This is a genomic window from Streptomyces sp. UG1, assembly GCF_049974585.1.
GTDB lineage: Bacteria > Actinomycetota > Actinomycetes > Streptomycetales > Streptomycetaceae > Streptomyces.
Genome location: NZ_JBNGGG010000036.1, coordinates 1 through 55980 on the forward strand (window position 1 = coordinate 1; position 55980 = coordinate 55980).

Annotated in this window: 52 protein-coding genes, 1 tRNA gene and 1 pseudogene (1 of these 54 only partly in view); 28 read left to right on the forward strand and 26 right to left on the reverse strand. The window is 70.8% G+C overall.

The features are described 5' to 3' along the window. Positions 1–96: 96 nt before the first annotated feature. Together glpK and ACP4J3_RS34425 are read right to left on the reverse strand one after the other, a co-directional pair. Positions 97–1611, reverse strand: a complete 1515-nt coding sequence (glpK, locus tag ACP4J3_RS34420; RefSeq protein ID WP_426540220.1) for a glycerol kinase GlpK — start codon at positions 1609–1611, stop codon at positions 97–99. A gap of 42 nt (positions 1612–1653) precedes the next feature. Further along, positions 1654–2421 (reverse strand): IclR family transcriptional regulator, encoded by a 768-nt coding sequence (locus tag ACP4J3_RS34425; RefSeq protein ID WP_426540221.1) that lies wholly within the window; start codon positions 2419–2421, stop codon positions 1654–1656. Between the two features lie 155 nt (positions 2422–2576). Between ACP4J3_RS34425 and ACP4J3_RS34430 the strand changes: the two genes are divergently transcribed. Next, positions 2577–3014: an ATP-binding protein gene (locus ACP4J3_RS34430; RefSeq protein ID WP_426540222.1), complete on the forward strand. Its 438-nt coding sequence runs from the start codon at positions 2577–2579 to the stop codon at positions 3012–3014. Between the two features lie 403 nt (positions 3015–3417). On the opposite strand, the gene ACP4J3_RS34435 is transcribed toward ACP4J3_RS34430, so the two are convergent. The 4 genes from ACP4J3_RS34435 to ACP4J3_RS34450 form a co-directional block, all read right to left on the reverse strand. Then, positions 3418–4074, reverse strand: coding sequence for a hypothetical protein (locus ACP4J3_RS34435; protein WP_426540223.1), 657 nt, complete (start codon positions 4072–4074; stop codon positions 3418–3420). A gap of 250 nt (positions 4075–4324) precedes the next feature. Further along, positions 4325–4555 (reverse strand): hypothetical protein, encoded by a 231-nt coding sequence (locus tag ACP4J3_RS34440; RefSeq protein WP_426540224.1) that lies wholly within the window; start codon positions 4553–4555, stop codon positions 4325–4327. A 53-nt stretch (positions 4556–4608) separates the two neighbouring features. Beyond that, positions 4609–4941 carry a hypothetical protein gene (locus tag ACP4J3_RS34445; protein WP_426540225.1) on the reverse strand — a complete coding sequence of 111 codons (333 nt, stop codon included), beginning with the start codon at positions 4939–4941 and terminating at the stop codon, positions 4609–4611. Positions 4942–5593: 652 nt separating this feature from the next. Continuing rightward, the gene (locus ACP4J3_RS34450) at positions 5594–6397 is read right to left on the reverse strand and encodes a hypothetical protein (protein ID WP_426540226.1); all 804 of its coding nucleotides are present in this window, start codon (positions 6395–6397) and stop codon (positions 5594–5596) included. 163 nt (positions 6398–6560) lie between these two features. Here ACP4J3_RS34450 and ACP4J3_RS34455 point away from each other — a divergent pair, with 163 nt between their 5' ends. Next, on the forward strand, positions 6561–7403 hold the full coding sequence (locus tag ACP4J3_RS34455; protein WP_426540227.1) for a helix-turn-helix transcriptional regulator: 843 nt from the start codon (positions 6561–6563) through the stop codon (positions 7401–7403). Between the two features lie 511 nt (positions 7404–7914). Here the strand turns inward: ACP4J3_RS34455 and ACP4J3_RS34460 are convergent. Further along, the gene (locus ACP4J3_RS34460) at positions 7915–8832 is read right to left on the reverse strand and encodes a LysR family transcriptional regulator (RefSeq protein ID WP_426540228.1); all 918 of its coding nucleotides are present in this window, start codon (positions 8830–8832) and stop codon (positions 7915–7917) included. Between the two features lie 166 nt (positions 8833–8998). Between ACP4J3_RS34460 and ACP4J3_RS34465 the strand changes: the two genes are divergently transcribed. Continuing rightward, the gene (locus tag ACP4J3_RS34465; RefSeq protein WP_426540229.1) at positions 8999–9871 is read left to right on the forward strand and encodes an SDR family NAD(P)-dependent oxidoreductase; all 873 of its coding nucleotides are present in this window, start codon (positions 8999–9001) and stop codon (positions 9869–9871) included. A gap of 456 nt (positions 9872–10327) precedes the next feature. On the opposite strand, the gene wrbA is transcribed toward ACP4J3_RS34465, so the two are convergent. Together wrbA and ACP4J3_RS34475 are read right to left on the reverse strand one after the other, a co-directional pair. Next, positions 10328–10963 (reverse strand): NAD(P)H:quinone oxidoreductase, encoded by a 636-nt coding sequence (wrbA, locus tag ACP4J3_RS34470; protein ID WP_426540230.1) that lies wholly within the window; start codon positions 10961–10963, stop codon positions 10328–10330. A gap of 60 nt (positions 10964–11023) precedes the next feature. Next, positions 11024–12523 (reverse strand): aldehyde dehydrogenase family protein, encoded by a 1500-nt coding sequence (locus tag ACP4J3_RS34475; RefSeq protein ID WP_426540231.1) that lies wholly within the window; start codon positions 12521–12523, stop codon positions 11024–11026. A gap of 142 nt (positions 12524–12665) precedes the next feature. Between ACP4J3_RS34475 and ACP4J3_RS34480 the strand changes: the two genes are divergently transcribed. Next, positions 12666–13373 carry an IclR family transcriptional regulator gene (locus ACP4J3_RS34480; protein WP_426540232.1) on the forward strand — a complete coding sequence of 236 codons (708 nt, stop codon included), beginning with the start codon at positions 12666–12668 and terminating at the stop codon, positions 13371–13373. Positions 13374–13430: 57 nt separating this feature from the next. Here ACP4J3_RS34480 and ACP4J3_RS34485 read toward each other — a convergent pair whose 3' ends face one another. The 3 genes from ACP4J3_RS34485 to ACP4J3_RS34495 all read right to left on the reverse strand — a co-directional run bounded on the left by ACP4J3_RS34485 (position 13431) and on the right by ACP4J3_RS34495 (position 17885). Beyond that, complete coding sequence (locus ACP4J3_RS34485) at positions 13431–15383, reverse strand: primary-amine oxidase (RefSeq protein WP_426540233.1); 1953 nt, start codon at positions 15381–15383, stop codon at positions 13431–13433. 62 nt (positions 15384–15445) lie between these two features. Continuing rightward, the gene (locus ACP4J3_RS34490) at positions 15446–16924 is read right to left on the reverse strand and encodes an APC family permease (RefSeq protein WP_426540234.1); all 1479 of its coding nucleotides are present in this window, start codon (positions 16922–16924) and stop codon (positions 15446–15448) included. 181 nt (positions 16925–17105) lie between these two features. After that, positions 17106–17885 carry an IclR family transcriptional regulator gene (locus ACP4J3_RS34495; protein WP_426540235.1) on the reverse strand — a complete coding sequence of 260 codons (780 nt, stop codon included), beginning with the start codon at positions 17883–17885 and terminating at the stop codon, positions 17106–17108. A gap of 115 nt (positions 17886–18000) precedes the next feature. Here ACP4J3_RS34495 and ACP4J3_RS34500 point away from each other — a divergent pair, with 115 nt between their 5' ends. From ACP4J3_RS34500 to ACP4J3_RS34545, 10 genes are read left to right on the forward strand one after another with little or no spacing between them, the layout of a single operon-like run. Then, positions 18001–19593 carry an acetolactate synthase large subunit gene (locus ACP4J3_RS34500; RefSeq protein ID WP_426540236.1) on the forward strand — a complete coding sequence of 531 codons (1593 nt, stop codon included), beginning with the start codon at positions 18001–18003 and terminating at the stop codon, positions 19591–19593. Between the two features lie 11 nt (positions 19594–19604). Beyond that, positions 19605–21125 (forward strand): aldehyde dehydrogenase family protein, encoded by a 1521-nt coding sequence (locus tag ACP4J3_RS34505; protein WP_426540237.1) that lies wholly within the window; start codon positions 19605–19607, stop codon positions 21123–21125. Positions 21126–21165: 40 nt separating this feature from the next. Beyond that, a complete protein-coding gene (locus tag ACP4J3_RS34510; protein ID WP_426540238.1) occupies positions 21166–21960 on the forward strand; it encodes an SDR family NAD(P)-dependent oxidoreductase in 795 nt (264 codons plus the stop codon). 55 nt (positions 21961–22015) lie between these two features. Then, the gene (locus tag ACP4J3_RS34515; RefSeq protein WP_426540239.1) at positions 22016–23038 is read left to right on the forward strand and encodes a WD40/YVTN/BNR-like repeat-containing protein; all 1023 of its coding nucleotides are present in this window, start codon (positions 22016–22018) and stop codon (positions 23036–23038) included. A gap of 2 nt (positions 23039–23040) precedes the next feature. Then, positions 23041–23568 (forward strand): VOC family protein, encoded by a 528-nt coding sequence (locus ACP4J3_RS34520; RefSeq protein ID WP_426540240.1) that lies wholly within the window; start codon positions 23041–23043, stop codon positions 23566–23568. A gap of 44 nt (positions 23569–23612) precedes the next feature. Continuing rightward, entirely contained in the window at positions 23613–24215 is a 603-nt protein-coding gene (locus tag ACP4J3_RS34525) for an amino acid synthesis family protein (protein ID WP_426540241.1), read from the forward strand. A gap of 1 nt (position 24216) precedes the next feature. Then, on the forward strand, positions 24217–25089 hold the full coding sequence (locus tag ACP4J3_RS34530; protein WP_426540242.1) for an alpha/beta fold hydrolase: 873 nt from the start codon (positions 24217–24219) through the stop codon (positions 25087–25089). Next, complete coding sequence (locus ACP4J3_RS34535; protein ID WP_426540243.1) at positions 25086–26768, forward strand: bifunctional 3-(3-hydroxy-phenyl)propionate/3-hydroxycinnamic acid hydroxylase; 1683 nt, start codon at positions 25086–25088, stop codon at positions 26766–26768. The genes ACP4J3_RS34530 and ACP4J3_RS34535 overlap by 4 nt, the downstream gene beginning before the upstream one ends. After that, on the forward strand, positions 26765–26920 hold the full coding sequence (locus tag ACP4J3_RS34540; protein ID WP_426540244.1) for a hypothetical protein: 156 nt from the start codon (positions 26765–26767) through the stop codon (positions 26918–26920). Before ACP4J3_RS34535 ends, ACP4J3_RS34540 begins: the two co-directional genes overlap by 4 nt. After that, positions 26917–27351, forward strand: coding sequence for a carboxymuconolactone decarboxylase family protein (locus ACP4J3_RS34545; RefSeq protein ID WP_426540245.1), 435 nt, complete (start codon positions 26917–26919; stop codon positions 27349–27351). Before ACP4J3_RS34540 ends, ACP4J3_RS34545 begins: the two co-directional genes overlap by 4 nt. Before the next feature lie 404 nt (positions 27352–27755). Here the strand turns inward: ACP4J3_RS34545 and ACP4J3_RS34550 are convergent. Beyond that, a tRNA-Pro gene (locus tag ACP4J3_RS34550) sits at positions 27756–27829 on the reverse strand. A gap of 171 nt (positions 27830–28000) precedes the next feature. Here ACP4J3_RS34550 and ACP4J3_RS34555 point away from each other — a divergent pair. Beyond that, a complete protein-coding gene (locus ACP4J3_RS34555; RefSeq protein ID WP_426540246.1) occupies positions 28001–28942 on the forward strand; it encodes an alpha/beta hydrolase fold domain-containing protein in 942 nt (313 codons plus the stop codon). On the opposite strand, the gene ACP4J3_RS34560 is transcribed toward ACP4J3_RS34555, so the two are convergent. The 7 genes and pseudogenes from ACP4J3_RS34560 to ACP4J3_RS34590 form a co-directional block, all read right to left on the reverse strand. After that, complete coding sequence (locus tag ACP4J3_RS34560; RefSeq protein ID WP_426540247.1) at positions 28935–29222, reverse strand: hypothetical protein; 288 nt, start codon at positions 29220–29222, stop codon at positions 28935–28937. The genes ACP4J3_RS34555 and ACP4J3_RS34560 overlap by 8 nt on opposite strands. Before the next feature lie 242 nt (positions 29223–29464). Next, positions 29465–30415: a catechol 2,3-dioxygenase gene (locus ACP4J3_RS34565; protein ID WP_426540248.1), complete on the reverse strand. Its 951-nt coding sequence runs from the start codon at positions 30413–30415 to the stop codon at positions 29465–29467. Next, positions 30412–31494 (reverse strand): 4-oxalomesaconate tautomerase, encoded by a 1083-nt coding sequence (locus ACP4J3_RS34570; RefSeq protein WP_426540331.1) that lies wholly within the window; start codon positions 31492–31494, stop codon positions 30412–30414. Before ACP4J3_RS34570 ends, ACP4J3_RS34565 begins: the two co-directional genes overlap by 4 nt. Positions 31495–31811: 317 nt before the next feature. Continuing rightward, positions 31812–32507: pseudogene (locus tag ACP4J3_RS34575) on the reverse strand (4-carboxy-4-hydroxy-2-oxoadipate aldolase/oxaloacetate decarboxylase); the annotation flags it as partial. Continuing rightward, positions 32504–33259, reverse strand: coding sequence for a PIG-L deacetylase family protein (locus tag ACP4J3_RS34580; protein ID WP_426540249.1), 756 nt, complete (start codon positions 33257–33259; stop codon positions 32504–32506). The gene ACP4J3_RS34580 and the pseudogene ACP4J3_RS34575, both read right to left, overlap by 4 nt. A gap of 83 nt (positions 33260–33342) precedes the next feature. Next, a complete protein-coding gene (locus ACP4J3_RS34585) occupies positions 33343–33993 on the reverse strand; it encodes a GntR family transcriptional regulator (RefSeq protein WP_426540250.1) in 651 nt (216 codons plus the stop codon). Positions 33994–34087: 94 nt separating this feature from the next. After that, positions 34088–35095: a LacI family DNA-binding transcriptional regulator gene (locus ACP4J3_RS34590; RefSeq protein WP_426540251.1), complete on the reverse strand. Its 1008-nt coding sequence runs from the start codon at positions 35093–35095 to the stop codon at positions 34088–34090. Positions 35096–35229: 134 nt separating this feature from the next. Between ACP4J3_RS34590 and ACP4J3_RS34595 the strand changes: the two genes are divergently transcribed. The 3 genes from ACP4J3_RS34595 to ACP4J3_RS34605 are packed head-to-tail and all read left to right on the forward strand — an operon-like array spanning position 35230 to position 38422. Further along, entirely contained in the window at positions 35230–36390 is a 1161-nt protein-coding gene (locus tag ACP4J3_RS34595) for a Gfo/Idh/MocA family protein (protein ID WP_426540252.1), read from the forward strand. Beyond that, positions 36387–37379: a Gfo/Idh/MocA family oxidoreductase gene (locus ACP4J3_RS34600; RefSeq protein WP_426540253.1), complete on the forward strand. Its 993-nt coding sequence runs from the start codon at positions 36387–36389 to the stop codon at positions 37377–37379. Before ACP4J3_RS34595 ends, ACP4J3_RS34600 begins: the two co-directional genes overlap by 4 nt. Before the next feature lie 17 nt (positions 37380–37396). Next, on the forward strand, positions 37397–38422 hold the full coding sequence (locus tag ACP4J3_RS34605; RefSeq protein ID WP_426540254.1) for a Gfo/Idh/MocA family protein: 1026 nt from the start codon (positions 37397–37399) through the stop codon (positions 38420–38422). An 89-nt stretch (positions 38423–38511) separates the two neighbouring features. On the opposite strand, the gene ACP4J3_RS34610 is transcribed toward ACP4J3_RS34605, so the two are convergent. Further along, positions 38512–39531 carry a LacI family DNA-binding transcriptional regulator gene (locus ACP4J3_RS34610; RefSeq protein ID WP_426540255.1) on the reverse strand — a complete coding sequence of 340 codons (1020 nt, stop codon included), beginning with the start codon at positions 39529–39531 and terminating at the stop codon, positions 38512–38514. A 123-nt stretch (positions 39532–39654) separates the two neighbouring features. On the opposite strand from ACP4J3_RS34610, the gene ACP4J3_RS34615 reads away from it, so the two are divergent. From ACP4J3_RS34615 to ACP4J3_RS34630, 4 genes are all read left to right on the forward strand, one after another. Next, a complete protein-coding gene (locus tag ACP4J3_RS34615) occupies positions 39655–40821 on the forward strand; it encodes a phytanoyl-CoA dioxygenase family protein (RefSeq protein ID WP_426540256.1) in 1167 nt (388 codons plus the stop codon). Positions 40822–40836: 15 nt separating this feature from the next. Further along, positions 40837–41613: an SDR family oxidoreductase gene (locus ACP4J3_RS34620; protein ID WP_426540257.1), complete on the forward strand. Its 777-nt coding sequence runs from the start codon at positions 40837–40839 to the stop codon at positions 41611–41613. A 66-nt stretch (positions 41614–41679) separates the two neighbouring features. Next, complete coding sequence (locus tag ACP4J3_RS34625) at positions 41680–42684, forward strand: Gfo/Idh/MocA family protein (RefSeq protein ID WP_426540258.1); 1005 nt, start codon at positions 41680–41682, stop codon at positions 42682–42684. After that, the gene (locus tag ACP4J3_RS34630; protein WP_426540259.1) at positions 42681–43703 is read left to right on the forward strand and encodes a Gfo/Idh/MocA family protein; all 1023 of its coding nucleotides are present in this window, start codon (positions 42681–42683) and stop codon (positions 43701–43703) included. Before ACP4J3_RS34625 ends, ACP4J3_RS34630 begins: the two co-directional genes overlap by 4 nt. A gap of 106 nt (positions 43704–43809) precedes the next feature. On the opposite strand, the gene ACP4J3_RS34635 is transcribed toward ACP4J3_RS34630, so the two are convergent. Genes ACP4J3_RS34635 through ACP4J3_RS34655 form a run of 5 tightly spaced genes read right to left on the reverse strand, consistent with a single transcriptional unit; the run spans position 43810 to position 48774 of the window. Next, positions 43810–44835 carry a Gfo/Idh/MocA family protein gene (locus ACP4J3_RS34635; protein ID WP_426540260.1) on the reverse strand — a complete coding sequence of 342 codons (1026 nt, stop codon included), beginning with the start codon at positions 44833–44835 and terminating at the stop codon, positions 43810–43812. A gap of 25 nt (positions 44836–44860) precedes the next feature. Further along, positions 44861–45763 carry a sugar phosphate isomerase/epimerase family protein gene (locus tag ACP4J3_RS34640; RefSeq protein WP_426540261.1) on the reverse strand — a complete coding sequence of 301 codons (903 nt, stop codon included), beginning with the start codon at positions 45761–45763 and terminating at the stop codon, positions 44861–44863. 1 nt (position 45764) lies between these two features. Next, positions 45765–46673, reverse strand: coding sequence for an ATP-binding cassette domain-containing protein (locus tag ACP4J3_RS34645; protein ID WP_426540262.1), 909 nt, complete (start codon positions 46671–46673; stop codon positions 45765–45767). 5 nt (positions 46674–46678) lie between these two features. Further along, complete coding sequence (locus ACP4J3_RS34650) at positions 46679–47752, reverse strand: ABC transporter permease (protein WP_426540263.1); 1074 nt, start codon at positions 47750–47752, stop codon at positions 46679–46681. Between the two features lie 5 nt (positions 47753–47757). Beyond that, the gene (locus ACP4J3_RS34655; protein WP_426540264.1) at positions 47758–48774 is read right to left on the reverse strand and encodes a sugar ABC transporter substrate-binding protein; all 1017 of its coding nucleotides are present in this window, start codon (positions 48772–48774) and stop codon (positions 47758–47760) included. Between the two features lie 301 nt (positions 48775–49075). On the opposite strand from ACP4J3_RS34655, the gene iolC reads away from it, so the two are divergent. The 6 genes in view from iolC to ACP4J3_RS34685 are tightly spaced (at most 34 nt apart) and all read left to right on the forward strand, a layout consistent with a single transcriptional unit that may run on beyond the window. Then, positions 49076–50035, forward strand: a complete 960-nt coding sequence (gene iolC / locus ACP4J3_RS34660; protein WP_426540265.1) for a 5-dehydro-2-deoxygluconokinase — start codon at positions 49076–49078, stop codon at positions 50033–50035. A 34-nt stretch (positions 50036–50069) separates the two neighbouring features. Next, on the forward strand, positions 50070–50948 hold the full coding sequence (locus ACP4J3_RS34665) for a Cgl0159 family (beta/alpha)8-fold protein (RefSeq protein ID WP_426540266.1): 879 nt from the start codon (positions 50070–50072) through the stop codon (positions 50946–50948). Positions 50949–50974: 26 nt separating this feature from the next. Then, positions 50975–51862, forward strand: a complete 888-nt coding sequence (iolB, locus tag ACP4J3_RS34670; protein ID WP_426540267.1) for a 5-deoxy-glucuronate isomerase — start codon at positions 50975–50977, stop codon at positions 51860–51862. Between the two features lie 8 nt (positions 51863–51870). Beyond that, positions 51871–53748 (forward strand): 3D-(3,5/4)-trihydroxycyclohexane-1,2-dione acylhydrolase (decyclizing), encoded by a 1878-nt coding sequence (iolD, locus tag ACP4J3_RS34675; RefSeq protein ID WP_426540268.1) that lies wholly within the window; start codon positions 51871–51873, stop codon positions 53746–53748. A 30-nt stretch (positions 53749–53778) separates the two neighbouring features. Then, positions 53779–55281, forward strand: a complete 1503-nt coding sequence (locus ACP4J3_RS34680) for a CoA-acylating methylmalonate-semialdehyde dehydrogenase (protein WP_426540269.1) — start codon at positions 53779–53781, stop codon at positions 55279–55281. Between the two features lie 23 nt (positions 55282–55304). Beyond that, on the forward strand, positions 55305–55980 hold the 5' portion of the coding sequence (locus tag ACP4J3_RS34685; protein WP_426540270.1) for a GntR family transcriptional regulator. It continues 110 nt past the right edge of the window; the window shows 676 of its 786 coding nt (coding positions 1–676); it begins with the start codon at positions 55305–55307; its stop codon lies beyond the right edge, outside the window.

Genomic DNA, 55980 nt, shown 5'->3' on the forward strand with positions numbered 1-55980 from the left:
TCGCCATCGACCTGCTGATCTTCAGCCCACTCGAGCGATGGGTACTGCGCAGCCGCGGCCTGCTGGCAAGGAGCTGAACGGCAAGGGGGAGAACCGTCACGGGCGGCGCGGCGGCCGGATCCACCCCAGGGACCGCTCGACGGCCCGCTTCCAGGACTCGTACTCCCACTCCCGCCGTTCCGGGTCCATGTCCGGCAGCCACTGGCCGGCCATGTGCCAGTTGCGGCGCAGGACCTGGAGGTCGGGCCAGTAGCCGGCCGCGAGCCCGGCCGCGTAGGCCGCGCCCAGCGACACCGTCTCGTGGACGAGGGGCCGTACGACGGGGACGTCGAGGACGTCGGCGAGGATCTGCATGAGCAGATGGTCGGACGTCATGCCGCCGTCCACCTTGAGCTGCTTCAGGGCGAGCGCGGAGTCGGCGTTCATGGCGTCGACGACCTCCCGGGTCTGCCAGCCGGTGGCCTCCAGGACGGCGCGGGCCAGATGGCCCTTGGTGATGTACGAAGTGAGGCCGACGATGACGCCGCGGGCGTCGCTGCGCCAGTAGGGGGCGAACAGTCCGGAGAACGCGGGGACGATGTAGCAGCCGCCGTTGTCCTCGACGGTGCGCGCCAGCGTCTCGATCTCGGGGGCGCTGTGGATCAGGCCCAGCCGGTCCCGGAACCACTGCACCAGCGAGCCAGTGACGGCCATCGGGCCTTCCAGCGCGTAGACGGTGGGCTGGTCCCCGATCTTGTACGCGACGGTGGTGAGCAGCCCGTGCTCGGACCGTACGAGGTCGGTGCCGGTGTTCATGACGAGGAAGCTGCCGGTGCCGTAGGTGCACTTCGCCTCACCCGGTGAGAAGCAGGTCTGGCCGAACAGGGCCGCCTGCTGGTCGCCGAGGGCGGCCGTGATCGGCACGCCGGGGAGCAGGGCGCGGGCCTCGCCGTAGTGCTCGGCGGAGGAGCGGATCTCCGGGAGCATCGCGCGCGGCACGCCGAAGAAGTCCAGGAGTGCGTCGTCCCAGGTGAGCGTGCGGATGTCCATGAGCATGGTGCGGCTGGCGTTGGTGGCGTCGGTGATGTGCAGGCCGCCTTCGGTGCCGCCGGTGAGGTTCCAGATGAGCCAGCTCTCCATGGTGCCGAAGAGGACTTCGCCGTCGCGTGCGCGTCGCTCCAGGCCGTCGACATTGTCGAACAGCCAGCGGATACGGGGTGCGGAGAAGTAGGTCGACGGCTGGAGGCAGCAGTGTTCGAGGAAGAACTCGTCTCCCGGATCGCTCCGCAGTTCCTCGACGAGCGGGGCGGTGCGGGTGTCCTGCCAGACGATCGCCCGGCCGAGGGGGACGCCCGTGCGCGGGTCCCAGAGCACGGACGTCTCGCGCTGGTTGGCGATCCCGATGGCGGAGATCTGCTCGGCGTCGATGCCGGCGCTGGAGAGGGCCTCGGGTACGACGCGCTGGAGGTTGTGCCAGATCTCGACGGCGTCGTGCTCGACCCAGCCGGGGCGGGGGAAGTACTGCTGGTGCTCGCGCTGGGCGACCGCGGCCAGCCGCCCGCCGTGGTCGAACAGGATGCAGCGGGTGGAGGTGGTGCCCTGGTCGATGGACATCACATACCGTTCAACCATGATCGGCCTTGCCTTCCGATGTGTCGCGGAGGTGCCGGTGAGCTACCAGCGGGCCGCGCCCAGGTCTCTGGAGATCGCGCGTGCCGCCTCCCGCAGCACGGTGATCAGGGCCGGCAGAGGCCGGCCTTTGGTGTCGCAGATCCGTTCGACGGCGCCGGACACCCCGATCGCGCCCACCACGAGACCCCCCTGCCCGCGGATCGGCGCGGCGATCCCGGCCTCGCCCATGCTCAGCTCCTGCACTTCGGCGCCCCATCCGACCTCCCGTATCTCGCCGAGCGCCCGGTCGATCTCCTCGGGGTGGACCAAGGTGTGCCGGGTGTACGCCTCCGGTTCGGCGTCCATCACGGGGTCGACGGGTGTGGCTCCGAACGCCAGCAGGACCTTGCCGAGCGAGGAGGCGTGCAGCGGCAGCAGGGCGCCGACGTCCAGGGTCTGCAGGGTGTCGTCCGGCCGGAAGACATGGTGGATGACGAGCACCTTGCCCTCCAGGGGCGCGCCCAGGCGGACGGCCTCACCGCTGCGGGCGGCCAGGGCGTCGGCCCAGTTGATGGAGCGCGAGCGCAGTTCATTGACGTCGAGGTAGCTGGTGCCGAGGTGCAGCAGGGCCGCCCCGAGCTGGTACTTTCCCGTCGCCGGGTCCTGCTCGACGAAGTCCACGTGCTGCAGGGTGCGCAGGATTCCGTGGGCGGTGCCCTTGGCGAGCCCCAGCGACGACGCCACCTCCCCGAGGCCCAGCCGACGGGAGCCGCTGGCGAGCAGGCGCAGGATCGCCGCCGCCCGCTCTATCGACTGGACTGGGCCGGCCATGAAGCGATGGTAGTCCCGCTCGCTCCGATTCGGGACTGCCGTTCGGCAATGCCGACCACTGTTCGTTGACGTCTCACAGCTCCCCCCTTAACGTTCTGCACGTCCGTCCGGCGGCCGGCCGACCGCCGGCAGGGCTTCCCCGAGAAGGAGGAGACATGATCACAGCGCAGCTCGACGCCGCGCCGCACGGGGAAGCCGAGCACATCTTCTCGCTGCCGCACGCCCCGGGGGCGGTCTCGGCCGCACGTCGGCACATCCGCGCGATCCTCACCGACTGGAAGCTCGCCGCGGACATCGCCGAGGACGTACTGCTCGTCGTCTCGGAACTGCTCACCAACGCGATCGTCCACGCCCTGCCCCCGGCGACACTGAGGCTCTCACGGAGCCGGGCGGACCGATGCGGGGCCGTACGCGTCGAAGTGACCGACATGGGCCCCGCGACCCCGCCCGGCCTGCCCACTCCTCCCCCACTGGACCCGGACGAGCACGGCCGCGGCCTCGACATCGTCACCACCCTGTCGACCCGGTGCGGAGTACGCGTCCACTCCGAGGGGACCAGCCGCTGGGCGGAACTGCCGTTCGACCGGGCCTGAGACACTTCGCGGGCTCCCGCCGGCGAACACGGCGGCCACGAGGACCTGAGTCGCCTGTTCGCCGAGCAGTTCGGCGGTCTGCTGCGCGGCGGCGGCGGACGACGGCCGACCGGCCAGGCCTTTGGTCAGGCACGCTGTCACCGAGCTGAACATGTGCGAAGCACTCGGTACGCATGCGTCCCGCCCGGTGCTCGTGGCAGCCACGCTGCTGCGCCGCGCCGGGAACGGCGAGCGCACCAGGCGCGGCTTCCAATACAAGGCACGCCAGGTACGGTTCGCCGTGCTCCAAGCCCTGCTGGCAGGAGAACCGGCACTGGCCCGCCGCATGACGACCGGTGCCGTACCACCGCTGCTGGAGGCCGACCGGCTACGGGTGCATCTGCTGCGCCATCGTCCCGGACACCTACAGGCAGCGTGTCGTCGGCTCAGCCCTCCCCAGAGAGGAACCGCACCCCAATTGACGAGGTCGGGCTCGGCTGATGGAGACGTGTTCGGGCACTGGACGTGGGAAACGGGCGCCGAGGCTGATCCCGAACGACAGGCCGCGCTCCTGGATGCGGCGGCACCCTTCGTGCAGGCCGTTCCGTGGACGCGTCGGCGGCAGGAGCATGCAGCAGGAGGTCGCTGCCGAGATGGACTCCGACAGCCGGCTGAGCACGGAGACGTCAGAGCAGTCGCCGTCTATGCGGCGCCCGACCCCTTCCAGCGGGAATGGCGTATCACTCGCAGCTTCCCCTTCGCCCGCCGCACCTCGACCATGACTCCGGGAGCCCTCTTCGAGGGCATCGGCCCCGCCCCTGGGGATCAGGAAATGATCAGACTCATCGCCGCGCGTCTGCTCGTACCGGCCGGTGGACTCAACGACGTCATGGCCGTTGCCCGTACCGCGCAGTTGCTCTGGGACTCGGACATCGCGCAACGGCGCGCAGAACTGCACGAGATGATTACGGAATTCCAGTCGCAGGGGCTGCACGCCGACTCCATCGTCCACGAAATCGAGACCCAGATCGCCGGCATCAACGACATCGTCCGGCGCCGCAGGCAGAACCACGTCGCCCACCTGGTGCTGCTCGCCCTTACCACCGCGCAGGGAGCAGCGGCGATCAGCACGCCGCTTCTTGGAGTCGCCGCCGGTCCGACAGCAGTTGCGGGGGCCGCGCTCATCAACCGCCGGTGGCGGACTGAACCCCCGCCGGAGGACGCGGCGCCCGTCGCCGCACTGCTCGCCCAAGCGCGCGGCACTGGAGACCTGACCAGCCCACACGGTGGAGGAACTGACTCGCGACGACCTCTCCGGTTCGCCGCAGGGTTCACAGCCCGTGCCGGTCGAGGATGGTCATCGGCTTGCGCCTGCACCTCAGTTCCGCCCGCGGGGCGGCGAGATACCCGGTGAGCCGCAGGTACACCCCGAGCGCGTCGGCCGGGCGCGGCTCGCGCGGGAGGTCTGCGAGCTGCTGCCACTGCCGGTCGTCGGCGCGGCCGACAGCCTCCCGCCAGGCCGCGTCCAGGTCACCGTCGTCGAGCAGCGCGTCGATCAGCACGGGCCCGCGATGCCGGCCGCCGCGCTCCCGGCCGGCGTCCTCGCGCAGGGCGGTCAGCGCCGTCTCCCGCTCAACCTCCAGCAGTCCGCAGCCTGGGCCGCGGCGCGCGGCCGCTGGTAGGCGGCCAGGAAGCACTCGGCCCGGAACCGGCCCCGACGGACCGCCACCGTCTCAGCCGCACGACCCACCCGCGCGTAGCGAGCGCACCCGTAATCGATCAGACGGCCGTCGACATGGGCCTCGGCGGCGGTGTCCCGCAATCCGCGCTCGGCCCACGCCGGCGCCTCATCCACGCGCTCCGCAGCCTCCAGCTCCTCGGCGATGCGCAGCTGCGTGGCGCCGGACGAAACCAGGTCCTTGGCGTACAGCGCGACCAGCGCGTCCACGTCGCCCTCCGCCTGACCAGGCGCTCCATCAGATACGCCGCCGCCCAGCCGGACGGGCTGCGCCGCCGCCCCTCGGCCGCCAGGTGCCGCATACGGGCGAGCCCGGCCGGCCCCAGGACGTCGCCGTAGTCGAGCGGATCGAGGTTCGCCGCATCGTTCCCGTCGCCGAGAACCTGCCCGACGAGCCACTCGACCGGCAGCTCCGGATCCGGGCGCGCCGTCCGGCACGCCTGAATCTGCCGCTGGTCTGCCACTCGATCAGCGCCCCTCCCAGATCGCCTACTTCGCCGTCCACGCCCGCACCACCGCCACGATCGGTGAGCTCGTCCGCGTGATGGGCCCGCGCCGGTCCATCGAGGACTGCTTCGAGACCGCGAAGTCCAACTGCGGCCTGGAACACTGCGAAGTCCGCGCCTGGGACGTATGGCACCCGCCACATCACCCTGGCCATGGACGCCCTCGCCTTTCCCGCCCTCACCGCCACCCGCACCGCAGCAGGCCGACGAGCGCGACGAGCCCGAACAGGAGGCACCCCAGAGCACGTTGAGTCGCTCTGGCGCCGTACCCGCCAGGCCCCCGCCCGCCGCAGCCATCACGCCACCCGCGACCGCAGAGACCGAGATCGCGACTCACGGCTGTAGTACCTGCCGGCTCACGGGCGCGTCGCGGTCGATTCCGGTAGCGCGACCTGGCCGGTGACGAACTCGCTCCACAGGCCGATGTGCAGTTCCTCACCGGGTTTCGCGGTCGTCCGGGCGAAGCTGACCGCACCAGAGCTGGTGGGGCGGGTGGCGCCCCACGTGAGCTCGAACCGCCTGGTGCCGACGCGCTGCTCCGGCGGAGTAGCGGTGGGCGGCAGGATCTCGTCGAGGGCCCAGCGGTAGCCGAGGCGGCGGTAGGGCGCGGTGACCCGCTCCCACGTGAGTTCCAGGATCGTGTCGCTGGCCGGGATGACGACGAGGGCGCCGCGCGCGCCGTTCGGAAAGCGGGTGTTGAAGGCGTACACCTGCGCGGTGCCCGCCGGGTAGAGGTGGCTGGTTCCGCGACCGATCAGCGAGTGCCGGGGGCAGGCGCCGATCCCCTGTTCCGCTATGACGGTACGGGCACAGGTGGGAAAGACGTCCGGCCGGAAGCGGAGTGATGCGTCGAAGAGGAACACGAAGCGGCGGGCCGCGGCGGGAGGGCCGGCCGGCTCGGCGTGGCTGGCGCGGTCGAAGCGGACCCGGACGCCCTGTTCCGTGCCGCCGTCATGGGTGATCTCGGCGGCGAGGGTGTCGACATTGCGTGGGCCGGAGACATCGGGTTCGTAGGGGCGCTGGGGGCCACCGGGCGCCGGGTCGGCCTGTGGCACGCCGGACCGCCCCATGGCGTCACCCGCTGCCGGTGCGGCCAGCAGACACACTCCCGCCATCGCCGCCACCACGGCTGCGCCGACCCGGCGTGCTCGCTTGCGCATACGTCCGCCCCTCGTCGATCGTCGTCGCTCTCCATGCTCACGGAGCCGCACGCGATCTCCCGCTGCCCCGTGGTTCCTGGGGCCCGCCGTACCCAGGAACCGCCGTACCCAGGAACCGCCGACCCAGGGACCGCTGCGCCCGGGAACGACGACAATGAACGGCATGGGTGAACACAGAGCGGAACTCAGGGAGTTAGGGGATTTCCTGCGCTCACGACGGGCCAGGATCCGGCCGGAGGACGCCGGGTACGCCTCCGGATCCGGCCTGCGGCGCGTGCCCGGCCTGCGCCGGGAAGAACTCGCGCATCTCGCCGGCGTGAGCGTCGACTACTACGTGCGCCTGGAACAGGGCCGCAACCACGGTGTCTCGGACACCGTTCTCGACGCGGTGGCCGACGCCCTGCGCCTGGACCAGGACGAGCGGGCACACCTGTTCCGGCTGGCTCGGCCCCAGAAGACGGCTCCCGAGCCACAGCGGGCCGTCGATGACGCAACACCGCGCACCGGAATACAGCAGTTGCTGGACTGGATCACAGCACCCGCGCTCATCATGGGGCACCGCATGGATGTCGTGGCCTGGAACCACGCCGTGTGCACCCTCATCACCGACTTCGCCGCGCTGCCCGTCGCCGAGCGCAACCTGTGCCGGCTCCACCTCCTCAACAACGAGATCGGCCCCCGCTATCCGGACCGCGAGATGATCGCCCGCGAGGCGGTGGGCCATCTGCGCATCGCGGCGGGGCGCTTCCCCCAGGACCCGAAGCTGTGGCAGTTGGTCGGCGAACTCACCACGCACAGTGAGGAATTCCGGCGGCATTGGGAACGGCATACGGTGCGGACGAAATCGTACGGGCTCAAGCGCATCAATCACCCCGAGGCCGGACCACTCACTCTCTCGTACGAGATCACGCGCTTCCCCCAGGACACGGAACTGAGTCTCCTCGTCTACACCGCGGCCCCAGGCTCCCCCGAAGAGGAGGCGCTGCGCGTGATGGCCAAAGCGTGAATGACAGTCCCTCCGAGGGAGGCACCGGCGATACCTGTCGGCTCGGCACCCCAGGCTCTCCTGTCCCCAACACGGAGGACGACTCTACGCCCATATCGGCGGCACCCTGTCGGCCACGATGCACGGGACGGAGGCCACCGACTCCTAGAGGTCCGTCATCGCATCCCGGTGGGCCATCACCACCTGCTCACCATGCCTCAGGTCGCCGTCATCGAGATGAGCGGCGACCTGAGGCGCTGCCGCTCTGTCACGAGGCTGGCCCCCGCCAGATGGCTTCGATCGTCCCGGCGCGGCGGCAAACGCCGACCAGGAATGACCGCTGGTCGTCAGACAGCCAGTACAACCGCTCGTCCGCCGGACCACCCACGAAGACACTGGCGTTCACCATCGCCGGACCTTCGTTCGCGCACGGAGAAGCAGAACGGGGAACGGTCAAGACCGGCGGGATCCCGATTGCCTCGGTGTCGGGCGGAACAGCCAGGGCCGAAACGGCTCTCGCCCGCCCTGGACCTCAGACCTGTCGGGCCAGTTTTCGCACCATGCGGACGAAGTCGGGGACGAGCGGGTTGACGGTTTCGTCCTGGGGCCAGGCGATCGCGATGCGCAGCGGATCGATATCGGTGACGGGCCGCCAGACCAGGTCGGGGTGGGTGTAATAGGAGGCCATCGACTCCGAGCCGATGCAAACGGCGCCCGTGGTGGCGACCTGTTCGAGCATCTCCTCGACATTGTCGTTCTCCGGTCCCCAGACCGGCGCGGACCCGTCGGGGCGCGGGTTGACCGCCCACCAGTCGACCCACACCGTCGGCGCCCGGCGCGTCCACATCAAGGGCGCGTCGCGGATGTCGTGGAGGGTCACACTGTCAGACCGGGCCAGGGGATGGGTGCCGGCCATCCCCACCCACCGCGGCTCGGTCGCCACGATCTCGGTGCGCAGCCCGGTGGTGTCGGCGGGCAGCCACAGGAAGGCGACGTCCACCAGCCCCTGGCGCAGCGCGTTCGCCTCGCCGCCCCAGTCGAGGCGCTTCGGCTCGATCGTGAAGTCCGGGCGCCGCTCGGCCAGCAGCGCCCGTGCTCGCCTGCCGAGCACTCCACCCCCGGTGGCCACGAAGCCGATCCGCAGCACCTTGCAGTCGCCCGCAGCCATGGCGCGCACCGTGCGTGTGGCGTGCTGCCAGTCGGCCAACTGCCGGCGTGCGGCGCCCAGCAGCACCTCACCCGCCCTGGTGAGCCGGACCTCGGTCTTGGTCCGGGCGAACAGCTCGGCACCCAGCCGGATTTCGAGCTGCCGGATCTGGCGGCTCAGCGAGGGCTGCGACACGAACAGTTCCTTCGCGGCCCGAGTGAAGCTGAGGTGTTCGGCAACCGCGACGAAGTACCGCAGCACCCGGGTGTCGACGTCCACGCTCGCCTTCACGTCGGTGCCCATGCCTGAAGCGTATGAGAACAGGTATTGGACGTCGAAGGGCTCCGCTGGTTGCGTGGCTGAGGACGGACCGCGCCGCGGAGGTGTCCCTCCAGCGTTTCACACCGCTGCGCTCGCCTCTCGTCCCTTGCCTCGAGCCCCTCACCCATGACCGACCGGAGGAGTCCTGATGGAGCACCATGTCCCGTCCCGCCGCCGGGTCCTCACCGCCGGCGCGCTCGGCCTGACCGCAACGGCCATGCCCATGCCCGCGGCGTCCGCCGCCGGATCCGCCCCAGGCTCCGGACGGTTCGCCGGCAAGGTCGTGCTGATCACCGGCGCCACGTCGGGAATCGGTGAGGCGACCGCCCGCGCCATGGCGAGCGAGGGAGCCCGGGTGTTCTTCTGCGGCCGACGCGAGCAACTCGGCCGACGGGTCGCCGCCGACATCCGGGCCGCCGACGGCGACGCGGTCTTCCAACGCGCCGATGTGCGCCGCGAGGACGAGGTGCGAAACCTCGTCCGCGCCTGCGTCCGGCGCTACGGCAGACTCGACATCGCGGTCAACAACGCCGGCGTGGAAAGCCCCCGCGCGGCCCGGCTCCACGAGCAGTCCCTCGAGGACATGGAAAGTGTCTGGCGCACCAACGCCGGCGGGGTCTTCCTCGGCATGAAGTACGAGATCCCGCAGATGCTGACCCAGGGCGGCGGGGTCATCGTGAACACCGCGTCGATCTCGGCCGAGGTCGGCTTCGCGACCATCGCGCCGTACAACGCGAGCAAGCATGCTGTCGCCTCACTGACCAAGGTGGCGGCTCTGGAGTACGCGGCGGACGGCATCCGGGTCAACGCCTTCGCCCCGGGCGCGGTGGACACCCCGATGCTGCGGCGGGCAGCCGAGGCATTCGGTATGACCTACGAGGAGATCGCCCAGGGCTACCCGATCAAACGCATCGTCCGTGCGGAGGAGATGGCCGCCGTGGTGATGTGGCTGAGCTCGCAGGAGTCCGGTGCGGTGATCGGCTCCGACCTCGACGCGTCCGGCGGCTATCTGACCGGCTGAGCGGCCGTCCCCGTGGTGGCCGGACGTCCCGGGATCGGCGGCGGTGGCCACTGTCGACTCAACGCGGCCCGCAACCAGGTCGCGATCACCCAGGCCCGCCACCCCGGCGCGCGCACCTGCCTCCAGCGGCACAGAGAGCGCCAGCGCCGACGATACTCACCAGGAACGATGTTTCCGCCGGTGGTGGACGCACAGCGAACCGCTCCGGGATCGGTGGAGGCTCTATGCGTTGACTCCAGCCGCCGGTCATGCAACGCAGTTGAATTGCTACGCACTTCGGCGACACCCGCCCGTCACCGCACGCATCACGCGGAGACCTTCATGACCGAACCCCATGTCCCTGCCCAGCCGCGAACACCGCGGGCAGCACGACCGCCGCGCCGAGCGGCGACATCCGGCCGTGACCGATGGCGGTGGCCGCCCGCCCGGGAACGCGCCCTCCTCGGGCCCGCCCGCTCAACCCTGTGCGGCGGACGCCGGCGTCCTCTCCGCCGTGAGCAGTGTCGCGAACCGCGCCAGCCGGGCTCCCTGGAAGCGAGCGCAGTCCAGTGTGACCTCGTCCGGGGGCGTCGAGGGGAATCCGGCGGGCCATGACGTGCCGTACGGGTTTCCACCGGCCGCGTAGACGATGTCGTCCGTGTAGCCGAGGGGCACGATGATCGCGCCCCAGTGGTAGAAGACGTTGGTCAGCGACAGGATCGTCGACTCCTGCCCGCCGTGCTGCTCGGCCGAGGAGACGAAGGTCGTCACCGGCTTGTCCGACAGCTTGCCCTCCTGCCAGAGGCTTCCGGCGGTGTCGATGAACTGTTTGAGCTGCGCGGCCGGAGCGCCGTAACGGGTCGGTGTGCCGAAGGCGTATCCGTCGGCCCACTCCAGATCGGCGAGTTCGGCCACCTCGACGGTCGATTCCGCCCCCTGGTGATGCCGGGCCCACTCGGGATTCGCGGCCATCGCCTCGTCGGGGGCGAGTTCGGCGACCCTGCGCAGCCGTACCTCGGCGCCTGCGGACTCGGCCCCTTCGCTCACCGCCTGCGCGAGCCGATGCACGGATCCGGTGGCGCTGTAGTAGACGACCAACACATGTGCTGACATGGAAAACCCCTCCCAGAGGTGTGATGCTCGATCACGACGAAGGCGCCCGGCGGCGCCTGTTCACGTGGCCGGTGGGTACGACAGGACGGCGGTGACCGTCTTCTCCTCGGTGTTCGCCTCGATACCGGCCCAGCCCAGTTCCCGTCCCTGGCCGCTGAGCTTGGAACCGCCCCACGGCAGGCGGGGGTCGAGTGGCGCCCAGCCGTTGATCGCGACCGCGCCGGCCTTCACCCGGCGCGCGAGGGCATGTGCCCTGCTGACGTCGGAGGTCCACAACGTGGCGGCCAGCGCATAGTCGCTGTCGTTGGCCGTCGCTATCGCGTCGGACTCCGCGTCGAACGGGATGATGGCGCCCACGGGTCCGAAGATCTCCCGCCGGGCGATCGTCATGGTGTTGTCGACCTCGGCGAACAACGTCGGTTCGACGAAGAACCCTTTGCCGTCCGGTCGGCCGCCCCCGGTGATCAGGCGGGCGCCGTCGTCGACTCCTGCCGCGATGTAACCGCAGACGCGCTCCAACTGCCGTGCGTTGATCAGCGCGCCCATCGTGGTGCCCTCGTCGAACGGGTCGCCGACCTTGATGTCACGGGCACGCGCCACCAGCCGTTCGACGAACTCGTCGTACACGGAACGGGCGACCAGGATGCGGCTGCCCGCGGCGCACACCTCTCCCTGGTTCGCGAAGATGCCGACCGTCACTCCCTGCGCCGCCTCGGCCAGATCCGCGTCTCCGAAGACGATCTGGGGGCTCTTGCCGCCGAGTTCCAGAGTCGTGCGCCGAAAGCCCTTCGCGGCCGCCACCGCCACCTTGTATCCCGTCTCGGGGCTTCCGGTGAACGAGATCTTGTCCACGCCCGGGTGATCGATGAGCGCCTGGCCCGTCACGGCTCCGAGTCCGGGAAGCACGCTGAACGCCCCGGCCGGGAATCCGGCTTCCTCGACCAGCGACGCGAGCAGGAGGGAGGTGAGGGGCGCGTCCTCCGGAGGCTTCAGGACGACGGCACAGCCCGCGGCGAGCGCCGGCGCGACCTTCCACGCCCCGATCATGGTCGGCGAGTTCCAGGGCGTGATGGCCGCGACGACTCCGACCGGCTCGCGCACGGTGTAGCTGTGCATGGACCGGCCCATGTACGGGGACGTCGGTACGGAGCGGCCCTCCACCTTGTCGGCCCAGCCGGCGAAGTACCGGAAGGCCTGGATCGTCTGGGGCAGGTCGATGGCCCGCGGCTCGAAGCCCGGTTTGCCGATGTCCAGCGACTCCAGCGTCGCGAACTCCTCGCTCCGCGCCTCGATCCGTTCGGCCAGGCGGTGCAGCAGCCGCGCTCTGGCGCTTCCGTCCGTCCTTCCCCACGCCCCCTCGTCCAGAGCGGACCGAGCGTGGGATACGGCCGTGTCCACTTCCCGGCCCCCGGCCGCGGCCACGGTCGTGAGCCGTCGTTCGGTCACCGGGTCGATCACGTCGAAGGTATCGATGCTCTGGCTGCTGTCCCATCGTCCGGCGAAGTAGGGCTCCGTCGGAACCGTGCTGACCAGATGTTCGGCTTCTGTACGTGTGAGCATAGTACGATTACCGTTCTATGTGGACGATATTCGAAACCATAGGGATGAGGGTGACGCCGGGTCAAGGGGGCGGCGTCATACGGCGTTCCGAACCGCCGTGACATGATGTGCGGCACTGAAAGGCAGGAGGCGAGAGAAGATCGTGGCGGCGACCGGCGGGGAAACGTCCCTGACTCTTGACCGCGGGCTGACGGTGTTGTCATTGCTCGCACGAAACGCCGACGGTCTCACGGCGGCAGAGCTCGCCGAGCACCTGAGCATCGCTCGGGCGGCCGTCTACCGTCTTCTGCGCACCCTGGAGGCCCATAGTCTCGTCGCCCGTATCGGCACGAGGTACATCCTCGGGTTCGGCGTGGCCGAACTGGCCGGGCAGCTCAAACCGCGACTGCAGGCCACCGTCCTGCCGATCCTGCGACGGCTCAGCGAGCAGACCAACAGCACGGCGCTGCTGAGCGTGGCCGACGGCGACCAGGCCCTGATCCTGCTGACGGCGGAACCGCCGAACTCCACCATGCACCTCGCCATGCGGGAAGGCGCCCGACACGCCCTGACCATCGGCGCGGACGGAATCGCCATCCTCGCCGGCAGGCCGGAGAGCGACGAGGACAGCTCCGACGTCCGCGAGGCACGTCGGCGCGGCTACGCCGTCAGCGTGGGTTCGATCCAGGAAGGCGCGATCGGCATCGCCGCCCCCATCCGGGTGTCGGACTGGTCGACCGCGAGCCTGGGAGTGGTGCAACTCGGTCTCAAGCTCGTCGACGAACAGGTTCCCCATCTGGTGACGGAGGCCGCCGCGACGGCCGCGACACAGCTGGTCGGGGCGGCCGGCCCGGAAGCGGTCGAGCGATAACGCCCGGCTGTCCCACCGGTGTGCCGGCCCGGCGAGACAGCCGCAGGCCGGCGCGGGTCACTCGTCGGCCCGGTCACCCTGCTGCGGTACGGCGTGACAGTGCGTCGCGCCGTGCCCCGGTGGGGGTGGTACGTCCAACGAGGGGTTGCGGTCGAAGAATCCGACCGGCTTCAGCGCGAACCCGACGTACTCGCACGGCATGATGGGCCAGTCCTCCGGCCGTGGCAGATGCGAGGTGCCGAAGGTGTGCCAGAGCACCACGTCCGTGTCGGCCAGATCGCGCTCCTGCTCGATCCACCGGCCGATCCCGTCCCCGGGGTGCTGGTTCGGGTAGTCGCCGGCCGCGTGCAGTTCGTCCGGGCTGTACCGGGTCACCCACAGATGCGCCCGCGCGAACTCCGCGCGCCGTGCCAGATCGCTCTCGGGAGCGGCGAGCAGGGTCGGGCCGACGAACGGCACCAGCTTGTAGGCGACGGGCTCGTCGAAGCGGTTGCGCACCCCGGGATTGGTGATCTTCCAGGTGCGGGCGGTGAGCGGGGCGCACATCCTGCGGCCGTCACGTTCGTTGGTGATCTCCGTGCCGCGGGCGACGATCGCGTTTCCGTACGGGTTGTCCGGCCCCATCGGGAGCCCCACCGCGTCGACCTCCACCACCGTGTTGCGCGGTCCGTCGACTTCCATGTCCAGCCGCATGTTGAACAGGTGCTGGTGGTTGGGAGCGTCCAACTGCGGCGCCACGAGCGTTCCGTATTCGGGTTTGTCTCCCGGAGCCACGGCGCGCGTCTGGACGATACCGGTCAGCTTGGCTTCGAACTGGATCGTCCCGTCGAGGTAGAAGTACCAGAAGAAGCCGTACTCGTAGTTGCCGATCGTGTGGATCGACGACACGACCAGACGCCGGGAACGCCGGGCCTCGGCCTGCTCGACGTAGCGGAAGTCCCAGTGCTTCCAGAGGATTCCGTAGTCCTCCTCATGCAGGCAGATGGCGTTGGTGATGGTGTGCGGGGTGCCCGACTCGTCGGAGAGCACCGCGTCGAGGTACCGGATCTCCCCGAGGCAGTCGCATCCGAGACTGAGCGAACCGACCGTCTTGCCCAGGCTGTACTCGCCCGCGTCGAAGACGTTCCGGAAGTAGAAGTCGTCGCTGGTGTCGCCGTAGGGCACCACCATCTCGCTGATACCGGCCCGGTGCACGATCGAGCGCCGGCGCCCGCCGTCCTGGTAGGAGACATCGCTGATGACGAGGCCCTCCACCACGTCGATATGGGCGTGCAGTCGCCAGCGCTGCCACTCGATCACATGGCCGGACACCGTGAAGGAGGGTCCTTCGGGCTGGGTGATCTCGATGGGGCGCAGGTCGTCGCGCAACGGTCCGACGCTGTCCGGGTCGTAGTTCCCGCTCTCCGGCGGAAGCGGCAGCGGATCGCCCGCCAGAATGGCCGCCACCGAACGGGTGTCGCAGTCGATGACGAAGACGAGGTTCCCGACGGGCCTGGCGTAGCCGTTGTCCGCGGTGAAGTGCCGGACGTACGCACTCGCGCGGATCACGCGTCGTCGCGCGTCCACGCCCTCGATCGGCAGAGTGCCGGTCGACCAGGGGTCGAACTGCACCTGCGAGAGATCGTCGACACCGTGCCGTGCCAGTGCCGCCACCGCGGCCGGGTCGTTCTTGATGATCTCGTCGAGCGCCATCAACTCGTCGATCATGATCGGCGGTTGCATGCCGGGAAGATGCTCCCAGGAGACCATGCTGGAGTCGGTGAGATCGACCCGCGCCTCGAACATGGCACTGGCCTCGGGGTCGTAGACGACGAGGAACGCCACGCGGGGGATCGGGCGCGAGGGATCGAACTCCCGCACCAGCTCCTTGTCCGGCAGATCCAGACGTATCAGCGGGAACTTGATCGCCTTTCGCTGTGCCTGACCGGCACGCACCACGCCGACGGCCTGCTCCATCTCCTCGGCGCTCAGCGGATCGTACGGGTGCGGTGCGGCGGTGGTCACTGCCATTCCTCCTGAGGGGTGCGGGGAGTGTGTCGGAAGGTGTGCGGGACAGGGAGGTTCCGGTGACGTCACGGGGTTGCCTCCGAAACGGCGCGCCGGCTCTCGGGCTGCACGCTGCTGCCGGGTGTCCCTCCTCCTCGTACGACGAACGACGACCACGCCACGCCGAGGGCCACCCACAGCAGCAGGGCCCAGGGGACGGTGTCGAGGGGGCTCTCCGCCTGATAGACGGCGCCGAACACCGCGCCGGCCGCGACCAGGGCCCCGACACTGCCTGCGACGAGGAGTTTGGCGTGGCTGACATGCGGCCACAGGCCCTTCACGCCGAGGGCGGCGACGATGAGATACATCAGCGCGAGGCCCGTTCCCCCGAAACCGGCCATCCAGCCGAACGCCGGCGACCACTGCGGCTGCAGGACACCGGGCTGACCGGTCTGGCGCGAGAAGATGCCGTCGCCCACGCGCACGGCGATGATGGCGACGCACGCGAACACGCCCAACAGGGCGCAGCCCCATACGGGGGTGCGGAACCGTCGGTGCAACTCCGCCAGTTTCGAGGGCAGTCGACCGTTGCGGGCCATCGAGAGCATCCCCCGGCTGGACGCGACGCCGACGCCGATTGCCACCGCCAGGACGTCGAAGATGATCAGGATTCCCATGAAGGTCCCGAAGCCGTCGGACCCGTACTCCTTGCCGGAGGCGAGGGCCTCCAGCGGGAAGACACTGCTCTTCCACGCCTGCGCGTCGAGGCCGAAGCCCAGGTCCTGCGCGTAGGCGACGATCAGGTAGTAGACCCCGACGATGCTGATCGACCACATGACCGCCCGGGGCACGTGTCGCTTGGGGTCCTCGGTCTCCTCGGCCAGGTTGGCCGCCGACTCGAACCCGATGAACATGTTGATGCCGTACAGGACGCCGTAGAGCAGGTCCAGGCGCCCCACGGAGAACGGGTTGAAGGGTTCGGCGGACAGGCCTTCACCGCTGCTGCCCACCCGGTAGACGATGACCAGGGAGAAGACGAGAACGACGACCATGGTGACCAGGGCGAGGACGAGCTGCGTGCGGATGGACACCTGTACGCCGACCACGAGAAGGACGACGACGAGCACGGCGTACCCCAGGGACAGGGGCCACCACGGTACGTCCAGGGACAGGGAGTTGAGCAGCCACGTCCGGGTGAGCCCGCCGAGGACGAGGAAGGTTCCCGCTCCCAGCACCATCATGGCTCCGTAGTAGAGCCACCCGGCGATCACACCGATGCGTGGGCCGGCGCTGTCGCTCACATACTCGTAGAGCGACCCGCACAGATGGATCCGTTTCGCGTACTGGGCTATGACCCACCCCACTCCGCAGACACCGATTCCCGCGATGGCGATCGCGATGGGAGTGGCGGCGCCGGCACCGCGCCCCGTGGCCGACAGGCCCACGACCAGGGGCAGGAGGGCCGCGACCGAGAACACCGGTCCCATGAAGCCGATGGATTGAGTGAGGACGCCGATCAGGGACAGGCGGCCGTGGGCCAGGGTGGTGCGATCAGGGTTTGTCATCCCGATCAGCCTCCAGTTCACCGCTGTGCGATATTCGTACATGGTGTACGTTTGTTGAGAGCACATCGTGTGGTGGCTCGTGGTGGGTGTCAAGGCCCGGCGGACACAAATGCGGCCGCCCCCGCCGAAGTCCTTCGGCGGGGGCGGCGGTTGACCAGGGAGGACCGCGGGGTGGGCGGCCCTATCCCGTACCCAGCAGGAACGCTCGGGCCGCTCGGGCGGCGGAGACCACTTCCGAGGTGGCCTCGTCGACCCGGTCCTGCCGGTGCGAGACGAACATGACGCAGGCGTCCAGTACGTCTCCGTCGCGGGCCAGCGGAGCAGCGACCGCATGGGCGCCCGGTTCCACCGCACCGTGGCTGGTGACCCATCCCCGGCGGCGCGCTTCACGCACGGCCTCCGAGTCGTCGTCGGCGGGCGCCCGCCCGGCCCGGATCGCACACGGGGCGGCCCCGCGGTCCAGTGGCTGGCGGGAGCCCTTGCGATAGGCGAGGTGGTAGTCGGCGTCCTGGGGAACCGCCGTGGCCACGGCGACGACACAGTCCGGTTCCGGGAAGAACAGGATCGCCGTGCCGCCGTACCGGTCCGCGAGCTGTTGCAGCAGTGGCTGGATGAACTCCGCGAGGGTGGGCCGCGAAGTGCCCGCGAGCGTGTGCAGTTCTCCCCCGGGCACGTACGCGCCGTCCGCGCTCTTCGCCAGGAACCCCTCCGCGGCCAGCGTGCCCGCGAGGCGGTGCACGACGGTCCGGTGCAGCCCCGTCCGGGAAGCGATCTCGGCGACCGTCAGACCGCGGGGCTGGTGAGCGACGGCCCGCAGGACGGACAGACCCCGGACGAGCGTCTGCGATGGCGGCTGACTGGGGCGCTTCACCTTCTCCTCGCGTCCGTCTCCCGCGCCGCTCTCCGTGCCGTTCGCGGCCTCTGCCCGCACGCCGCCTACCACCTTCCGGGTTCCGCTCACACGTTCAGCGTATGGCACGGGCCTGTTGGACCCGGGGCTTGACGCCGGAGCCGCCCCACGCCAATGCTGTGCACTATACGCACGGATGGTGCGCATACTGCACGGAGGGATGTCCATGACCCACGCCACCACCGTCTGGCAGGCGAACCGGTCCGGCGGCCTGACCGGGGCCGAGGCCCTGATCGAGACCTCGCTCGCCGCCGGAGTGGACGTCTGCTTCGCCAATCCGGGGACCACGGAGATGCCCCTGGTCGCCGCGTTGGACTCGGTTCCCGGCACCCGCGCGGTGCTCGGGCTCTTCGAGGGCGTGTGCACCGGCGCGGCCGACGGCTACGCCCGGATCGCCGGCCGACCGGCGATGACGCTGCTCCATCTGGGGCCCGGATTCGCAGGCGGGATCGCCAACCTGCACAACGCGAGGCGGGCCCACTCCCCCGTCTTCAACGTCGTCGGAGATCACGCCAGTTGGCATCTCGCCTTCGACGCTCCCCTGACCTCGGACATCCTCTCCCTCGCGAGCCCTGTCTCCGGCTGGGTCGGCACCGCCGCCTCCGGTGCGGGTCTGGCCCAGCTCACCGCCCGCGCCATCGCGGCCGCCACCGCCGCGGCAGGCTGCGGGGCCACGCTCATCGCCCCGGCCGACTTCCAGCAGGAGGTGCTCACGGCACCGGTGGACGTCGAGCTGTCCCCGACCCGCAGGAGGCCGGAAGCGGCGGCGGACGTCATCGACGCGATCGCCAAGCGGCTGCGGGCCGGCGAGCGGGCCGTCCTCCTGCTGGGCGGTGCGGCCCTCGACGAGCGCGGCCAGCGGGCGGCGGCCCGGATCGCCGCCGCCACCGGCGCCGCCCTGTACAGCGAGACCTTCCCGGCCGCCGCCGAGCGCGGTGGCGGCCTGCCCGGCCTGGACCGGCTCCCGTATTTCCCGGAGAAGGCGATCGAGGCCCTCGCCGGGGCCCGACTGGTCGTGCTGGCCGGTGCGTCGGAGCCGGTGTCGTACTTCGGCTACGAAGGGGTTCCCAGTCTGCTGGCTCCCTCCGGCACCGTGGAGGTGCTGAGCACCCCGGAGGAGGACGGCACACGCGCGCTGGAAGTCCTCGCGGACGCGCTCGGTGCTCCGGATCCGGCTCCACGGCCGCCCCGGCCGGACGACGAAGGGTTCCCGGACGGAGCGCTCACACCACACTCGGTCGGCCGGATCGTGTCGATGCTGCTGCCCGAACGGGCCGTCGTCTCGGTCGAGGGCGGCACCTGCGGCTACCCCTTCTTCACCGCGTCGTCGCGCGCCGCACGCCACACCGCACTGACCAACACCGGCGGGGCCATCGGCCAGGGCCTGCCCGCCGCCGTCGGCGCCGCGATCGCCGCACCCGGCCGCAAGGTCGTCGCCCTGCAGTCCGACGGAAGCGCGCAGTACACCATCCAGTCGCTGTGGACGATGGCCCGGGAGCAGCTGCCCGTCGTCACCCTCATCGCCTCCAACCGCGCCTACAACGTGCTGCGTACCGAACTCGGCCGGCACGGACAGAGCCGGCCGGGCCCCAGCGCGACGGCGCTCACCAGCCTGGACGGACCGGCCTTCGACTGGCCCGCGCTGGCCCGTGGCTACGGCGTGCCCGGCACCCGGGTGGAGACGGGCGAGGCGCTTCGGCGCGAACTCGGCCGCGCGCTCGCCGCCGACGGCCCTCAGCTCATCGAGATGGCCCTGTGAGAGGAGCCACCATGCACAGCGCAGCAGGCCCGGTCACCGGCACGCCGGAGGCGGTGAGCCGTTTTCTGGCCGAACCGCGGACCATGCTCATCGGCGGCCACTGGGCCGGGGCCCTGTCCGGCCGCTCGTATCCGAGCGTCGACCCCGCCACCGGTACCGTGCTCACCACCGTTGCCGACGGCGACGCCGCCGACGTCGACCGGGCCGTCCAAGCGGCGCGCCGCGCCTTCGACGACCCCGGTTGGCGTCGGATGAGCCCCATGGATCGGGGCGCGCTGCTGAACCGTGTCGCCGACGTCGTCGAGGCGCACGCCGAGGAGCTGGCCCTGCTGGAGTCACGCGACAACGGCAAGCCGGTCTCGGTGGCGCGGGCCGTGGACGTGGGCACCAGCGTGAAGCTGTTGCGCTACTTCGCGGGCTGGCCGAGCAAGCTGGAAGGCAGCACGATCCCCGTCTCGCCGCGCGGCGGGCTGCGGGTGCTGAACTACACCACGCGGCAGCCGGTGGGCGTGGCCGGTCTGATCGTGCCGTGGAACTTCCCCGTGTCCATGGCCTGTTGGAAGCTCGCACCCGCGCTGGCCACCGGCTGCACGGCCGTCCTCAAGCCGGCCGAGGAGACCCCGCTGTCCACGCTGCGGCTCGCCGAGCTGCTCCAGGAGGCGGGGGTGCCGGACGGCGTCGTCAATGTCGTCACCGGGCGCGGTGCCGCGGCGGGTGCCGCCCTCGCCGCGCACGACGGAGTCGACAAGGTCGCTTTCACCGGATCCACCGAGACCGGCCGCGCCGTCGTCCGGGCCGCCGCCGGCAACCTGAAGAAGGTCTCCCTCGAACTCGGCGGCAAGTCCCCGAACATCGTGCTTCCGGACGCCGATCCGCAGGCCGTCGCCGAGGCCGCCGCCCAGGCCGTCTTCTTCAACCAGGGCCAGGTCTGCACGGCCGGCTCGCGGTTGTACGTGCACCGCAAGATCTTCGACGAGGTGCTGGACGCGGTGGCGGAGCGCGCCAGGAGGATCGTCGTCGGGCCCGGCAGCGACCCGGCCACCGAGATGGGGCCGCTGGTGTCCGCGAGACACCACGAGCGGGTCGCCGGGTTCATCGCCGCCGGCCGGGAGCAGGGTGCCCGGCTGGCCGCCGGTGGCGGGCGGCCGGACCTCGACGCGCCGTACGACGGCGGCTACTTCGTCGAACCGACCGTGTTCGCGGCGCCCGACGACAACCTGAGCATCGTCCGGGAGGAGATCTTCGGTCCCGTGCTGGCGGCGATGCGATGGGACGACGTGGACGATCTCGTCGAGCGGGCCAACGACTCGCCGTTCGGGCTCTCGGCCGGCATCTGGACCTCCGACCTGGGTCACGCCCACCGCATCGCCGACGAACTGCAGGCGGGCACGGTGTGGATCAACTGTTACAACCTCACGGATCCCGCGTCGCCCTTCGGCGGATTCAAGCAGTCCGGCTGGGGCCGGGAGATGGGCCGGACCGTGCTCGACCTCTACACCGAGGTCAAGAGCGTCTGGGTCAACCTCGGCTGACACCCGGGCCCTTTCCCGAACCCCCCTGTTGGAGACACGCATGGACCTGGAAATGGGCGGCAGGACCGCCATCGTCACCGGCGGCAGCCTGGGCATCGGCCGGGCCACCGCCCGCGCTCTCGCCGCCGAGGGGGCGACCGTCGCCATCACCGCGCGCCGGCTGCCCCTGCTGGAACGCACCGCGAAGGAACTGGAAGCCGAGACCGGCGGCCGGGTCGTCCCGTACGCCTCGGACACCGACGACACCGAGTCCGTACGCGCCATGGTGCGGCGCGCGGCGGACGAACTGGGGCGGATCGACATCCTCGTCAACGGCGCGGCAGCCCCTTCCGGGCTGGTCCGCAACACGGTCGAGGAAGCCGACCCCGAACTGCTGCTCGCCGACATCAACACCAAGGTCGTCGGCTACTTCCGCTGTGCGCAGGCCGTCACGCCGCACATGAAGGCGGGCGGCTACGGTCGCATCATCAACATCGGTGGGCTGACCGGCCGCTCCAGCCACGCGCTCTCCGGCATGCGCAACCTGGCGATCGTCCATCTGACGAAGGCCCTCTCCGACCAGCTCGGCCCGTCCGGCATCACCGTCAACACCCTGCACCCCGGCGTGGTGGAGACCGAGCACATCCACGAGCTGTACGAGAAGGAGGCCGCCAAGCGCGGCGTCACGGCGGCCGATGTCGAGGCGGACTTCGTCGCCCGTACTCCGATCCGCCGGGTTCTGGAGGCGGCAGAGATCGCCCAGGCCGTGTGCTTCCTCGCCTCCCCCCGGGCCGCCGCGATCACCGGCGAGTCGCTGGGCATCGACGGCGGTCTCACGCGCGGCATCTTCCTCTAGCTCACGGCCGCCTCCTCACCCTTTTCGTTCCGATGCTCCGAAAGGAAGCCACGACATGGAAGGCACCATCCTGGTCGCCACCGCGGGCCAGGGCGTTCTGCGCTCCTGCGACGACGGCGCCACCTGGTCCCGGCTCGGGCTCGGGCAGGCCCTGGAGTTCGACGCCGTCGTCCGCTGCCTGGCCGTACACCCCGAACAGCCGGACGTCGTCTTCGCCGGTGCCGACGCCGGACTCGTGCGCAGCACCGACGCCGGCGCCACCTGGCACCGCATCGACTCGCCCATGAACGACCGGACCATCTGGTCGCTGGCGATCGACCCCACCCACCCGGACACCATGCTCGCCGGAACCGGCGCTCCCGCCCGGGCCGCCGTGTTCCGCACCACCGACGGCGGGACAACCTGGGAGCAACTGCCCCCGCAGATCCCGGAATTCTGCGCGGGCGTCAACCGTCCCAGGATCCTGACCTGCGTCGTCGACCGCTACGAACCCAAGAACATGTGGTTCGGCATCGAAGAGGGCGGCCTGTGGCACAGCAGCGACCGGGGCGACACCTGGGAACGGATCGACGGCACACCCGCCACCCTGCCCCAGGGCGTCACCAACTCCGACATCCACTGTGTGCTCGTCCTTCAGGGCCCGCCGAAGACGATCGTCGTCGCCGTCGTCAACGCCCTCTTCGTCAGCCAGGACGACGGTGAGACCTGGACCCGTACCGACTCCCGCAAGACGTTCGGCATCTACTACACCCGGCTGGTCAAGCAGCTCCCCGGCAGCAACGACCTGCTGCTCGGCATCGGCGACGGCACCCCCGGCACCACCACCAGGATCCTGCGCTCGGAAGACCTGGGGCACAGCTGGCAGGACACCGCCCTGGACACGCCCGCCAACTCGACCGTCTGGGCCTTCGGCACTCACGCCGCCGACCCGGAACTGGTCTTCGCGGGTACGAAGTACGGCCATCTCCTGCGCTCCACCGACGCCGGACGCACCTGGCGCAAGGAGTGGCGCGAGTTCAGCGAGATCACCGATGTCACCTGGACCCCCGCCGTCGCACCCGCCGCGGAAGGACACTGATCATGGAGCCCGACGAGCGCGTACTCGCCCGGCACGAGGAGCCCACGCCGATCCCCGCCGATCCGCGGGACAGCATGAAGCCGCGGGTACGCCGGACCCATCTGTCGCTGTTCGTCCGCGACCCCGAGGCCTCCGCCAAGTGGTACGAGGACGTCCTCGGCATGGAGGTCACCGCACGCGGGCCGCAATGGGTGTTCCTGTCCTTCGGCAGGAAGCACCACGACATCGCCCTGATCCGCGCCGAGGAGGGAGCCGCCCCGGGAGGCGTCGGCCTGCAGCACTACGGGCTGGAGGTGGAGGGCGACCTCGACGAGTGGCGGCGGCTGTACGGGATGCTCCTGGCCAAGGACGTGCCCGTGGTCAAGACCACCGATCACAAGATCGGCTTCGGTCTCTACTTCACGGATCCGGACGGCAACCGCTTCGAGTTCTTCCACGAGACGGTCACCGACGACGAGGAGGGCAAGCGCATCCTCGGTCTGTACGGCGCCCCCAGCGAACCGGTGGAGATCGAACCGCTGCGCGGTTAGCCCCTGCCCCCCCCAACCCCCTGCTTCCAACCGAGGAAACGCCCATGCCCCAGCCCAACTTCGCCGGCTACCACATCCGCAAGTGGTTCACCCAGACCGAGGACACCCTCGCCAACGAGACCGGTGTCCTCGCGGACGGCGAGCCCGTACGCAAGATCGTCATCGCGGCGGCGGTCCACAACCCCTACGCCGGACGGTTCAGCCACGACCTCGACGACATCGTCACCGACTCGCCGAAGCTGGGTGAGGAGTTCGGGCGGCGGGTCCGGGAGGCGGCCGGCGGCCTCGCGATCCAGAGCTACGGAAAGGCGTGTCTGGTCGGCACGGCCGGCGAGTACGAGCACGGCAACGCCTTCCTCACCGCGGTCTTCGCGGACCCGGTGCGCGAGGCGGTCGGCGGCGGCAAGGCGTGGGTACCCTCGACGGGCAAGCGGGGCGCACCCGGCACAGCCCTCGACGTTCCCCTGGCCCACAAGGACGCTCTCTACGTCCGCTCGCACTACGACACCATCACGACGAGCTTCTCCGACGCCCCGAACCCGGACGAGGTCGTGGTGGTGTTCGCGTTCGCCACGCGCGGCCGGCTGCACGCCCGGCTGGGCGGTATCAACGCCGACGAGGTCCAGGGCGAGGACGGGCTGCACTGATATGGCCACCGACACCGCCCCGGTCGGGCGCGACCGCTTCATCACGCTCAACGGGCTGCGCACCCACTACGTCGAGTGGGGCGACGAGGACCGGCCCCCGATCGTCATGCTGCACGGCCTGCGCAGCTACGCCCGGACGTTCCAGCCGCTGGCCGAGCGGCTCGCGGACCGTTACCGCGTCCTGGCCCCTGACGCGCGGGGGCGCGGCGACAGCGAGTGGGATCCGCAGGGCGCGTACTACACGGAGTCCTACGTCGCCGATCTGGAGCAGTTCGCCGACCGCCTCGGCCTGGACCGGTTCGTGCTGCTGGCCCACTCCATGGGCGGCACCACGGCGTACGTCTACGCGGCGCGACACCCCGAGCGGGTCGGCGCGGCGGTGGTCGAGGACATCGGGCCCGGCTCGTCACTGTCGGGCGAGGGAGCCGAGCGCATCAAGCGCGAAGTCGCCGACGCCCCACGTGACTTCGCCAGCCGGGAGGCGGCCCGCGCGTACTGGCGCGGCATCCGTCCCAACATCTCCGACAGCGCCCTCGACTCCAGGTTGCGGCACACCCTCACACCGGACGAAGAGGGCCGCTGGCGTTGGAAGTTCGACCTGGCGGGCATCGCGGCTGCCCGCCTCGACCCGGATCCGGCCCGCCAGGTGGATCTGTGGCCGTACGTCGAGGCCCTTCGGTGCCCGACCCTGGTGGTCAGGGGCGGGGAGTCGGACTTCCTCCCCGTCGCCACCGCGGCCGCGATGGCGCGGCGCAACCCGCGGATCCACACGGTGGACGTCCCCGGGGCAGGCCACTACGTGCACGACGACGCCCCGGATCTCTTCCATGACCACGTGACCGGATTCCTCAGGAGTGCGGAGGTCGCCCGATGACCGAACCCGTCGAGCACCGCACCCAGGTGGCCGTGGTCGGCGCCGGGCCCGTCGGTGTGACGGTCGCCAACTACCTCGGCCTCTACGGAGTGCGCACCCTGCTGATCGACCGCAGCGAGGAGATCGTCGACTACCCGCGCGCGGTCGGCATGGACGACGAGTGCCTGCGCAGCTTCCAGGGCATCGGCCTCGCCGAGGACATGCTCGCCGACATGATCCAGAACGTGCCGCTGAAGATGTTCGCCGCGAACGGCCACTGTCTCGCCGACATACGGCCGGACACCAAGGAGTTCGGCTGGCCCCGGCGGAACATCTTCATGCAGCAGCTCGCCGAGCGCACACTCCGCGCAGGCCTCGAACGCCATCCCCATGTCCAGTCCCTGCTGGGGCACGAACTCATACGCCTGGAGCAGGACGGCGTCGAGGCACGACTGCACGTCACAGGCCCTCAGGGCGAACCCGTGCTCGTCCACGCCGAGTACGTCGCCGCCGCCGACGGCGGCCGCAGTACCGTGCGCGAGCAACTCGGCATCCCGCTCAGCGGAGACACCCACCCGCGCAAGTGGGTCGTCATCGAATGCGACAACGATCCGCTCGACGCGCCGTACACCGGACTGCACGGCGACCCGAGACGCCCGTACGTCTGCCTGGACCTGCCCTACGACTACCGCCGCTGGGAGTTCATGCTCTTCCCCGGCGAGGACGCCGAGGCCATGCTCCGGCCCGAGAAGGTGCACGCACTCCTCGCCGGGCACGTGCCCGACCCCGCGGCGCTCAACATCATCCGCGCCCGCGTCTACACCCATCACTCCCGCGTGGCCGACCGCTTCGTGGACGGCCGGATCTGCCTCGTGGGCGACGCCGCCCACCTCATGCCCCCCTGGGCGGGGCAGGGCATGAACACCGGCATACGCGACGCGACCAACGTCGCCTGGAAGCTGGCGGCCGTCGTCACCGGTCGCGCCCATCCGAGGATCCTCGCCACGTACGACACCGAGCGGCGCGAACACGCCCGGGCGATGGTGCAACTGTCGGACGCCATCGGCCGGTTCCTCTCCCCGACGAGCCGCACCGTGGCCCGGGCGCGCGACACCGTGGTGCGTGGACTCACCGCGGCACCGCCGGTCCGCAACTGGCTGGTGCACATGAGGTTCAAGCCCGTCCCCCGGTACACCGAGGGCATCATGCTGCACAGCCGACGGACGGCACCGAAGAACTCACCGGTGGGCAGAATGTTCGTCCAGCCGAGGGTGGAGACCGCCGAAGGGCGGGTGCTGCCGCTGGACGAGACACTCGGCGAGTGGTTCGCCCTCATCGGCTACGGCAATGATCCGCTCGTCCATCTGGATGCCGAGAGCCGTGCCTTCTGGGACCGCCTCGGCACCCGTTACCTCACCGTCGTCGAGTCCCGCTCCGGTCGGTCCCGTGGCGAGCGGCGCAGGTCGACGACCGACTCGGTGACGGTGGAGGACGTCGACGGCACCCTGCGGGACTGGTTCGCCCGGCACCAGGGCAGCGTCGCCGTCGTCCGCCCCGACCGGTATCTCGCGGCCCTGACCGATCCCCGCGACCTGGCGACGGTGACCGGCGCCTTCGAACGGCTGCTCGCACCGTCGCGGTCCACGGAGTCCAAGGACGCCTGGCACTCGGTTCCCGTCACGGAGGGAGAGGCGTCGTGATCACCGAGCAGCGTGCCGAACTGGCGGACGACGACGAGTTCGCGTCCTTCCAGGGAGGTGTGCGTGAGCTGCTCGTGCGTCAGTCCAACCGCCTCCTCGCCGCCGTCACCCACCACGTCCGCACCGGCCCGTACGAAGGAGGGCGAGGATGACGGCCGATCCGGTCCCGCCGAAAGCCGCGCAGGAGTACATCGACGCCATGGCCCGCGACCGCGGGTACGTCCTCGACTATCACAAGGTCATGGCGCGGTACGACTTCGACGTCCTGCAGGCGACGAACGGCCTGGTCAAGGCGGCTTATCTGGCTCCCCGCGCCCTGGATCGGCGCACCAAGGAGCTGTTGTTCGTCCTCAGCCTGACCGTGATGAGAGCCGACAAGGGACACATTCAGAGTCATATCCGGGTCGCCCTGGGCCTCGGGGTCACCCCGCAGGAGATCCTGGAGGCGATCGAGATCGCCCTCCCGGAAGCCGGCATCGTCGCGTTCCAGGCCGGCCTGGAAGCCTGGCGGGAGACGGTCGGCGCCACGGGCATCGAGCCGAACGCCACCGATCCGGAAGGCGGTGCCGGCACGCCGGAGTGAACCGCACGGCACGGCACCGCGGGGGACACGCCCCTCTGAAGCGAACGACGCTCGTCACAGGGAGGCGGACGCCTCGGGCACCGACGCCCCGGCCGGACGACCGGCACCGCCTTGACCTCGCCGTACGACGCGCTCGGTCAGCCCGTTCGCCCGGTCGGCCGGGTTCGTCGGTCAACCTCCACGGTCACCTGCTGCCCCACGCAGCCCGGGACGCCGTCACCGCCATCGACAAGGCCCTGACCCACGCCGACCGCAAACACCACCAGACCGCCCCGGCCAAAGCAGACCGCGCGGCCTGAGACCGGCCGCCGAGCGTCCCCCGGTTGCCATCACGCCGCCTTCACGTGTCACACGAACGCATCCAGCGGGCCTGCCGCTTCCGGCAAACCTGCTGGTCACAACCGTCGGGACGACAGGATTTGAACCTGCGACCCCTTGACCCCCAGTCAAGTGCGCTACCAAGCTGCGCCACGTCCCGGTGCACACCACGCGGTGAGGCGCGTGATCATGCAGGTCAACCCTACCTCATACGGGCAGCGCCCCGATCGGTCCCACCATTGACTCATAATTGTCGCTACCTATAATTGACTATCTCAATAGAATCCCCGTGGTGGGGCAGGCCCAAGGGCCGCGACCGAACGGAAGCCACATGTCCCTCCTGGCCCGGCCCGCGGTGGCCGCCCTCGTCGCCAAGGTGATGCAACGCGTGACGGTCCTTGCGGACCGCCGCTCCGGCGGTCGGAGTTCCGCCGCCGCCTCGCACGCCCGGTTCCCCGAATACCCGCGCAAGGTACGCCGGTTGACGATCCCCACGGCGGTCGCACCCGCCCGGGCGACGGTGTATCTCCCCCAGAACACCGACACCGCACCGCCGGTCCACATCAACTTCCACGGTGGTGGCTACGTCGTGGCGCTGACCGAGTTGGACGACCCGCTGTGCCGGTTCCTCGCCGCCGAGGCGGGGGTGGTCGTGATCAACGTGGACTATGTCGTCGCGCCGCAGTTTCCCTTTCCGGCGCCGACGCGACAGGCGTACGAGATCGTCCGGTGGGTCGCGGAGCACGGCGCCGAGGAGGGGTGGGACGGCGAGCGGCTCACCGTGGGCGGGCAGAGTGCCGGTGGCGGGCTCGCGGCGGCCGTGGCGCGGCAGGCGCTCGAAGCGGGCGGACCCTCGATCGCGCTCCAGGTCCTGCACTATCCCCCGCTGGACCTGGTGACGAATGCCCGGGACAAGCGGGCAGCCACCGCCCGCCCCGTGCTGCGGCCCTGGATGGCCGACGTCTTCGACACGTCGTACGTCCCCGATGTGCGGCGGCGCGGTGACCCGCTCGTGTCGCCCGCGCACCCCTCGGACACCGCCGATCTGAAAGGCATCGCGCCGACGCTGGTGATCACCGCCGAGTACGACCTGCTCCGGGCCGAGGGCGAGCGGTACGCCGAGCGGCTGCGGGAGGCGGGGGCGCTGGTCGAGCACCATGACGTGGCCGGCGTGGACCACGGGTACGACGGGAGCGACGACGAGAAGGCACGGGAGAGCTATGCGATCGTCGCCCGGTGCTTGCGGGAGGCGACGGGAAGCCGCCTCACCTGAGTGCGCGGTCCGCCGTGCCGGTCGGCGCCTGTGCGTTCCAGTCGTCGTCCGGGTCCACGGCACCTGAGTGCACCGAGACGGGTGGTGCGGTCGGGCGGTGGGTGGCCGAGGGCTCCGTCGGGCCGAAGGCAGTGGTGTTTCTGGTGCCTCGGGCCGGGCCGCCGGACACACCCGCGGCGAAGCCCGCCGTCAGCAGGGCCACCACCGCGACCACCCACCACGGCAGACCCGCCTTGGCCATGTACCCGACGACCGCCACCACCGCGAGAAATGCCACCACGTCCCCCGTCCCCCTTCATCGCTCAACTCATTTGCCCCGGGCATCCCGAGCGCAGCCACACGTCACAGCGGGCATATGACGCAACAATACGCGAGAGCGTCGAATATCCCAGTTCGGCTCATCAGTACATATGACGGGCCATTAGATATGACATGCGTCGGGCTCGGCAGCAGTCCGCCGAGCCCGACGCCGGCGAGAGAGCGCGACGCAGGCCACCATCAGCTTCTTAAGCCATACGTGCCTCAGGCGACCGGTGGGGTCCCGTGCGTGTGGAAGGACTCGATCGTCTTCAGGCCCCACGCCTGTCCTTTGGCCCGCTCGGCCTCGGTCCAGGTGATCAGCGGCCAGTCCGGGGCCAGCACCAGGCGGGTGAGCGGGTTGCACAGCTCGATGCGGTTGCCGCCGGGCTCGTAGACGTACAGGAAGAACGTCTGCTGGATGGCGTGCTTGTGCGGGCCCGTCTCGATGAACACGCCGGAGTCGATGGCGAGGTCGGCGGCGCGCAGGATCTCCTCGCGGGTGTCGGTGGCGAAGGCGATGTGGTGCAGCCGGCCGGTGGAGCCGGTCCAGTCCGAGGTGTAGACGACGTCGTACGACTTGTTGGTGAAGGTCAGCCAACGGGCCGCGATCTTCCCGGAGTTCAGCTGGATCTGCTCGGTGGGCCGGGCGCCCAGCACCTCTTCCTGGAACTCGGCGCCCGCGAGCACGTCCGCGGCGAGGAAGTTGACGTGGTCCAGGCGTCGGACGCCCACGCCCCGGTTGGGCTTGGCCTGCGGCTGGTTCTTCAGCGCGGGTCGCAGGGCCTGGGGCGCCTGGTAGTGCTCGCTCTCCCAGTACAGGGCGTGTTCATGCCCGTCGGGATCGGTGGTGAGGTAGAGCCTGCCGAGTCCGGGCTCGTCCTCGACCCACTTGCCGGTGCCGCCCGCCGCCTCGATGGCCTTGATACGGCGGTGCAGTGCCTCCTCGCTGGAGGTGCGCAGGGCGAGCCGGCCGAGGCCGGGCTGGTCGCGGGCGGTGAGCACCAGGCTGTGGTGCTCGTAGTCGTCATAGGTCCGCAGATAGACGGTGTCGCCGTGCCGGCCGTTGACGGTGAGGCCCAGGTAGTCCGTGAAGAAGGCGACGCTGGCGTCCAGGTCGGGGGTGAAGAGCTGGGCGTGGCCGAGGTGGGCGATGTCGCCGAGCGGCGGGGTCATCGGGGGCCTCCGGGAGTGGGTGCGGGGAGTGGGGCCGTCTCGGCGGACCTGGGGAAGACGGTGCCGTCGAAGATCTTGCGTGCGGTACGGACGACGGCCGTACGGCGAGCGACCGGGCGGCCTGCGGCGTCGGTGCCGAGGCTGCTCTCGATGTCCAGGAATCCCGTGGGGTGTTCGATGCGGATGCGGTCGCCGGTGGTGGGGAGCTGTGCGATGTCCGTGCCGACGCCGCCTGCCGTGCGCAGACCGGCGGCGACGCTCGCCGCGCCGAGCACGCCGATCGACGTATGGCAGCGGACCGGGATGAAGGTGCGGGTGGTGATCGCGCCGCCGTGGCGGGGTGGGGCGAGGAGGGTGAGCTTGGGGACGGTGGTGTCCCACACGTCGCCGAGGCCCATCAACTCGCCTGCCTTCAGGCGGAGTTCGTGGAGTCGGTCGGCGAGTGCGGGGTCCGCTTCCAGGTCCTGGGGAGTCTCGTAGCCGGTGACCTTGAGGTCGGATGCCTGGACGAGGACGGTGGGCATGCCGTTGTCCACACATGTCACGGGGATGCCGTCGATCGCGTCGCGGACGTTGCCGGTGGGCAGCAGTCTCCCCGCGCCGGGCGGGAATTCGATCACGACGGGGGCGGCGGAACCGGGCACCCCGGAGATCTCGGCGTCGCCCGTGTACCGCACCCGGCCGCCGGGGGTCGGGAAGGTCGCCGTGGCGAGATCGCCGGAGTTGGCCATACGGATCCGTACGGAGGTCTCCTCCTTCCCCGCCGTGACCAGCCCGCGCTCCACGGCGAAGGGGCCGATGCCGGCGAGGATGTTCCCACAGTTCTGACGGGCGCTCACTTCCGGTCGGTCGACTGCGACTTGGAGGAAGAGGTAGTCGACGTCGGCCCGTGGGTCGGTCGACGGCGACACCACCGCCACCTTGCTGGTGAGCGGGTGCGCTCCGCCCAGGCCGTCGATCTGCCGCTCGTCAGGGCTGCCCATGACGCGCAGCAGCAGCTCGTCGCGGGCGGCGGGGTCGGTGGGCAGGTCAGTGGCCAGGAAGTAGGCGCCCTTGGAGGTACCGCCGCGCATCAGCATGCAGCGGACCTCGGCGGGCCGCCGCCCGGTCACGACGGGTCTCCGTCACGCGGGCCGTCGTCACGGCCATGGTCGCCGGCCACATGGTCGTCGCGCATATAGGGGCTCCCCACATGACCGTCCGCCGCATGGCCTCCCGTCACATGGCTATCCGCCACATGGCTATCCGCCACATGACCGTCTGCCACATGGTCACCGCGCACATAGGTGCCGCCCACACGGCCGTCCCGCACGCGGTCGCCTCGCACACGGCCGTCCCGCACATACTCGTCGCCCACACGGCTACCGCCACCCACATAGCCGTCGCCGACACAGCCGTCACCCACATACTCGTCGTACGACGTGTAGACGACCCCCAACTGCACCAGCTTCTCCCGCAACCCGTACCGGTCCAGCCCGAGTTGGCCGTCGAGGAACGCGGCTCGCGTCGCCGCCTCCTTGGTCTCGCGGGCCTCGGCCTTCTCGACCGTCTCCCGGGCGCGCTCGCGCGGGACGACCACCACTCCGTCGTCGTCGGCGAGGATCACGTCGCCGGGGCGGATGACCTGGCCGTCGATGGCGATCGGCACGTTCACCGAGCCGCCGGTGGCCTTGACGGTACCCTGTGCGCAGACGGCACGCGACCAGGCCGCGAAGCCCATGTCGCGCAGTTCCCGGGTGTCGCGGATGCCGGCGTTGATGACGAGGCCGCGCACCCCACGCCGGTGCAGGGCGGTCGCGAACAGCTCGCCGAACAGGCCGTCGGTGGAGGGCGAGGTGGTGGTGACGACCAGGAGGTCGCCCTCGCCGCACTGCTCCACCGCGGCGTGGATCATGAGGTTGTCGCCGGGCCAGCCGAGCACCGTGACGGCGGTGCCGGCGACTCGTACGCCCTGCTGTATGGGGCGGATCCCCGGCCCCAGCAGGCCCGTTCGGCCCATGGCCTCGCTCACGGTCGCCACGCCGAAGCCGGCCAGCGCGTCGACGTCCTTCAGGTTCGCCCTCGGCGGGTTGGTGACGATCACGCCGCTCATGCCAGCTCCTTCGCGATCTGCGGGTAGGGACGCATGTACGCCTCGGCCATGGTCTTGTGGGCCAGGCCGAGGTTGGGCCCGGCGTTGCGCCTGAGCTGGACGCCGCGGCGGACGGCGAGGTCGGTGTAGTAGTCCCACAGGTGCTGCTGCGCGCCCAGGCACTCCATGGCCTTGCGCTTGGTGTCCCACACCTCGGTGATGTCGAGCAGCACCTCGGGCCTGAAGCCGCTCATCTCGGGTTGGTGCGGCTCGAAGTAGAAGACGGGCGGGGCACCGATGATGTCGCCGTCGCCCGGGTAGCCGATGGCCTGCGCGAGGATCCGGGCCTGCAGGGCCATGCGGTTGGCGGCCGGGTGGTCGCCGTTGTACGGGTCCTCGACCGGGTGGGTGAGGACGACGTCCGGCTGCGTCTCGCGGTAGACCGCCACGAGCCGGTCGGTCAGCTCGGCGGTGGCGGTCAGCGGGTAGTCGCCGGCGTCGAAGAAGCGGACCTCGGCGCCGAGGGTGGCGGCGGCGCGCTCGGCCTCGTCGCGGCGTATCTCCTTGATCTCCGCCAACCGCTTCCCCTCGCGCCAGGCCTTGGCGGACTCGCCGCGCTCGCCGAAGGTGAGGCAGGCGATGGTGACCTTCTCGCCCCGGGCGGCGGCCAGGGCGATGGCTCCGCCCGCGCGCCACACGAAGTCGCCTGCGTGCGCGGTGACGACGAGGGTCGAGCGGGGTGGGGTGCTGGCGGGCGCGTCGGGGTGCGTCATTGCGGGTCTCCTCGAGTGACAGGGTGCGCCCGCCTCGTCCGGCTCGTTCGCCTCGTCCGGCTCGTCCGGCTCGTCCGGCTCGCTCAGTCGCGCAGCGCCTCGATCACGCTGCTGAGGTGGGCGCGGGCGGCCGCCTCGGCCGCCTGCGGGTCTCTGGCCCGGATCGCCTCGATCATGGCCAGGTGCTCGTTCAGGGAGTGCTGTGGACGACCGGGCCGAAGCGCCAACTGGAAGCGGTGGCGCACCAGTTGTGCGTGGAGCCGCTCCAGCAGCTCCACGGCCGTGCGCTGGCCGGAGAACTCCTGGATCAGGGCGTGCAGTTCCTGGTTCAGCTCGGAGTACGTCATCGGTTCGCCGTCGGTCACGGCCTTGGTCATGGCCGCGCCGAGGTCGGCGAGGCGGGTGAGCTGCTCGTCACTGGCGGCCACGGCCGCCTTGGCCGCGCAGAGCCCTTCCAGCGCCATGCGGCACTCGGTGATGGCGACCGCTTCCTCCACGGTCACCACCCGCACCCGCGAACCGCGGTTGCGGATGCGCTCGACCAGGCCCTGGGCCTCCAGGTCGATGAGTGCCGCGCGGATGCTGGCCCGTGTCACACCGAACTGCTCGGCGAGTTCGTTCTCCACCAGCCGCTGTGCCGGTGCCATCTCGCCGTGCAGGATCGCCTGCCGCACCTGCGCGAGCGCATGCTGCTTGGCCTGCTCTCCGGTGCTCGGACGGGCTTCGTTCGGCATGTGCCCTCCCTGAGTGAGTGCCTGTCGAACGTAAATCTAGCCAGACAGAATCGTCAACAATTTTGTCGGCTGTATTGGCGCGAAAATTCCACGACTAGGGCATCGGATGCGGCGGCGCCGTCGAGCCCCGGATCTCCAACGTCGGCGTGGCGAGATGGACTTCCCCCACTCCCCCGCCGCCCTCGAACCGGTCGAGCAGGCAGCGGGCCGCGCGTCGGCCGACCTCATGGCTGGCGTTGTCGACGGTGGTGAGCCAGACATGGCGCAGCCGGGCGATGCTCGTGTTGTCGTAGCCGACGACGGACAGGTCGCGCGGAACCCGTAGCCCCGACTCCTCGGCCGCCGACAGGGCGCCGATCGCGGCGATGTCGTTCACGGCGAAGACGGCCGTCGGCGGCTGCGCGCGGCTCAGCAGCCGTACCGTCGTGCGGTAGCCGCCCTCCTCGGTCATGTCGCTCGGTTCCACGACCGCCTCGTTCGCGAGGCCGTGCTCGCGCATGGTCGCCTCGAAGCTGCGCCGGCGCAGCTCGCCGACCGCGCCGTACCCGGCGATGTGCGCGATGTGCCGGTGACCGAGCCCGATGAGGTGCTCGGTGACCAGGCGGGCGCCCCGCTCGTCGTCGTTGGCGACGACGTCCACGCCGGGCAGGGTCGGTTCGCGCGCCCCCGCGACCACCACCGGGAGCCGTTCGGCCACCGCCCCGAGCGCGGCCGGGTCGGGCAGCGTGCCCACCACGACCAGGCCGTCGACCCGCAGGTCCAGGAAGGGGCCGGTGGGGTCCTGGCCGGTGCGGCGGTTGAGGCGGGCGTCGGCCAGCAGCATGTGCAGGCCGTTGTCGTGCAGGAGCGAGTTCAGGCCCTCCAGCATGTCGACGAACCAGGGGTTGCGCAGGTCGTTGAGGAGGACTCCGACCGTGCGGGTGCGCTGCTCGCTGAGGCTGCGCGCGGCGGCGTTCGGGCGGTAGCCGAGTTCCCGTACGGCCCTCAGGACGGCTTCCCGCTTCTCCGGGCGCACCTGCTCCGAGCCGCGCAGCACGAGCGAGACCAGCGATTTGGAGACGCCGGCCCGGTCGGCGACGTCGCGGATGGTCGGCGGTTTCATGAACATGGACCGTTCCAGGCGCTGCCTCGCTTGTCAAAGGGAGACGGAGATGGGCCGGGGAGGGTTGACACTGACACCTGGCCGCACCCAAGGTGGGCTGGACAGGAAATGGACCGGTCCAAAGAGGGGCTGCAATGGTGGACACGCTCGGCGTCGCCGTCGTCGGATTCGGCTGGATGGGGCGGGTGCACACCCAGGCCTACGCCCGCATCCCGCACCATTACCCGCAACTGCCCCTGCGCCCGCGGCTCGTGACCGTCGCCGAGGAGGTGCCCGGCCGGGCCGAGGAGGCCGCCGCGCAGTTCGGGTTCGCCTCGACGACCCGCGACTGGCGCGAGGTGGCCGCCGACCCGCGGGTGCGGGCCGTCAGCATCACCGCGCCGAACTTCCTGCACCGCGAGATCGGTGTCGCGATGGCCGAGGCCGGCAAGCACATCTGGATCGAGAAGCCGGTGGGCCTGACGACCGAGGACGCCCGCGCGGTCGCGGACGCGGCGGCCAAGGCCGGCGTGCAGAGCGCGGTCGGCTTCAACTACCGCAACGCGCCCGCCGTGGAGACCGCCCGCGAGCTGATCGCGTCCGGCGAGATCGGCACCGTCACGCATGTCCGCGTCCGCCTTTTCAGCGATTACGCGGCCCACCCCCAGTCCGCGCTGACCTGGCGCTACGAGCGTGAGCGCGGCGGCAGCGGAGTGCTCGGCGACCTCGCCTCGCACGGCGCCGACCTGGCCCGCTTCCTGCTCGGCGACATCGCCTCGCTGACCGCCGACACCGCGGTCTTCGTCCCCGAGCGGGCCCGCCCGACCGGCGCCACCGCCGGGCACACCCTCGCCACCGGGGAGCTGGGCCCGGTGGAGAACGAGGACTACGTCAGCTGCCTGCTGCGCTTCGCCTCCGGCGCCCGCGGTGTGCTGGAGGCCTGCCGGGTCTCGGTCGGCGAGCAGAACAACTACGGATTCGAGGTGCACGGCACCAAGGGCGCGGTGTTCTGGGACTTCCGCCGCATGGGTGAGCTCGGCGTCAGCCGGGGCACCAGCTACCAGGACCAGCCGGTCAGCACGCTGTACGTCGGCCCGGGGCACGGCGAGTACGGCGCGTTCCAGCCGGGCGCGGCGACGAGCATGGGCTACGACGACCTGAAGGTGATCGAGGCACAGCGCTTCCTGCGCTCGGTCGCCGAGGGCACCGCGCACGGGGCCACGCTCGCGGACGCCGTGCACAGCGCCACCGTCCTGGACGCCATGTCCCGGTCCGCCGAGAGCGGTTCCTGGGTGGACGTGGAGGCGCCGGCATGACGGTCCGGGTGGGCGTGATCGGCGCGGGGGTGATGGGCGCCGACCATGTGCGGCTGCTGCACGGCGATGTCCCGGACGCCGAGGTCGTCGCGGTGGCGGACGTCGACGAGGCGCGGGCCCGGGCCCTCGCGGACACCGTGCCGGGCGCGCGCTCCGGCACCGACGCGCGGGCCCTGATCGCCGATCCCGGCGTGGACGCGGTGGTCATCGCCTCGCACGACTCCACCCATGCCGAGCTGAGCGTGGCCGCCGTGCGCGCCGGGAAGCCGGTGCTGTGCGAGAAGCCGCTTGCGCCGACCGTCGCGGAGTGCGCCGAGGTGGTGCGGGAGGACGACAAGGCGGGCGGCGGACTGGTCTCGGTCGGGTTCATGCGCCGGTTCGACCCGGCGTACGTCGCGCTGAAGGCCGCGCTCGGTGAGGGCGGCAGCGGCAGGCCCCGGGTGGTGCACTGCGTGAGCCGGGGTGTGACCTCGGCGCCGGGCGCGGTCAGCGAGTTCAGCGTCACCGGGTCGGCGATCCACGAGTTCGACACCGTGCCGTGGCTGCTGGACTCTCCGGTCACGGCGGTCTCCTGGCACGCCCCCGAGGGCGAGTCGGCCCCCGGCCTGCGCGACCCGCAGATCATGCTGCTGCACACGGCGGACGGCACGCTCACCACCGTCGAGACCTTCCTCAACGCGCGCTACGGCTACGACATCCGCTGCGAAGTCGTCTGCGAGCGCGGCGCGCTGCAACTGGCCGACCCCGCCCTGGTCGTGAGCCACCTGGACCGGGCCCGCTGCACCGGCTACCCGGCGGACTGGCGGCCCCGTTTCAGCGACGCCTACCGGCTGGAGCTGAAGGCGTGGATCGACGCCGTCGTCGCCGGGCGGCCCTCCCCGCTGGCCTCCGCCCGTGGGGGCCTGACCGCCTCCGCGGTCGCCGACGCGGTGATCGCCTCCATGCGGGACGGCGGCCGGACCGTGCCCGTCTCCGTCCCCGCCCTGTGACCCCCGGGAGCAACGCCGTGTCCGCACTCCCCGCCCCGCGCACCCCCGACCCGATGTCCGCCCCGGCCCTCAACTGGGGTGTGCTCGGCACCGGTTGGATCGCCGAGCGGTTCATCGGCTCGGGCCGGCGCCACACCCGTCAGCGCTTCACGGCCGTCGCCTCGCGCGACGCGGCCCGCGCCGAGGAGTTCGCCGTACGGCACGGCGTCACGCGCGCGTACGGCTCGTACGAGGAGCTGGTGGCCGACGACGAGGTCGACGTCGTGTACGTCGCCACCGAGCACACCGCCCATCTCGGCTGTGCGCGGCTGGCGTTGGAGGCCGGCAAGCACGTCCTGGTCGAGAAGCCGCTCGGGATCGACGCGGCGCAGGCCGCCGAGATCGCCCAACTCGCCGCCGAGCGCGGGCTGTTCTGCGCGGAGGCCCTGTGGACGTTCTTCCTGCCGCGCTTCGACGTCGTACGTCAGGTGCTCGACTCCGGGCTGCTCGGCGAGGTCCGCTCCGTGCTGGCGGACCTGGGTGAGTACTTCGACCCGGACGGCGGTCACCGCATCCTGCGCGCCGACCTCGCGGGCGGCCCGCTGCTCGACCTCGGCACGTATCCGGTGTCCCTGGCGACGTGGGTGCTGGGGGCGCCGGACAGCGTCCAGGCGTCCGGTGCGGCGCATCCGGCCGGGGTGAACGGGCAGGTCGGGGCGGTGCTGAGCACGGAGCGTGGCCAGGCGGTCGTCCACACCACGCTGTTCAGCGACACTCCGGCCACGGCCGTCATCGCGGGCAGCCGGGGCACCCTTCATCTGCCGGGCCCCTTCTCCCACCCGGGCGACGTCGTGTTCACCCCGGCGGGCGGCGGTACGCCATTGACGTACCCGGAACCGCGCATCGGCCACGACGGGCTGCACTTCGAGGCCGCCGAGGTGGCCCGGTGCATCAAGGACGGTCTCGTCGAAACACCGCTGCGTCCGCTCGCCGACTCTGTCACCACGTTGCGGATCATGGACGAGATCCGCCACCGGTGCGGAATCGTCTTCCCTGGCGAGTAGCGCCCCTTCAGGGGCGCGGGGCTGTGCTGACATGCGGCTCCGCCGCGTGGGCGCGACCAGCCACATCGAACCCGCGGCCGCCGGCTGACCTAACCGGGCATGTTGTACGGCGTGACCACCTGAATCGGCGACGGCACCGTCGGCCCGGCCGGCGGCAGCGCCCCATGCGCCCGCATCACGACGTGGCACGCCTCCCGCATGTCCTGCCGCAGGTCGTGATGGAGCACGGCGGACAGCCGGTGCTCGCGCAGCAGGCGGGTATTGTCGTGGTCGAGGTCGTGCGCGATGAGCACGGCACACGCGCGGCCCGCGTCCTCGAAGGCCCGCAGCGTGGCGATGTTGCCGCCGCCGATCGAGTAGACGGCGCGGATGTCGGGGTCGCGTTCCAGCGCGGCCCGGACGAGGTCGTACTGGGTGGCGTCCAGGCCCTGTCCCTCGGCGATCTCGACGAGGGTGCGGTCGGGGTGACGGGTCCGCATGACGCTGCGGAAGCCCATCTCGCGTTCCTCCTCGTTGCGGAAGAAGCCGCTGCTGAGGCTGGTCAGCACATGGGCGGGGCGGTCGCCGAGCCACTGGCCCATGAGGTAGGCCGCGGTAGCGCCCGCCGCCCGGTTGTCTATGCCGACGTAGGCGAGGCGCGCGGTGGAGGGCAGGTCCGTCACCAGGGTCACCACCGGGATGCCTGCCTCCGCGAGCCGGGCGACGGCGGCGGTGACCTCGGGGACGTCCGGTGCCTTGAGGATCACGCCCTGCGAACCGCGCCGGGCGATACGGTCCAGCGTCCCGGTCAGCTCCCGCACCGGCCCGGTCTCCCGGAAGTGGAAGCGTGAGCGCACGACCGCCGGGTGCAGGGACGGCAGCTCGGCCTCCAGGGCGGCGCGTACGGCGGTGGTGAACCGCTCGGGCGCCTGCACCACCATGTCGATCATGAAGGTACGGCCCTGCAGCCGGACCTGGGTGCGCTGCCGGTCCAGGTCCGCTATCGCCTGCCGGACCTCCCGCGCGGTGCTCTCGCGCACGCCTCCCCGGGCGTTCAGGACCCGGTCGACGGTGGCCTCGCTCAGGCCCGCCTGACGTGCGATCTCCCGGATCGGGAAGGGGTGGCCCATGCGTCGGCTCCTGAGGGGTTTTTGATGGGCGGCTGCTGGTTGTTCGACGGGATTGTCATGACAAGAATGGCACCGCTGAGTCGTCCCTGTCACCGAGTCGCCCCTGTCACCGAGAGGACGCCGATGTCCTTCACCTCCGTGCACCGCCGTGCCTGGCTGTCCGAGCGCGACTGCGACCTCGCGGAGTTCCGTGAGCTCCTGGAGCGGACGACCGGCCTCGCCGACTACCCGTACGCCTCCGCCGTGGAACAGGGCGTCCTGGTCTACGACAGCGACCGGCTCCGCAAGACCGAGGACCGCCGTGGAGTGCGGGCCGAACTGGTCCGCGCCCTCACCGACGGACCGGGCATCGTGGTCTTCCAGGGCGCCTTCCCGGACCTGGAGGTCGTCGACCGGCTCAGTGCCGTGTTCGACGCCCTGATCGCCGGGCAGCGCGCCTCGGGCGCCACCGCCGGGGACCACTTCGCCAGGCCGGGCGCCAACGACCGGGTCTGGAACGCGCTGGAGAAGGCGGCCCGCCACGACCCGGAGGCCTTCGCCGACTACTACGCCAACGACGTACTGGCCCTGGTCTCGACCGCCTGGCTCGGCCCCGGCTACCAGGTGACCTCACAGGTCAACGTGGTCAACCCGGGCGGCGCGGCGCAGTCCGCGCACCGCGACTACCACCTGGGCTTCCTCTCCAACGAGGTCGCGGCCGCCTACCCGGCCCATGTCCACGCCCTCTCCCCCGTGCTCACCCTCCAGGGCGCGGTCGCGCACTGCGACATGCCGGTGGAGTCCGGGCCCACGATGTACCTGCCGTACTCGCAGACCTACGAGCCCGGCTACCTCGCGTGGCGGCTGCCCGAGTTCCGGGAGTACTTCGAGGCGCACCACGTCCAGCTGTCGCTCGCCAAGGGTGACGCGGCCTTCTTCAACCCGGCGCTGTTCCACGCGGCCGGCACAAACCGGTCGGCGGACATCCGGCGCATGGCAAACCTGCTGCAGGTGTCCTCCGCGTTCGGGCGGGCGATGGAGACCGTGGACCGCGAGGCGGTGACGAACGCCGTCTTCCCCGTGCTGCTGCGGCGCCGGGCGCAGGGCGCGGACGAGGCGTGGCTGGAGCACGTGATCGCCGCGAGCGCCGAGGGCTACCCGTTCCCCACCAACCTCGACAGCGATCCGCCGGTGGACGGGATGGCCCCGCCCTCGCAGGCGGACGTCGTACGGCGGGCGCTGCGCGAGGCCTGGACGCCCGAGTCGCTGCGCGACGAGCTGCGGGCCGGCGCCGAGCGGCGCCAGAGCTGAAAGGACCCGGAAGACATGGGACTTCTCGACGACAAGGTCGTCCTCGTCAACGGCGGCAGCCAGGGCGTGGGGGCCGCCGTCGCGCGGGCCGCCGTCCGCGAGGGAGCGGTCGTGGCGGTCACCGGACGGCGCCCGGAACCCGGTGAGGCGCTGGTGGCCGAGCTGGCCGCCGACGGAGGCAAGGCCATGTTCGTGCAGGCCGACCTGGCGGACGCCGAGCGGGCGAAGGCCTCCGTCGCGGAGGTCGTGGACGCGTACGGGCGGATCGACTGCCTGGTCAACTCGGCGGGCCTGACGTCCCGGGGCACGCTGCTCGACACCACGCCCGAGCTGTTCGACCAGCACATCGCGATCAACCTCAAGGCGCCGTTCTTCGCGATGCAGGCCGCCGTCTCGGACATGGTCGCCCGCAAGGCGCCCGGCACGATCGTCAACATCATCACGTCCTCGGCGCACGGCGGGCAGCCCTTCCTCGCGCCGTACGTCGCCGCCAAGGCCGGCCTCGTCGGCCTGACCCGCAACGCCGCGCACGCCCACCGCTGGGACCGGGTCCGCGTCAACGGCCTGAACATCGGCTGGACGGCGACGGAGGGCGAGGACGCCACGCAGAAGGCCTTCCACGGGGCCGGCGACGACTGGCGTGCCGAGGCTGCCGCGAAGCTGCCGATGGGCAAACTGGGCCAGCCGGACGAGATCGCCGACTTCGTGGTGTTCCTGCTGTCCGAGCGGTCCGGGGTGGTCACGGGTTCCGTGATCGACTGGGACCAGAACGTGCTCGGAGGACTCGACTGAGATCCCGCAAGAAGACTGAGAACTCCCCGCAAGAAACCCGCACCCTTCCATAGGAGCACCATCCCCATGCGAATCGGCATCCTCGGCCTCGGCCGCATCGGCGCCTTCCACGCCGAGACCCTGTCCGCGCTCGACGCGGTCGACTCCCTCGTCGTCACCGACCCCTTCGCGGACGCCGCCAAGGCCGCCGCGGAGCGGTTCGGCGCCGAGGTCGTGGACTCGCCCGAGGCCCTGCTCGCGGCCGGCGTGGACGGCATCGTCGTCGCCGCCGCGACCGACGCCCACCCGGCGCTGATCCTGGCCGGTGTCGAGACCGGCATCCCCGTCTTCTGCGAGAAGCCCGTCGCCAGGACCATGAGCGAGGGCGTCGAGGTGCTGAAGGCCGTCCAGGGCAAGGGGGTGCCGATCCAGATCGGCTACAACCGCCGCTTCGACGCCGGTTTCGTCGCCGCCCGCGCCGCCGTGCAGGCGGGTGAGCTGGGCAAGCTGCACACCGTACGGTCGACCACCCTTGACCCGGCGCCGCCGCCCGCCGCGTACATCGCCGCCTCCGGTGGCATCTTCCGGGACTGCTCGGTGCACGACTTCGACATCATCCGCTGGGTGACCGGCCGTGAGGTGAGCGAGGTGTACGCCGTCGGCGGCAACAAGGGCGCCGACTACATCAAGGAGGCGGGCGACGCCGACACCACCGGGGCGATCCTCACCCTGGACGACGGCACGATCGCGGTGGTGTCCAACTCCCGTCACAACGCCCGGGGTTACGACGTCCGCATGGAGATCCACGGCTTCGAGGACTCCATCGCCGTCGGCCTGGAGGACAAGCTGCCGCTGCGCTCGGTCGAGCCCGGCGTGACCTTCCCGGCGGGCACCCCGCACGACTTCTTCATGGACCGCTTCACCGCGGCCTACCGCGCCGAACTCACCGCGTTCACCGAGGTCGTGGCCGGCTCCCGGCCCTCCCCGTGCACGATCGAGGACGCCCTGGAGGCGGGCTGGATCGCCGATGCGTGCACACTGTCGCTGAAGGAGCACCGCCCCGTGACGATCCAGGAGGTACGGCAGGCATGAACGACTCGGGCCCGCAGCCGCTGCGCATCGGAGTGCTGGGCGCGGCACGCATCACCGAGCTCTCCCTCGTCGGCCCGGCCCGCACGACCGGCCACCGCCTCGTCGCGGTGGCCGCGCGCGACCGGTCCCGCGCCGCGGCGTTCGCCGACGAGCACGACGTGGAGCGGGTGGTGGACTCCTACGCCGATCTGCTCGCCGACCCCGAGGTCGAGGTCGTCTACAACCCGCTCGCCAACGGTCTGCACGGGCCGTGGAACCTCGCCGCGCTCGCGTCCGGCAAGCACGTCCTGACGGAGAAGCCGTCGGCGAGCAACGCCGAGGAGGCGTCCGAGGTGCTGCAGGCGAGCGCGAAGGCCCAGGCAGTCTTCATGGAGGCGTTCCACTACCTCTTCCACCCGGTCACCCGGCGCCTGCACGAGCTCCTGGCGAGCGGTGAACTGGGCGAGCTGCAGCGGGTGGAGACGCTGGTCGCCATTCCGGCACCGGACGACTCCGACCCGCGCTGGTCGCTGCCGCTGGCGGGCGGGGCCGTGATGGACCTCGGCTGCTACAGCCTGCACGCGGTGCGGATGCTCGCGCCCTGGGCGGGCGGTGCGCCGCGGCTGGTCTCGGCACGCGGCGGGGAGCGGGCCGGGGCGCCCGGTGTCGACGAGTGGCTGGACGCCGAGCTGGCGTTCCCCGGCGGGGCGACCGCGTCCGCGCGCTGCCACATGGCGTACGGCGAGCTGGAGATGAGCTGCCGGATCGTCGGCACCCGGGGCGAGGCGTTCGCCCCGAACTTCGTGCTGCCGCACCGGGACGACCGGGTCGTGGTGCGCACGGCGGACGGTGAGCGGACCGAGCGGCTCGGCACGCGCTCGTCGTACACCTACCAGTTGGAGGCGCTCGCCGCGCACATACGCCGGGACGCGCCGCTGCCGCTGGACGCGGAGGACGCGCTGGCGACGATGACGCTGATCGACGAGTCCTACCGCGCGGCGGGCTTCGAGCCGCGGCCGCGTACGACGCTCGCGGGCTGAGGGACCGTACGACGGACACGGCTGAGGGCCGGGGATGCTTCCCCGGCCCTCAGCCGTCCCGCCCCGCCGGCCCTCGGTCAGGGCGGGCCCACGGGCCGGCGGGCCGTCAAGCCGCGTACAGCGCCGGCCGGTCGACCAGGTCCACCGGGACCCGGCCGCCCTCCTGAAGCGCCCGTACGCCCGCCTCGCACACCGCGGCCACGGCGTAGCCGTCCCAGGCGCTCGGGCCGGTGACCTCGCGGCGCCGGGTGGCGTCCACCCAGGCCTGGACCTCACGGTCGTAGGCGTCGGCGAACCGCTCGATGTAGTCCTGGGCGATGGTGCCGCCCCAGCGGCCGGCGGCGTGCGTGACCATGGCGTGGCCGTCGCCGACGCGGGCGGTGCCGCGCTCGCAGACGACCTCGGCCTGGACCTGGTAGCCGAAGCCGCAGTTGACGTAGATCTCGACGTCGACGACGGCGCCGCCGTCGGTCTCGAACACGACGAACTGCGGGTCGCTGATGCCGTCCGGCGCGTTCCCCGAGGGCGTCGGGGCGAGCACGGTGACGGCCGTGATCTCCTGGCCGAGCAGCCAGCGCGTCACGTCCATCTCGTGCGTCACCGAGTCGTTGATGAGCATCTCGGACGTCCAGCCGGGCGGGCTGGCGACATTGCGGTGCCGGTTGTGCACCATCAGGGGACGGCCCAACTGACCCGTCCCCAGCAGGGACTTGAGCTTCATGAACTCGGCGTCGTAGCGCCGCATGAAGCCCACCTGGACCCGGCGGTGCCCGAGCCCCTGCTCGGCCTCCATCACGCGCAGCGCGGCGGCCGCGTCCGGGGTGAGCGGCTTCTCGCACAGCACCGGCAGGTCGTGCTCGAAGGCCGCGAGGAGCGCCGCCTCGTGGGCAGTGCCCGGCGAGGCGACGATCACCGCGTCGACGTCGGCCGCCGCCATCGCGGCGGCCGGGTCGGTGTGGACCGCGCAGCCGTCGACGCGGGCCGCGACGGCTTTCGCACGGTCCGCGTCGACGTCCACCACAGCGGTCACCCGAGCCCCGCTGATGACTTCCTCGATGCGGCGGACGTGGTCCGCGCCCATCTTTCCGGTACCGATGACTGCGACTCCGAGCGGGTACGGACGCTGGGTCATGGTGATCGGCCGTCCTTTCGGGTCGTCAGGCGCCGCAGGACCTCAGGAACTTGCGGGTACGGACCGCGATGGGCATGGGCTTGTCCGGCTCGCAGGGGTACATGTCCTGCTCGACGATGGCGAACAGGTCCACATTCAGCTTCTGCGCCGCCTGCAGGACCGGCCCCAGCTCCGGTACGCCGGCCGGGGGTTCGCACATCACGCCGCGCTGGACCGCGGGCCCGAACGGGATCTCGTCGCGCACCACGTCGGCGAGGATCTCGGGGTCCACCTGCTTGAGGTGCAGATAGCCGATGCGCTCGCCGTAGGTCTCGATCAGCTTGACGCTGTCGCCGCCGCAGTAGGCGTAGTGACCGGTGTCCAGGCAGAGGTTGACCAGGTCGGAGTCGGTCGAGTCGAGGAAGCGCTCGACGTGCGCCTCGGTGTCGATGTGGGTGTCGGCGTGCGGGTGCACCACGATGTCGAGGCCGAACCGCTCGCGCACCTCGTGCCCGAGCCGCTCCATGCCCTTGGTCAGGTGCGCCCACTGCTCACCGGTGAGCTCCGGCGGCTCCAGGATCTCGGCGGTCTTGTCGTCCCGCCAGAAGGACGGGATGACGACGAGGTGCTTGGCGCCCATGGCCTGGGTGAGCGCGGCGACCTCGCTGACGTGCTGCCAGGTGGACTCCCAGACGGCGGGGCCGCGGTGCAGGCCGGTGAAGATCGTGCCCGCCGACACCTTGAGGTCGCGCTTGTCGATCTCTTCGGTCAGCCGCGCCGGGTCGGTGGGCAGATAGCCGTACGGTCCCAGCTCGATCCAGTCGTAACCGGCCTCGGCGACCTCGTCGAGGAAGCGTTCCCAGGGCACCTGTACGGGGTCGTCGGGGAACCAGACGCCCCAGGAGTCGGGGGCCGAGCCCACGCGGATGCGGTCCAGCACAGGGGTCATGTCAGGACTTCCCTTCCGCGCTCGCCACGGGTGCGGTGAGGTCGGCCTCTTCGGGCAGTTCCTCGACGTCGACACCGCGGACAGCGCTCAGCTCGTGCTTGAGTGCGGCGAGTTCGGCGCCGCCGGCCATGTGGTTGGTCAGCTCTTCCAGGCTCACCTCGTCGCGGGAGGCGTTCAGCTCCATGGTGCCCAGCCGCAGGACGCTGAAGTGGTCGCCGACCATGTAGGCGTGGTGCGGGTTGTGGGTGATGAAGATGACGCCGAGGCCGCGGTCACGGGCGGCGGCGATGTACTTCAGCACCACACCGGACTGCTTGACGCCGAGGGCGGCGGTGGGCTCGTCCAGGATCAGCACCCGGGCGCCGAAGTAGACGGCGCGGGCGATGGCGACACACTGGCGCTGGCCGCCGGACAGGGTGCCGATGGGCTGCTCCAGGTCATCGAGGATGATGCCCATCTCGCGCAGCTCGTGGTCGGCGGTCTTCTTCATCTGCTCGATGTCGAGGCGGCGCAGGGGCCAGGGGCCCTTGGTCATCTCGGAGCCGAGGAAGAAGTTGCGCCAGACCGGCATCAGCGGGACCACGGCGAGGTCCTGGTAGACGGTGGCGATGCCCTTGTCGAGGGCCTCGCGCGGGGTGGAGAAGCGCACCGGTCGGCCGTCGACGAGGAACTCGCCCTCGGTGTGCTGGTGCAGGCCGGAGATGATCTTGATGAGGGTGGACTTGCCGGCGCCGTTGTCGCCGAGGACGCAGGTGACCTCGTTGGGGAAGACCTTCAGGTCGACGCCGTGCAGGGCACGGATGTTGCCGTAGGACTTGCCCGCGGCCTTCAACTCGACGACCGGGGCGTCCTTCTCGGGGGCCTTGTCCGCGAGGACGGCGCCGTGGGTGCCGGTTTCTTTGCTCGTCATTCGGGTCACCTCCGGGTCGCCGTGCGCTGGACCCACAGATTGATGATGACGGCGCCGAGGAGCATGACGCCGAGGAAGGCCTTGAACCAGTCGGGGTTCCAGCCGGCGTAGACGATGCCCTGCTGGACCATGCCGAACATGAAGGCACCGAAGACCGGGCCGATCGCCGAGCCGGAGCCGCCGGTCAGCAGGCATCCGCCGATCACTGCCGCGGCGATGTAGATCAGCTCCTGGCCCACGCCCTCACCGGACTGGACGGTGTTGAAGGAGAACAGGTTGTGCATACCGACGAACCAGGCACCGAACCCGACCAGCATGAACAGCGAGATCTTGGTGAACGTCACCGGGACACCGACCGCGCGGGCGCTGGCCTTGTTGCCGCCGACCGCGAAGATCCAGTTGCCGTACTTGGTGCGCAGCAGCACCCAGGTGGCAAGGGCGGCGAAGACCAGCCACCACACGACCGTGATCTTGACGTTGACGCCGCCGATCTCGAACGAGGAGGCGAAGATCGCCTTGGCCTGGTCGAAGCCGTCCATGTCGCTGATGTTGTCGGTGGCGACGTTGCCGGTGACCAGCTTGGTCACCGCGAGGTTCACGCCCTGCAGGATCAGGAACGTGCCGAGGGTGACCAGGAAGCTCGGCAGCCCGGTCTTCACCAGCAGCCAGCCGTTGAACATGCCGATCGCGAGCGACACGATCAGCGCCGCGATCACACCGACCCAGACGTTCATCGTGAGCTGGTAGCTCAGCATGCTCGCGGTCAGGGCCGAGGTGATCACCGCGACACCGGCCGACAGGTCGAACTCGCCGCCGATCATCAGCAGCGCGACCGGGAGGGCCATGATCCCGATGGTCGACGACTGGTAGAGGATGTTGGCCATCGAGCTGCCGTCGCGCACGGGTGGTGCCGTGATGAGGAAGAAGATCAGCACCGCGACGGCGCCGAGGAAGACTCCCACCTCAGGACGGGCGAGCAGACGCAGCGCCAGTGGCCGCTGCTGCGTTCGCCCGTCGGTTTCCTTGCTGGGGCCGGGGGCCGGCGGTGTGGTCACCGCCGGCTCAGCCTGTTGGGTCATGTTCGTCACCGAGTGCCCTTCGCGGCGAACTTGTCGATCGTCTCGACATTCGTCTTGTCGACGAAGGCAGGTCCGGTCAGCACCGGTGCCTCGCCGCCGCCCATGTAGTTGCCGTTGTTCTTGTAAAGCCACAGGGAGTCGATCGCCAGGTAGCCCTGGAGGTAGGGCTGCTGGTCGACGGCGAACTCGATGTCGCCCTTGGCGATAGCTCCGGTCAGCTCCTTGTTCAGGTCGAAAGTCGCGACCTTCGCCTTGCTGCCCGTCTCGTCCACCGACTGCGTGGCCGTCATGGCGAACGGGGCGCCGAGGGTGACGACGTAGTCGATGTCGCTGTCCTGCTTGAGCTTGGCGGTGATCGTGGACTTCACGGACGGCATGTCCGTCCCGTTGACGTTCAGGTTCTCGAGGGAGCCCTCGAACGTCTTCTTCACTCCGTCACAGCGCTGGGTGAGACCGATGTTGCCCTGCTCCTGGACGACACAGACGGCCTTCTTGGCGCCGGCCTCGTTCAGCCGCTTGCCGAGCGCCTCGCCGGCCACCGACTCGTCCTGGCCGAAGAACTCCATCAGGCCGAGCTTCTGCCATTCGCTGACGCCGGAGTTGAGGCCGACGACAGGGATGTTCGCCGCCTTCGCCTTGCTGATGACGTCCTTGAGGGCGTCGGGCTTGGCGAGGGTGATGGCGATGCCGTCGACCTTCTTGTCGATCGCGGTCTGCACCAGGGTGGCCTGGTTGCCCGCGTTCGGGTCGGCGGAGTAGTCCAGCTTGATGTTGTCCTTTGCGGCGGCCGCTTCGGCGCCCTTGCGGACGATGTCCCAGAAGGTGTCACCGGGCGCCTGGTGCGTCACCAGGGCGACCGTCATCCGGGGGGTGTTTGCCTTGCCCGCGGAGGCGCCCTCCGCGCTCTCCTCGGCCTCCTTGCCGCCGGAGCTGCTGGAGCAGCCGGCGAGGATCAGCGTGGCAGCGGCGGCCACGGCGACCACGGAGGCCATGCGGCGGGAGCGGGGGTAATAGCGGTCCATCTTTCCAGCACCTCACTGTGCGACGGGGTGTGCGACGGGGGAAAGGGCGTGATCACTGGGATCAGTGGCCCGGACCAGTGGAAGATGTCCGGGTCGTGTGCCGTGGAACACGGCGGTTGCGCTGGGACGGGATCCAATCGCTGGATGCGCCCGCTGTCAATACTTTGTTAAGACATCATTTCACACTCAGGTCCGAATGTAAGTACAAAGTATTGACAGCATCGGCCTCCACGTCCTACACCTGGGAGGCGGCAGGCTCCTCGGGAGCCGCACCCCCTGTCCAGCTCTAGGAGCGTCGCGCATGGCCGAGTCAGCCGAGTCCTTCGACTTGATCACGATGGGAAGAATAGGAGTCGACCTCTACCCCTTGCAGTCCGGCCTCCCTCTGACGCAGGTGGAGACGTTCGGCAAATTCCTCGGAGGCTCCGCCGCGAACGTCGCGGTCGCCGCCGCCCGGCTCGGCCGCACCACCGCCGTGATCACGCGAACCGGCGACGACCCCTTCGGCGCCTACCTGCACGAGGCCCTCAAGGGCTTCGGCGTCGACGACCGCTGGGTGACGCCCGTCGCCGCGTATCCGACACCGGTGACGTTCTGCGAGATCTTCCCGCCGGACGACTTCCCGCTGTACTTCTACCGGCAGCCTAAGGCCCCTGACCTGGAGATTCACTCCGACGAGCTGGACTACTGGGCGGTCCGCGCGGCCCGTGTCTTCTGGATCACCGGCACCGGCCTGAGCGAGGAGCCCAGCCGCTCCGCCACGCTCGCCGCCCTCAAGGCGCGCGACAAGGCGGGCACCACGGTCTTCGACCTCGACTGGCGCCCCATGTTCTGGCGGGACCCCGAGGAGGCCCGCCCGTACTACGCCGAGGCCCTGCGGCACGCGACGGTCGCCGTCGGCAACCTCGACGAGTGCGAGGTCGCCACCGGGGTCCGTGAGCCGCGCGCCTGCGCCGAGGCGCTGCTGGCGGCCGGCGTGGAGCTGGCCGTCGTCAAGCAGGGCCCCAAGGGCGTCCTGGCGGTACACCGCGACGGCACCGAGGCCGAGGTGGCGCCGGTGCCGGTCGAGGTCGCCAACGGACTCGGCGCGGGCGACGCCTTCGGCGGCTCGCTGGTCCACGGGCTGCTGTCCGGCTGGGAGCTGGAGAAGGTCATGCGGTACGCCAACGCCGCCGGCGCGCTCGTCGCCTCCCGTCTCGCCTGCTCCTCCGCGATGCCCACCGAGTCCGAGGTCGAGAACCTCCTCGCACAGGCGTCGTGACGGCCTGCCGAGCCATCCCCGAACGGAGCTTTCCTTGAGCATCACCATCCCCGACCTCACCGCGGTCAGAGCCCGGCACCCCGAGGCGATCGCGGAGGCCGCCGCCCGCAGGGTGCGCCGCCCGCTGATCGGCGACAGCGGCCGCCTGATGATCGTGGCCGCCGACCACCCCGCCCGCGGCGCCCTCGGCGTCGGCGACCGGCGGCTGGCGATGGCCAACAGGGCCGATCTGCTGGAACGACTCTGCATAGCGCTGTCCCGGCCCGGCGTCGACGGAGTGCTGGCCACCGCCGACATCCTGGAGGACCTGCTGCTGCTCGGCGTTCTCGACGACAAGGTTGTCATGGGCTCCATGAACCGCGGGGGCCTGGCGGGCGCGTCCTTCGAGATGGACGACCGCTTCACCGGCCATCGCGCCGAGGACATGGCCCGCCTGCGCTTCGACGCGGGCAAGCTGCTGGTCCGCATCGACTACGACGACCCCGGCTCGCTGACCACCCTGGAGTCCACGGCCCGCGCCATCGACGCCATGGCGGCGCTGCGGCTCCCGCTGTTCGTCGAGCCGTTCATCTCCCGGCGGATCGACGGCAAGGTGCGCAACGACCTGTCCGCCGAGGCCGTCACCAAGTCGATCGCCATCGCGTCGGGCCTCGGCGGCACCTCGGCCTACACCTGGCTGAAACTGCCCGTCACCGACGACCCCGACGACATGGCCGAGGTCCTTGAGACGTCCACGCTCCCCGTCGTTCTGCTGGGCGGCGAGGTCGGGGACGACCAGGAGGGGGCGTACGAGCGCTGGCGCAAGGCGCTCAGGCTGCCCACGGTCCAGGGGATGGTCGTCGGCCGCTCACTGCTCTACCCGGCCGAGGGCAGTGTGGAGACGGCGGTGGACACGGCCGTCGGCCTGTTGTGACACGGATTGTGAGGCGGAGGAACACGATGACGTATCACCTTCCCGCGGGAAAGGCGCTCGGCGGCGAGTACGTCGTGGACGTCACGCCCGAGAAGGCGGGCTGGGGCTACTCCAGCCTGAAGGTCCTGGAGCTGCCGCCCGGCGGCTCGCACACCTTCGAGACCGGCGACAGCGAGTGGATCGTGCTGTCGCTGAACGGCGGCTGCACTCTCGAGGCGACGGACGATTTCGGCCATGACACCTTCCGGATCACCGGCCGGGACAGCGTGTTCAGCGGCGTCAGCGACTTCGCCTATGTGCCGCGCGACGCCCGTGCGACCGTCTCGTCCGCCGCGGGCGGACGGTTCGCGCTGACCGGCGCGCGCTGCGCGCGGCGCCTGCCGGCCCGCTACGGCCCCGCGTCGTCGGTGCCGGTGGAGCTGCGCGGCACCGGCAACAGCAGCCGCCAGGTGAACAACTTCGGCGCGGCCGGGGTCTTCGAGTGCGACAAGCTCATCGCGGTCGAGGTCATCACGCCGGGCGGCAACTGGTCGTCCTTCCCGCCGCACAAGCACGACGAGCACCGCCCCGGCGAGGAGTCGGTGCTGGAGGAGATCTACTACTTCGAGTTCGCCGACCACGAGGGCACCCCCGGCCTCGGCTACCAGCGTGTCTCCCCGTCCGGACACGGCAGGAACACCGACGTCCTGGCCGAGGTGCGCGGCGGCGACGTCGTGCTGATCCCCGACGGCTGGCACGGCCCCTCGATGGCGGTGCCCGGCCACCACATGTACTACCTCAACGTCATGGCCGGTCCCGAGGCCGAGCGCGCCTGGCTGATCTGCGACCACCCCGACCACGCCTGGGTCCGCGGCACCTGGCCGGACCAGCCCGTCGACCCCCGTCTGCCCCTCTACACCGCTCCGTCCCAGTGAGGTCCCCGATGAGCCAATCCACCGTCCGCCTGACCGTCGCCCAGGCGCTGGTGCGGTTCCTGTCCGCCCAGTACACCGAGCGCGACGGCGTACGGCACCGGCTGATCGCCGGCACCTGGGGCATCTTCGGCCACGGCAATGTCGCCGGCCTCGGGCAGGCCCTGCTCCAGGCGGGCGAGGAGGTCATGCCCTACCACCAGGGCCGCAACGAGCAGTCGATGGTGCACGCGGCCGTCGGCTACGCCCGGCAGCTGGGCCGCCTGTCCGCGCAGGCCGTGACGACGTCGATCGGCCCGGGCGCGACGAACCTCGTCACCGGCGCGGCCCTGGCCACCATCAACCGCCTCCCGGTCCTGCTGCTCCCCGGCGACTACTTCGCCTCGCACGCCCCCGACCCGCTGCTCCAGCAGCTCGAGCACCCGACCGAGGCGGACGTGTCGGTCAACGACACCCTGCGCCCGGTGTCGAAGTACTTCGACCGGATCACCCGCCCCGAGGCCCTGATCCCGTCCGCGCTGAACGCCATGCGGGTGCTCGCCGACCCGGCCGAGACCGGCGCGGTGACGCTGGCCCTCCCCCAGGACGTGCAGGCGGAGGCGTACGACTGGCCCGAGGAGTTCTTCGCCGAGCGCGTCTGGTACGTACGACGCCCCGCGCCGGACCCGGTCGAGCTGGCGGCGGCCGTCGAGGCGATCCGGGCCGCCGAGCGCCCGCTGATCGTCGCGGGCGGCGGCGTCCACCACAGCGAGGCCGAGGCCGCGCTCAAGGCGTTCGTGGAGGCCACCGGCATCCCGGTCTCCTCCACCCAGGCGGGCAAGGGCTCGCTGCGCTACGACCACCCGGCCGACCTCGGCGGCATCGGCCACACCGGCACCTCGGTCAGCGACGACATCGCGCGCGCCGCGGACCTGGTGATCGGCGTCGGCACCCGGTACACGGACTTCACCACCGCCTCCGGCACCCTCTTCCAGAACCCGGACGTGCGCTTCGTCAACCTCAACATCACCGGGTTCGACGCGCACAAGCTCGCCGCGCGGACGCTGGTCTGCGACGCGCGGACCGGGCTCGAGAAGCTGCTGGAGGACCTGGCCGGGCACCGCGTGAGCGAGGCGTACGAGGCCGAGTACCGCGTCGGCAAGGAGCGCTGGGACGCGGTCGTCGAGGCCGCCTACCGCGCCGACGACGAGACGGCCGTGCCGACGCAGACGCAGGTGCTGGGCGCGCTGGACGCGGTCGTCGGCGACGACGACGTGGTGATCAACGCGGCCGGTTCGCTCCCCGGCGACCTGCACAAGCTGTGGCGGGCCCGCTCGCCGCGCCAGTACCACCTGGAGTACGGCTACTCCTGCATGGGCTACGAGATCCCGGCCGGGATCGGCATCCAGCAGGCCGCCCCGGACACAGCCGTGTGGTCGCTGGTCGGCGACGGCACCTATCTGATGATGCCGACGGAGATCGTGACCGCGGTCCAGGAGGGGCTGCCGGTCAACATCGTGCTGATCCAGAACCACGGCTACGCCTCGATCGGCGGGCTGTCGGCGGAGACCGGCGCCGAGCGCTTCGGCACCGACTACCGCTACCGGGCCGCCGACGGCACCTTCAGCGGCGCCCCGCTTCCCGTCGACCTCGCCGCCAACGCGGCCAGCCTCGGCATGGACGTGCTGCGCGTCAAGACGGTGGGCGAGCTGCGCGAGGCGCTGGCCGCGGCCCGCGCCTCCGCCCGGCCCACCTGTGTGTATGTCGAGACGGACATCATGAACCCGACCTCGCCGGGCCCCGAGGCCTGGTGGGACGTGCCCGTGGCAGAGGTCGCCTCCCGCGAGCCCGCCGTCGAAGCCCGCGAACGGTACGACCAGCACGCCGCCGGACGCCGTCGTCACCTCTGAACCCACCCTCGAGAAAGGCCCTTTCGCACCATGAAGACCATCACCCACTGGATCGACGGCAAGCCGGTGGAGGGCACCTCCGGCCGCTTCAGCCCCGTCTACAACCCGGCCACCGGCGCCCAGGAGAAGCAGGTCGCCTTCGCGACCGTGGACGAGGTGGACGCCGCCGTCGCCTCCGCCAGGACGGCGTTCGAGAGCTGGGGCCAGTCCTCCCTGGCCAAGCGCACGGCGATCCTGTTCAAGTACCGCGAGCTGCTGGACGCACACCGCGACGAGATCGCCGAGCTGATCACCGCCGAGCACGGCAAGGTGCACTCCGACGCCCTCGGCGAGGTCGCGCGCGGCATGGAGATCGTGGAGCTGGCCTGCGGGATCACCGTGCAGCTCAAGGGCGAGCTGTCGACGCAGGTGTCGACCCGGGTGGACGTGGCCTCGATCCGGCAGCCGCTGGGCGTGGTCGCCGGCATCACGCCGTTCAACTTCCCGGCCATGGTGCCGATGTGGATGTTCCCGCTGGCCATCGCGTGCGGCAACACCTTCGTGCTCAAGCCGAGCGAGAAGGACCCGTCGGCGTCCTTCCGGCTGGCCGAACTGGCCTCCCAGGCCGGGCTGCCGGACGGTGTGCTGAACGTCGTGCAGGGCGACAAGGTCGCCGTGGACCGGCTCCTGGAGCACCCGGACATCGAGGCGGTGTCCTTCGTCGGCTCCACCCCGATCGCGAAGTACATCCAGCTCAAGGCGGTCGAGCACGGCAAGCGCGTGCAGGCGCTGGGCGGCGCCAAGAACCACATGCTGGTCCTGCCGGACGCCGACCTGGACTTCGCCGCCGACCAGGCGATCAACGCCGCGTACGGCTCGGCGGGCGAGCGCTGCATGGCCGTGTCGGTCGTGGTCGCGGTCGGCGACACGGGCGACGAGCTGGTCGGCAAGATCGCCGAGCGCGCGAAGAACCTGAAGATCGGCCCCGGCAACGACCCGGCCTCCGAGATGGGCCCGCTGATCACGCGCGAGCACCGCGACAAGGTCGCCTCGTACGTGGCGAGCGCGGCCGAGCAGGGCGCCGAGGTCGTCGTGGACGGCACGGGCTACTCGGTGGAGGGCCACCCCGAGTGCGCAGAGGGCTTCTTCCTCGGTGTCTCGCTCCTCGACCGGGTGCCGCTGACGGCGGACGCGTACCGGGACGAGATCTTCGGCCCGGTGCTGGCGGTGGTGCGTGCGCAGACGTACGAGGAGGCCATCAAGCTCATCAACGACTCCCGTTGGGGCAACGGCACCGCGATCTTCACCCGGGACGGCGGCGCCGCCCGCCGTTTCCAGTTGGAGGTGAAGGCGGGCATGGTCGGTGTGAACGTGCCGATCCCGGTGCCGGTCGGCTACCACTCCTTCGGTGGCTGGAAGGACTCGCTCTTCGGCGATCTGCACATCTACGGCAACGACGGCATCGCCTTCTACACGCAGGGGAAGGTGATCACCACCCGCTGGCCGGACCCGTCCGACGGCGGCATCAACCTCGGATTCCCCAGCAACTCCTGACACCCGGACAGGGAGGTCGTCCCATGGCGAAGACCCGCGGCTCCGCACGTGCCGGCTCCGCCTCCGCGCTGGACTCGCTGGACTTCGCCCTGGACCGGGGCAGTCCCGTGCCGCTGTACTACCAGCTCGCCCAGCAGCTGGAGTCGGCGATCGAGCACGGTGCCCTCGCCCCGGGCAACCTCCTGGGCAACGAGGTCGACCTGTCGGTGCGGCTGGGCCTGTCCCGGCCCACCGTCCGGCAGGCGATCCAGTCGCTCGTCGACAAGGGCCTGCTGGTGCGGCGGCGCGGGGTGGGCACCCAGGTGGTGCACAGCCAGGTCAAGCGCGGGCTGGAGCTCAGCAGCCTCTACGACGACCTGGAGGCGGCCGGGCAGGGCCCGACCACCGAGGTCGTCCGCAACGAGCGGGTCCCGGCGGCCGCCGACATCGCCGCCGCGCTCGGCATCGCGGAGGGCGCGGAGGTCACGCTCCTCGAGCGGCTGCGCTGCACGCACGGCCAGCCGGTGGCCATCCTCTGCAACTACCTGCCGGCGAGCCTGCTCGACCTCGACACCGGCAAGCTGGAGGCGACGGGCCTGTACCGGATGATGCGCGCGGTCGGCATCACCCTGCACAGCGCCCGCCAGACCATAGGCGCCCGCTGCGCCACCGCCGAGGAGGCCGGGCGGCTGGACGAGCGGGAGGGCTCCGCGCTGCTGA

Coding starts and splice junctions, on each gene's coding strand:
- ACP4J3_RS34615 (WP_426540256.1), top strand. CDS start 39,655: ATGTCCTTCACCTCCGTGCACCGCCGTGCCTGGCTGTCCGAGCGCGAC.
- ACP4J3_RS34505 (WP_426540237.1), top strand. CDS start 19,605: ATGCACAGCGCAGCAGGCCCGGTCACCGGCACGCCGGAGGCGGTGAGC.
- wrbA (WP_426540230.1), bottom strand. CDS start 10,963: ATGTCAGCACATGTGTTGGTCGTCTACTACAGCGCCACCGGATCCGTG.
- ACP4J3_RS34565 (WP_426540248.1), bottom strand. CDS start 30,415: ATGACCCCGCCGCTCGGCGACATCGCCCACCTCGGCCACGCCCAGCTC.
- ACP4J3_RS34475 (WP_426540231.1), bottom strand. CDS start 12,523: ATGCTCACACGTACAGAAGCCGAACATCTGGTCAGCACGGTTCCGACG.
- ACP4J3_RS34500 (WP_426540236.1), top strand. CDS start 18,001: ATGACCCACGCCACCACCGTCTGGCAGGCGAACCGGTCCGGCGGCCTG.
- ACP4J3_RS34590 (WP_426540251.1), bottom strand. CDS start 35,095: ATGAAACCGCCGACCATCCGCGACGTCGCCGACCGGGCCGGCGTCTCC.
- ACP4J3_RS34455 (WP_426540227.1), top strand. CDS start 6,561: ATGGGTGAACACAGAGCGGAACTCAGGGAGTTAGGGGATTTCCTGCGC.
- ACP4J3_RS34545 (WP_426540245.1), top strand. CDS start 26,917: ATGACGGCCGATCCGGTCCCGCCGAAAGCCGCGCAGGAGTACATCGAC.
- glpK (WP_426540220.1), bottom strand. CDS start 1,611: ATGGTTGAACGGTATGTGATGTCCATCGACCAGGGCACCACCTCCACC.
- iolB (WP_426540267.1), top strand. CDS start 50,975: ATGACGTATCACCTTCCCGCGGGAAAGGCGCTCGGCGGCGAGTACGTC.
- ACP4J3_RS34490 (WP_426540234.1), bottom strand. CDS start 16,924: ATGACAAACCCTGATCGCACCACCCTGGCCCACGGCCGCCTGTCCCTG.
- ACP4J3_RS34525 (WP_426540241.1), top strand. CDS start 23,613: ATGCCCCAGCCCAACTTCGCCGGCTACCACATCCGCAAGTGGTTCACC.
- ACP4J3_RS34655 (WP_426540264.1), bottom strand. CDS start 48,774: ATGGACCGCTATTACCCCCGCTCCCGCCGCATGGCCTCCGTGGTCGCC.
- iolC (WP_426540265.1), top strand. CDS start 49,076: ATGGCCGAGTCAGCCGAGTCCTTCGACTTGATCACGATGGGAAGAATA.
- ACP4J3_RS34645 (WP_426540262.1), bottom strand. CDS start 46,673: ATGACGAGCAAAGAAACCGGCACCCACGGCGCCGTCCTCGCGGACAAG.
- ACP4J3_RS34585 (WP_426540250.1), bottom strand. CDS start 33,993: ATGCCGAACGAAGCCCGTCCGAGCACCGGAGAGCAGGCCAAGCAGCAT.
- ACP4J3_RS34570 (WP_426540331.1), bottom strand. CDS start 31,494: ATGCTGATGCGCGGCGGTACCTCCAAGGGCGCCTACTTCCTGGCCACT.
- ACP4J3_RS34625 (WP_426540258.1), top strand. CDS start 41,680: ATGCGAATCGGCATCCTCGGCCTCGGCCGCATCGGCGCCTTCCACGCC.
- ACP4J3_RS34460 (WP_426540228.1), bottom strand. CDS start 8,832: ATGGGCACCGACGTGAAGGCGAGCGTGGACGTCGACACCCGGGTGCTG.
- ACP4J3_RS34600 (WP_426540253.1), top strand. CDS start 36,387: ATGACGGTCCGGGTGGGCGTGATCGGCGCGGGGGTGATGGGCGCCGAC.
- ACP4J3_RS34640 (WP_426540261.1), bottom strand. CDS start 45,763: ATGACCCCTGTGCTGGACCGCATCCGCGTGGGCTCGGCCCCCGACTCC.
- ACP4J3_RS34530 (WP_426540242.1), top strand. CDS start 24,217: ATGGCCACCGACACCGCCCCGGTCGGGCGCGACCGCTTCATCACGCTC.
- ACP4J3_RS34510 (WP_426540238.1), top strand. CDS start 21,166: ATGGACCTGGAAATGGGCGGCAGGACCGCCATCGTCACCGGCGGCAGC.
- ACP4J3_RS34450 (WP_426540226.1), bottom strand. CDS start 6,397: ATGCGCAAGCGAGCACGCCGGGTCGGCGCAGCCGTGGTGGCGGCGATG.
- ACP4J3_RS34485 (WP_426540233.1), bottom strand. CDS start 15,383: ATGGCAGTGACCACCGCCGCACCGCACCCGTACGATCCGCTGAGCGCC.
- ACP4J3_RS34520 (WP_426540240.1), top strand. CDS start 23,041: ATGGAGCCCGACGAGCGCGTACTCGCCCGGCACGAGGAGCCCACGCCG.
- ACP4J3_RS34555 (WP_426540246.1), top strand. CDS start 28,001: ATGTCCCTCCTGGCCCGGCCCGCGGTGGCCGCCCTCGTCGCCAAGGTG.
- ACP4J3_RS34465 (WP_426540229.1), top strand. CDS start 8,999: ATGGAGCACCATGTCCCGTCCCGCCGCCGGGTCCTCACCGCCGGCGCG.
- ACP4J3_RS34635 (WP_426540260.1), bottom strand. CDS start 44,835: ATGACCCAGCGTCCGTACCCGCTCGGAGTCGCAGTCATCGGTACCGGA.
- ACP4J3_RS34425 (WP_426540221.1), bottom strand. CDS start 2,421: ATGGCCGGCCCAGTCCAGTCGATAGAGCGGGCGGCGGCGATCCTGCGC.
- ACP4J3_RS34430 (WP_426540222.1), top strand. CDS start 2,577: ATGATCACAGCGCAGCTCGACGCCGCGCCGCACGGGGAAGCCGAGCAC.
- ACP4J3_RS34620 (WP_426540257.1), top strand. CDS start 40,837: ATGGGACTTCTCGACGACAAGGTCGTCCTCGTCAACGGCGGCAGCCAG.
- ACP4J3_RS34680 (WP_426540269.1), top strand. CDS start 53,779: ATGAAGACCATCACCCACTGGATCGACGGCAAGCCGGTGGAGGGCACC.
- ACP4J3_RS34580 (WP_426540249.1), bottom strand. CDS start 33,259: ATGACGCACCCCGACGCGCCCGCCAGCACCCCACCCCGCTCGACCCTC.
- ACP4J3_RS34515 (WP_426540239.1), top strand. CDS start 22,016: ATGGAAGGCACCATCCTGGTCGCCACCGCGGGCCAGGGCGTTCTGCGC.
- ACP4J3_RS34595 (WP_426540252.1), top strand. CDS start 35,230: ATGGTGGACACGCTCGGCGTCGCCGTCGTCGGATTCGGCTGGATGGGG.
- ACP4J3_RS34650 (WP_426540263.1), bottom strand. CDS start 47,752: ATGACCCAACAGGCTGAGCCGGCGGTGACCACACCGCCGGCCCCCGGC.
- ACP4J3_RS34630 (WP_426540259.1), top strand. CDS start 42,681: ATGAACGACTCGGGCCCGCAGCCGCTGCGCATCGGAGTGCTGGGCGCG.
- ACP4J3_RS34610 (WP_426540255.1), bottom strand. CDS start 39,531: ATGGGCCACCCCTTCCCGATCCGGGAGATCGCACGTCAGGCGGGCCTG.
- iolD (WP_426540268.1), top strand. CDS start 51,871: ATGAGCCAATCCACCGTCCGCCTGACCGTCGCCCAGGCGCTGGTGCGG.
- ACP4J3_RS34535 (WP_426540243.1), top strand. CDS start 25,086: ATGACCGAACCCGTCGAGCACCGCACCCAGGTGGCCGTGGTCGGCGCC.